Genomic DNA, 57,406 nt, shown 5'->3' with positions numbered 1-57,406 from the left:
CACCGAACTGCCGATGTTAACGCGCAGGGTGCCGCGCGGATTGAACAGCGCGCTTTGGAAACCGCCGTCGATCTCCTCCAGGTCGCGGATCACCCGCGCGGTTTGTTCGTAATAACGGGCCCCATCGTCGGTGACAGTGACATTGCGCGTGGTGCGCTGCAGCAAGCGCACGTGCAGGAAAGTTTCCAGGTCCTGAATCAGTTTGCTCACGGTCGCCTTGGGCATCTCCAGCGAGTCCGCCGCCTTCACGAACGACCCGGCTTCGACGACGCGGGCAAACACCCGAATGGCTAACAGTTGGTTCATGTATGGGGATGTCCGTCGGGCTGATGACTGCCGCAGTTTAATGCGTCGGCAGGCATCGATGATGGCGATTCATAAAACAGTAACAAATATGTTGCAGAGTGCCGGGGCCCGCTATCACAAGGAGTCCTTTGATGAAAAGTTTGATGAAGTCTGCTGCGCTCGCCGTTTCGGTTTCTCTTTGTGCCAGTTCGATGGCTTTTGCGGAAGAAAGCGTCCGCCTGACCGGCTCTGGCGCCAGCTTCCCGGCACCGATCTACCTCACCTGGTTCAAAGATTTCAGCAAGAAAACCGCGGGTGTCACTGTGGATTATCAATCCAAGGGCAGCGGCGCGGGTGTACAGGACTTCCTGAACAAAACCGTCGATTTTGCCGCCAGTGACTCGGCGATGAAGGACGAAGACATTGCCAAGGTGGCTGAAGGCGTGCAGTTGCTGCCGATGACCGCGGGCGAAATCGTTCTGGCCTATAACCTGCCAGGCAATCCTAAGGGCCTGAAGCTGCCACGGGATGTGTACTCCAACATCTTCCTGGGCAAGATCACCAAGTGGAACGATCCGCAGATCGTTGCGGCCAACCCTGATCTGAAGCTGTCCGACACGCCAATCACCGTCGTGGTACGTGCAGACTCCAGCGGTACCACCGCGGTGTTCACCAAGCACCTCGCGACCATCAATCCGGACTTCAAGCAAGCGCTGGGTGAGGGCAATACCGTCAACTGGCCTGCCAGCGACAAATTCATCAAATCGCCGAAAAATGATGGTGTGACCGCCACCGTGCGCCAGACTCCAGGCGCGATTGGCTACATCGAATACGGCTTCGCCAAGCTGGCCAAGGTTGACTTCGCTCAGTTGCAAAACAAGGCTGGCCATTACGTCGTACCGAACGCCGAAAGCGGTGCCGAAGCCCTGGCCGCGGTGAAAATGCCAGAAAGCCTGGTGGCCTGGTTGCCGGATCCGGACGGCGCCAAGTCGTACCCGATCACGTCCTACACCTGGATGATTTTCCGCAAGAAGAACGAGAACCCGGCCAAGGCCAAGGCCATGCGTGACATGGTCGAGTACAGCCTGACCGAAGGCCAGAAAATTGCTGACTCGATGGGCTACATCCCGTTGCCACAATCGGTCGTCGACCAGGTTCGTAAAGCTTCCGCCAACATCCAGTGACGCCGCGAGACCTCTTCCGGCGCGGGCGCTACGCCGTGCCGGGGGAGTTTTCCCCCACGCTCCGGAATTAGCCCATGAACACACCATTTGTCGTACCGGTTAATCCGGATTCTGCCTGCCAGCCACCGTCCACCAAGGACTTTCTGGTTGACCGAACCTTCCGCGCGCTCGCTCGCATAGGTGTGGTTCTGGTGCTGGCACTGGTCTTTGCCCTGGTTTTCGAGGTGGGGCGCAAGGCTGTTCCCGGCATGGAAAAACATGGCCTGGATGTGATTTTCGGTAGCGTCTGGGATGTGAACCAAGGCAAGTACGGCATTCTGCCGGCCATCTGGGGCACGCTCTACAGCGCCCTGATCGCGTTGATGATCGCCGGCGTATTCGGCGTCAGCATGGCGATCTTCCTGACCCAGGATTTCCTTCCGCCCAAACTGGCGGCGATCTTCCGCACCATCGTCGAATTGCTCGCAGCCATCCCTAGCGTCGTGTACGGCCTGTGGGGGATCTACGTGGTGATTCCGGCCATTCGGCCCCTGACCGCGTGGTTGAACAGCGAACTGGGCTGGATCCCTTTTTTCGGCACGTCCCTGAGCGGCCCGGGCTTGTTGCCCGCCGCCCTGGTGCTGGCCATCATGATTCTGCCGACCATCGCCGCGGTGTCCCAGGACGCTCTCACCAGCGTGCCGATGAAAACCAAGCAGGCCGCCTACGGCATGGGCACCACCCACTGGGAAGCGATTCTCAAGGTGATGGTGCCATCCGCCGCCACCGGCATTTTCGGTTCGCTGGTGCTCGGCCTTGGCCGGGCACTGGGTGAAACCATGGCCCTGGCGATGCTGGTCGGCAACGCCAACAATATTTCGCTCTCGCTGTTTGCCCCGGCCAACACCCTGGCGGCCTTGCTGGCGCTGAACTTCCCCGAAGCCGGGCCGACCGAGATCGAGGTGTTGATGTATGCCGCGCTGGTCCTGATGTTGATCACGCTGATCGTGAACATCATCGGCTCCATGATCATGGTGTATGCCCAGCGTGGTACTAAATAATGACTAACCTGACTGCTCCAACAGCGGCGTTGCCCAGCCTGCAACGCAAGTTCGAGGGCCGCGCCCTGCGCAGCCTGGTGCTGACCACCCTGGTCTGGGCCGGCGCACTGGTGGCCAGCGTGCCGCTGATTTCCGTGCTGTACATGCTGATCACCCGTGGCGGTGCGCGCCTGAGTCTGGAAGTGTTCACCGAGCTGCCGCCCACCGGTTTCGAGACCGGCGGCGGTTTCGGCAACGCCATGGCGGGTACCTTCGTGATGGTCGGCATCGCCGCTGCCATCGCCGTGCCGGTCGGCATCATGGCCGCGATCTTCCTGGCTGAACTGGGCCCCGACAGCAAACTGGCGAACGCCGCGCGCTTCGCCGCGAAAATGCTCACCGGTCTGCCGTCGATTCTGGCGGGGGTGTTTGCCTACGCCCTGGTGGTCATGACCACCGGTACTTACTCGGCGCCGGCCGGTGGCGTGGCGTTGGCGGTGTTGATGCTGCCGATCGTGGTGCTGACCGCCGAAGAGTCGATGCGCATGGTGCCCAAGATCATGAAGGATGCCGCGTACGGCATGGGCTGCACGCGCTCGCAAGTGATCTGGAAAATCATCCTGCCCACCGGCCTGCCGGCGATCCTCACCGGCGTGATGCTGGCCGTGGCCCGTGCCGCTGGCGAAACCGCGCCTTTGTTGTTTACCGCGTTGTTCAGCAACTACTGGATTTACCACGAGGGCAACCTGGCAGTGATGAATCCGACGGCGTCCCTGGCCGTGCTGATTTACAACTTCTCCGGCATGCCTTTCGACAACCAGCTCGAACTCGCCTGGGCAGCCTCGCTGGTGCTGGTGATGATCGTGCTGGTAGTCAACGTGATCAGCCGTATTTTCGGCAAACCCAAGTTTTGAGAGCGGGAGTATCTGAATCGTGAGTTCACTATCTGTGCAAAAAGCCGTCGAGGCTGACACCCAGACTCCCGTGGTCATGGACTGCAAGCTGGACAAGATTTTCTACGGCAACTTCATGGCCGTGCGTGACAGCCATGTGCCGATCGAGAAAAACAAAATCACCGGTTTCATCGGTCCGTCCGGCTGCGGCAAGAGTACCGTGCTGCGCAGCCTCAACCGCATGAACGACCTGGTCAAAGGCTTTCGCTTCGAGGGCCACGTGCATTTCCTCGGGCAGGACGTCTACGGCAAGGGCGTGGACCCGGTGGTGGTGCGCCGCTACATCGGCATGGTGTTCCAGCAGCCCAACCCGTTCTCGATGAGCATCTTCGACAACGTTGCGTTTGGCCTGCGCCTCAATCGCTACAAGGGCGACCTCGGCGACCGCGTCAAGCACGCCCTGCAAGGTGCGGCGCTGTGGGACGAGGTCAAGGACAAGCTCAAGGTCAGCGGCCTGTCGCTGTCCGGCGGCCAGCAGCAACGCCTGTGCATCGCTCGCGCCATCGCTACCGAGCCGGAAGTGCTGTTGCTGGATGAGCCGTGTTCGGCACTCGACCCGATTGCCACTCGTCGGGTTGAAGAACTGATGGTCGAGCTGAAAAAGGACTACACCATCGCGCTGGTCACCCACAACATGCAGCAGGCGATCCGTGTGGCTGACACCACGGCGTTTTTCTCGGTGGATATTTCCCAGGGTTCGCGTACCGGCTATCTGGTGGAGATGGGGCCGACCACCCAGATTTTCGATAATCCGCGCGAGCAAATGACCGGGGACTACATCAGCGGCAAGTTCAGCTGATCCACTGGCGTCGGTTCAGGGCCGGATGCTGCCACCCGTCGAAAGGCGCTGGCGTGCATCCGGTCGTTTTGCGTTTTGATCTTTTTTTCGGGAATGCCCATGCCTGCAAAGCATCGTCTTGATTTGCCCGCGATTGAACGTGCACTGCGCGACGTGCAGACGCGCTTCGCCGTGCTCAGCCGGGACTTCACTGAGCAACGCGACCCGTTGACTGACGAAGTGCTGAACAATGTGCTTGAAGGCTACGCCTTGATTGACGACTATGTTGCCCGGGGTGTCGACCTGTTTGATCTGCAGCAGGTGAACCTGATGCTGGAAATCAACGCCACCGTGTTGTGCGGCCGTGATCCGGCGCGCCGGGTGGAGTTCGCGCAGCACCTGGCGGCCACCGAAGAGCACTTTTTCAACAACGTGGAAGGCGGCATCAAGGACTTGTTCAACTGGTACAGCGCGTACCACAGCGAGTCCGTGTGGAAGCGCGCGGCCGGGGTCTATGTGCGTATTCTCAGCAAGCCGCAGTTGTTCATCGAGGGCAATAACCGCAGCGGTTCACTGATCGTCAGCTACCTGCTGATGCGCGCTGGGCAACCACCCTTTGTGCTGACATTGGATAACGCCGAGGGCTACTTCAATCCGTCATCGGTTATACGTAACTCGGCTAAACACGGCGTCAAGGCGTTGTACGAATTGCCGAAAATCAAGAAAAAATACGCAGCCTTTTTACACGAACAGGTCCTCGATCCGATGCAGTTTTTACTGAACGATGAACCCTCACCCGTCTATCAGGAGGGCGGTGCTCGATGAGTCGGTATCCGTTTCTCGACCAATGCCGGGCGGCCATCAGCCAGGCCGGTGCGAGCGTCAAACGCCTGATTCCGGCGCATCTGTCCGGGCATCACCCGATCCGGGTGTCGTTTGATATCGACGACACCCTGGCCTGCCAGCTGCACCACTGCGCCGTGGAGCACAGCAGGCTGCCGGCCTGTATTCACCGTTGGCTGGGCGAACCGTTGCGGTTCGGCACCCGCTCGCTGACCCGCGAACTGCGTCGCCAGGGCTGCAGCATCTGGGTCTACACGTCCTCCGGCCGTACACCGTCCTACATCAAGCGTTGGCTGCTGCTGTACGGAATCCGCGTCGACGGCGTGGTCAACAGCGTGCGTCACAGCCACGCCCTGACGGAGCGCGGGCTGTCCAACGGCCCCTCGAAATTCCCGCCCGCGTTCGGCATCGACCTACATGTCGATGATTCCGAAGGCGTGCACTCCGAAGGCCAGGACCACGGCTTTCGCGTGGTGGTGGTACAGCCGGGAGACGAGCAGTGGGCGCAGAAAGTCCTGGCAGCCGTCGCCGATGTCCAGGCGCAACTCGCCTGGCAGCAGCCAAAGCGGCACAAGGCCCCAGCGCGGCGCCGGGCTGAAGTGTTTTCGTCTTGAGATTTATGCCCGCTGTAATCAAGGCGCCTTGATCAGCGGCGACCCGCTGCCCATCTGCCGACTCAGGCAGTCATAGTCCGGGGCCTTGTAGCCACCTACGCTGACATCGATGCAGCCGACGGCATCTTGCGTCTGAGCCGAGAGCGACGCCGCGGCGAGGCACAGGGCGGTGGCGATCTTCCAATGACACTTCATCTTCATCTCCTGGAGGGAGGGGTTGAAGTAGCCTGCGTCCCGCGCACATTCCAGGCCATGACCTGAACTCATACCCCCATGACTTTTAATGGTTACAAGCCGCGAATGCCGCGGTGTTAAAAAATCGCAAACAAGCTCATCAACAACACCAATAGAGCGTTTGCACCCATGACGGTTTTTCACTGCTCCATCCTCGCAGACCATCCGCAGCGCTCTTCAACCCACGACATTGGCCACGGATCCTCAGGATCGCGTGCGCTTGTGATCCTCTGAACACCCTTGAAGAGTAATCCCCATGAAAGAACTCGACCTGTACATCGGTGAAGGCTTTGAAGGCCCGGGCGTGAACGCCGCGCACATCAACATCCTGATCGGCCCGCGTCATGGTCCGGCGGGGCAGGCGTTCGCCAACAGCCTGGCGTCGCCGAGCCAGGGGCATTGCCCGTTCATGGTGATCGCCCAGCCGAACATTCCGGTCAAGCCGATGACCCTGTACGTCAACAAAGCCGCGATCAGCAGCGACCTGCACGGCAACGCCACCTGGGGCGCGTCCCAGGCGGGCATCGCCAAAGCGGTACTCGAAGCGCTGCTCGACGGCACCCTGCCGCCGGAGGCCGAAGACGAGTGGGCCATCGTCACCGCGAACTGGGTCAACCCGGCGTGCGATGACCTCGACGCGGTGTACCTGAACAACTACAACGCCTGCCGCACGGCGATTCGCGCAGCGCTGACCGGTCTGCCGCACACCGCGCAACTGGCGGATGTGGTCAATCACATCAGCAACCCTTTCTACACGCCAGAAGCCTGAGGTCGACGCCATGCAATACATTCGTTTGGGCAACTCCGGCCTGCAGGTTTCGCGTCTGTGCCTGGGCACCATGAACATGGGCACCCCGGACTGGAAACCGTGGATTTTCGATGAAAAGCAGAGCGAGCCGATCGTCGCGCACGCCCTCGACAACGGGGTCAATTTCATCGACCTGGCGGACTTCTATTCCGCCGGCGTCGGCGAGGAAGTGGTGGGGCGCATCGTCAAGCGCATCGCCCGCCGAGACGACCTGGTGATTACCACCAAAGTCGGCTACGGCACCCGCAGCGGGATCAACGCCAGCGGGCATTCGCGCAAACACATCATGGACAGCATCGACGCCTCGCTCAAACGCCTGGACATGGATTACGTTGACGTTTTCATGCTGCATTACTTCGACGTCAACACCCCGGTCGAGGAGACCATGAGCGCACTGAATGACATCGTGCGGTCCGGCAAGGCGCGCTACATCGGTGTGTCGACCATGCTGGTCGGGCAACTGGCGAAAATCCTCATGGCCTGCGAGCGCAACGGCTGGGTCAAGCCGATCAATATGCAGCTGCAACTGAACTGCGCCTACCGCGAAGAAGAGCGGGAAATGCTACCGTTCTGCCGCGACCAGGGGCTCGGTGTCTCGGTGTTCAGCCCGCTGGCCCGGGGTTTGTTGACCGGAGACGTGCAGTCGACCCGCAATCAGACCGACTTCTTCACCCAGCAAATGTACAGCGACGAAGCCTCGTTCCAGATCGCTCATTCGGTGCAGCGCGTGGCCCGTGCGCGTGGCGTGTCCAACGCACAGATCGCCCAGGCCTGGGTCGCCAATCATCCAGGGGTCGACTGCATGCTGGTCGGCGCCGACACCACCGCGCAGTTCGACAGCGCCCTGGCGGCGCTCGACACCCGGCTCGATGCCGAGGAGCTGCACGAACTGGAACGCAATTACACGCCGTGCGATGTGATCAACGATTACACCGCCGGCAAACGCATCCTGCGCAGCGCCCGTCCGGGCCTGGAGCGCTTTAATCTGACCGAGGCCGTCGCATGAGCGCGTTGATCCGTAACGGCAATTTCATTGATGGCGAGTGGTCCAGCGGCGGTGACACCTATGCGGTGCTGAACCCGGCCAATGGCGAGGTGATCACCGAGGTGCAGAAGGCCGGCGCCGAAGAGACGAACCGGGCGATTGCCGCCGCCAATCGCGCCTTGCCCGCCTGGCGCAAGCTCACGGCCAAGGAACGTAGCCAGAAGCTCAAGCGCTGGAGCGAGCTGATGCTGAGCCACCAGAAGGACCTGGCCACGTTGCTTAGCCGCGAACAGGGCAAGCCTCTGGCCGAAGCCATGGGCGAAGTGGTGTATGCCGCCAGTTTCCTGGAGTGGTTTGCCGAAGAGGCCAAGCGCGCTTACGGCGATGTGATTCCAAGCCACAAGGCTGACGCGCGGATCATTGTGGTCAAGGAAGCGATCGGCGTGGTGGCGGCCATCACACCGTGGAACTTCCCGCTGGCGATGGTCACCCGCAAGGTCGGCCCGGCCCTGGCCGCCGGATGCACGATGATCCTCAAACCCTCGGAAGAAACCCCGCTATCGGCGTTCGCCCTGGCGGTACTGGCCGAGCAGGCCGGGATTCCGCCTGGCGTCTTCAACGTGGTGTCCGGTGATGCGGTGGCCATTGGCGGTGCGCTGCAAGCCTCCAGCGTGGTGCGCAAATTATCGTTCACCGGTTCGACCCGCACCGGCAAGCTGCTGATGCGCCAGGCGGCGGACACCCTGAAAAAAGTCTCGCTGGAACTGGGAGGCAACGCGCCCTTCATCGTGTTTGACGATGCCGACCTTGATGCAGCGGTGAAGGGCGCCATGGCGTCCAAGTACCGCAATACCGGGCAGACCTGTGTCTGCGTCAACCGTTTCTTCGTTCAGGACAGCGTGTACGAAGCCTTCACCGGCAAACTTGCCGAAGCGGTCGCCGCCATGCGCGTCGGCAGCGCGCTGGACGGGGAGACCGAGCAAGGTCCGCTGATCAATAACGCGGCGCTGGCCAAGGTCGAACTGCACGTCAGCGACGCCCTGGCCAAAGGCGCGACGCTGTTGTGTGGCGGTCGCCGCCACGCCTTGGGTGGCATTTTCTATGAGCCGACCATCCTCGGCGACGCCAGCCACGACATGCTGATTGCCCAGGACGAGACCTTCGGCCCGGTGGCGGCGTGCTTTCGGTTCAAGGACGAAGCCGAGGTGCTGCAACGGGCCAACGACACCCCATTTGGCTTGTCGGCGTACTTCTACAGCCGCGACATCGGCCGTGTCTGGCGCATGGCTGAAGGCCTGGAGGCGGGCATGGTCGGCATCAACGAGGGGATCATTTCCACGGAAGTCGCACCCTTCGGCGGGATCAAGGAATCGGGCCTCGGCCGCGAAGGTTCGAAGTACGGCCTGGAGGATTACCTGGAAATCAAATACCTGTTGATGGGTGGGCTCTAGAGCGCAGCTACCTCGGTGGGAGCGAGCCTGCTCGCGAAAGCGGTGTGTCAGACACTGCAGCTGTTGACTGGTACAGCGCATTCGCGAGCAGGCTCGCTCCCACAGGTCACACAGGTGCCAGAACAGTTAAAAGATCGGTTCCCTTTCTCCATCAATAACAACAACTGGAGACGACTATGTCCGTACAACCGGTAAAAATCGACGACCTGCCCATTGGGCGCTTCCACCTGAAAATCGCCGGGCTGACCTTCGGCGCGCATTTCACCGACGGCTACATCCTCGGCCTGATCGGTATCGCGTTTACCCTACTGAGCCCACAGATGCAGCTCGATGCGTTCTGGCAAGGGCTGATCGGTGCTTCGGCGCTCATCGGTCTGTTCCTGGGCAGTCTGTTTTTCGGCTGGATTTCCGACAAGGTCGGCCGGCAAAAAATCTTCCTGGTCAGCTTCGTGCTGATCACCCTCGCTTCGGTGATGCAGTTCTACGCGGAAACGGCCATGGGCCTGTTTCTTTGTCGCGTGCTGATCGGTATTGGCCTGGGCGGTGACTTCAGTGTCGGCCACGCGATGCTCGCCGAGTTTTCGCCGAAGAAACATCGCGGTGTGCTGCTCGGTTCGTTCAGCGTGATCTGGACGTTTGGTTACGTCGCCGCGACCTTCGTCGGCACCGCGATGCTGCACCTTGGCGACGATGCCTGGCGCTGGATGCTCGCCTCGTCGGCGATCCCCGCCGCGTTGATCCTGATTGCGCGGATCGGCACGCCGGAGTCCCCGCGCTGGCTGGTCAATCAGGGGCGCATCGCGGAAGCGCGGGCGATCGTCAAGAAACACCTGGGCGCCCACGTCGAGCTCGACGAAACCCCCTCCAGCGAAGCCCGCTCGGGCTATGCGGTGCTGTTCAGCCGTGAATACCGCAAACGTACAGCCTTCAACTGCCTGTTCTTCGTGTGCATCGTGATGCCGTACTTCGCCATCTATACATTCTTGCCGTCGATCCTGCAGAAAATGGGCCTGGCGGAAGGCTTCGGCACCGAACTGATGTTGAACATGCTGCTGATCCTCGGCGCGCTGATCGGCATCTGGTGCACGGTGAAGTTTTCACGGCGCGGGTTCTTGATCAATTCGTTCATCATTCTCGCGGTGGCACTGTTACTGCTGGCGGTACTGCCGGGCAGCCTCGCATTTATGATGGTGCTGGTATTCGGTGTGTTCACCCTGGTGCTGTCGGCGGTGAGCAACCTGGTGGGCGTGTTCCCGGCCGAAAGCTTCCCGACCGAAGTGCGCGCCAGCGGTATCGGCCTGGCCACGGCAGTGAGTCGCCTGGGTTCGGCGGTCAGCACATTCCTGCTGCCAGTGAGTGTGGCGGGGATCGGCCTGAGCCCGACCATGGGCATCCTCGCGGCGATCCTTGCACTGGGCGCGTGGCTGTCCTGGGCCTGGGCGCCGGAGACCAAATCCCTGACGCTCAGCCAGGCGTGCAAGGCGCAAAGTCCCGTGGAGGGCAGCGCACCGATCGCGGTCAAGGTTCCGGCATCGGTCTAGCTACGGGCCTCAAGGATTACTCACCACCCCCAGCCATTCGGTGAACAACCTGACCTTCGACAGGCCCTGTTTGTCGTTCGCCACATCCAGCCAATAGCCGTAAGGCCCGATCACCTCCACCGGGGTGATCGGCAACAGGCTGCCTTGCGCCAGTTCTTTCTCAATCATCTGCCGGTCGATTACCGCCAGGCCGCCACCGGCCAGGGCGGTATGAATCACCTGGTCGAGGGTGCTGAATTCCAGCCCTTGCCCGGCGTCGATGTCGTTGCGGCCCATGGCGGCCAGCCAGTTTTCCCAAACCCGCAAGCGCTTGCCGTCATGCAGGATGTGCAGCAGCGGAAACTGCCGCAAGTCCGGTGGCTGGCCGTCGGTGAACAGTTCCGGACTGGCCACTGCGATGTGCCGCTCCATCACCAGCAAATGGCTGTTGCAATGAGGATCTGGCTCAAGGCCGAAGCGAATCCGGCAGTCGATTTCCGCGAGGTGCTCGTGGCCACTCTGCTGGGTCACGCTCAGGCTGATATCCGGATAGCGCTGGCAGAACACCCGCAGGTGCGCCGACAACCAGCGCGTGGCCCAGGTCGGCGGTGCGGCGATGCGCAGGCGCTGGCGCAGATTGGGCACGCGGACCGCTTGCAGGGCCCGCTCGATATGGTCGAAGGCCTCGCATAAATGCGGGGCCAGGGCGATGCCGGTTTCGGTAAGTGACAGCCCTTGCGGCGTGCGGATGAACAGCGAGGCACCGAGGTAGTCTTCGAGCTGCTTGATCTGGCGGCTGACCGCGCCTTGGGTGACGTTCAGGCCCAGCGCAGCCTGGTTGAAACTGCGATGGCGCGCGACTTCCTCGAAGACGCGCAGCATGTTGAGCGAGGGCAGTTGACGCATGACGGGAGGACTCCGCGCCGGCCTCCGGTATGGCATGGGGCGGGCTTATTGTTTTGGATGAAAGGTCTGTAGGGCGTATCTGACGCCTCTCTGGCGAGCGGGTGCAAGTGTTGTTTGGAGGAGGGCCGGACTGCTCGCTTCCCGTGGGAACGAGCCCGCTCGCGAAGGCGCCCTCACAGGCGCCAAAACGCTCCGTTCAGAAGTAATACCCGATGTTCACGTACACCTGATTTTCCCAATGATCGGTCCCGCCCGCGCCGAGGCTTTGGGCGTAACTGCTACCGCCGATGTAAGGGTCGTTCTTGCCGAACATCCACTCGGTCGCCACCCACAACTGGCTCACGGCAAAAGCGCTGCCGAGGATCATCCGTTCGGAGGTCTTGAAGCCGCTAGCGGATTTGTCGAATGCGCTGTAGTTGGCGTACAGCTTCACGCCGCTGACCTGGTCGAAGAGGAATTTGCCGGCGAGGTCGTAACTCAGGTCGGCCACGTACAAGTTGCCGCGACTGGCCACGTTGTAGGTGCCGTCGTAACCGCCCAGCGTCACCAGCTCATCGGTGCCAGGATTGCGTGGCGACATTTGCTGCCGCGCCGCTTGCAACTGCACGCCCCACGGCCCGTTCTTGCCCAGGTAATGCACGGCCATGGCGTTGCGCCGGCCGTCCTTGTTGGTGTCGCGGTTTTCCAGCGATGAACTGAGGCCGGAGACACCGACCTCGGAGGTCCAGGGCCCGAGTTCCAGCGCCTTGGCCACCCGCAGCACCACGGTGTTGCGCTCCTGGTTGTCGCTGCCATCGGCGACGTAGCTGTCGGCTTCGGACACGATGCTGGAAAAGCTCACGCCGTTGCTAGTGCCTTTGCCTTGCCATGCCGGACGCAGGTAATAGCCGGCCTGGATGTTCCAGTCGCCGCTTTGCTGGATGTACTTGGCGCCGACCTGTTGCAAGTCTTCGAGGCCGATGACGTTGCCGAGGGTTTCATAAAACGTGCTGCCGAAGTAAGGCTGCAAGCCGAAGGGCACGGTGTTCAGGCCCACCTGCAACTGTTGCTCGGGGTTGAATTTGTAGCCGACCCACGCCAGTTTGGCGAACTGGATGTCGCCGTAATTCTTGGTATACCGATAAGGGTGGGAGCGCCCGTAAAAACGGTACTGAGCCTCGCCGATCCAGGTGTCTGAATGGTATTTGGCGCTGAGGTAGAACGTGTCGAGGCCGAAGGTCTGGATGTCGCGGTCCGGGTCGTAGTCCCAGCGCGCGCGAATGGCGCCGCCGAGGTCCAGGTTATCGGTCACGGGCACCGCCATGGCAGGCATCGACAAGGGGCAGAGCACAGCGAGAAAGGATGATGTGACGCGCAAGGAAGCAGGGAAACGCATGGGGCAGCTCTCGGTTATTTTTATTAGAGATGCCAGTCAGTCTTGCGATGAGTGCCGTGATGAACAAACGATTAAATTTGCCGAGAAACCTTCGCTAAACGAATGTTACCGAGAGAATCCTGTAGGACAACGCACGGCGGCCGTGGGATGCTACGCCCTTGTCATCCCACTGAGAGCCTTTCATGAAACGCAAAATGCCCGGCCTCAACGCGCTCAAGGCCTTTGAAGTGGCCGGCAGCACGGGCAGCTTCACCCGCGCCGCCGAGCTGTTGAATGTGACCCAGAGCGCGGTGAGCCGCCAGGTGCGGCAGTTGGAGGAACAGCTCGACGAAAGCCTGCTCGAGCGGCGCCACCATCACCTCGAACTGACCAGCGCCGGCCGTGTCTTGCTGCGGGCGCTGCACCAGTCTTTCGACAAGATCGAGCTGACGGTGCGCAGTATTCAGCAGAAAACTCACTCCAATCGGCTGCACATCAATGCGCCTCCGACCTTCACCCAGCGCTGGTTGATGCCACGCCTGGGACGCCTGCGCGAGAAACACCCGGAGCTGGAGTTGAGCATCACCACGCGTTTGCAGGACAGCCTGGCGGAAACTAATACCCTGGATTGCGCGATCCGCTTCGGCAATGGCGAATGGGACGGGCTCGACAGTTCACTGTTGATCCAGGAACGGCACATCGCGGTCTGCGCCCCGACCCTGTATGCGCGGGAGTGGAGCGAGCAGGGCATTGACCTCAACCGCCTGACCCTGTTGCACGTGCTGGCCCGGGAAGACCAGCGCTACCTGACGTGGAACCACTGGCTCGACGCCGCAAAAATCAGCAGTGTCGACACCCAGGGCGGTTATGAGTTCGACCTGCTGGACCTGGCGATCCGCGCTGCGGTCGATGGCTTGGGCATCACCATCGCGGACTGGCATATGGTCGCCCCGGAGTTGGCCAGCGGGCAATTGACCCAAGTGCTGAACGTGCATGTTGACGGCCATCAGTCCTATTGGCTGGTCACCCGCCCGGAGCAGGCCCACACGCCGCAATTACAGGTGTTCAGCCAGTGGTTGCAGGAAGAGATTTGGTTGGCGCAACGGCAGCTCGAGCCGTCTACCGCAGCCGTTTGAAGCCTGGTCATCACCATCGGGCGCCTGAGTAACGTGCGTTTTGTGAATGTTACTGTGCTCAATAAATCGTTTGTTCCGCGCCGGTCAGATGCCAAGACTGCGAGCACTGGATAAAAACAACGATGGGCGATGCACATGCGACTCGAGCGAAACTTTGTAAACGGTCACTTCATTGAGCCTGCCAGCGACGCGCTGATCGCGGTCTATAACCCGGCGACCGAGGCCCTGGTCGGTCAGGTCTCGGCCGCCACCGCCGGTGAAGCCACTGCGGCCGTTGACGCCGCCGCTGCCGCGCAAAAAGTCTGGGGCAAGCTCGCCAGCATCGAGCGCGCCGAACACCTGCGTGCTTTCGCGGATGCCCTCGAGCACTGTGCCGAAGACATTGGCCAGGCGCTGGCCGCCGAGTCCGGCAAAAGTGTCGCCGACGCCAGCAATGAAGCCCGTTACGCGGCGCAAATCACCCGCTACCACGCGGAGTGGGCGCGGCGTATCGAAGGCGAAATCATCCCCAGCGATACCCCGAATGAAAGCCTGTTCTTGCACCGCGAGCCGATTGGCGTGGTGGCGTGCCTGATTCCGTTCAACTACCCGGTCTACACCCTGCTGCGCAAAATTGCCCCGGCGCTGATTGCCGGCAATACCGTGGTGGTGCGACCGAGCAACAACACGCCGACCTCGGCGTTTGAAATCGCCAAAGCGGTGCAGCAATCCGGAATGCCGGCGGGCGTGGTCAACATCCTGACCATGGATCACGCCACTGCTGCAGCGGTGTGCACCCACAGCGCCGTGGGCCTGATCACTTTGACCGGCAGTGTGAGCGCCGGGCGCATCGTGCTCGATTACTGCAAGGCCAACATCGCCAAGCCGTCGCTGGAGCTGGGCGGCAAAACCCCGGCGATCATCGAGGCCGACGCGGACCTGGAAGCCGCTGCCAGCGCCATCGTGGCGTCCAAGACCACACACTGCGGCCAGTTGTGCACGGCGGTGGAACGGGTCTACGTGCAGGAAAGCGTGCATGACCAATTCCTCGCCCTGCTCAAGGCCAAGATCAACGCCGTGGCGTTTGGTGATCGCGCCAGTGACGCCAGCCTGATGGGGCCCTTGGTCAACGCCAGTTCGCGGCAGAACATCCACGCCATGGTCGAGCGCGCTGTCGCCGCCGGTGCGGTGCTGGAGACCGGTGGCGTGATCCCGTCCGGCAAGGGCCACTTTTACCCGCCAACCCTGCTCAGCGGTTGCCGCCAGGACATGGAAATCGTCCAGGAAGAAATCTTCGGTCCGGTGCTGCCGGTGCTCAAGTACGGTGATATCGACGAAGCACTGGCGATGGCCAACGATCACCAGTTCGGCCTGTCGTCGGTGCTGTACACCGAGAACTATCGCACGACGATGAAAGTCGCCAACGCCATCGAGGCCGGAGAACTGTACGTCAATCGCACCCCGGCCGACCCCTACCAGGGCTTCCATGCCGGATGGAAACGCTCCGGCCTGGGCGGCGATGACGGCAAGCACGGCATGCTCGAATTCACCCAGACCCGCCTGGTGGTCATGAAGTATTGATCCACCGGCAACACGCCTCATGCTTCACCTATAAAAACAATTATCAGCGGCGCCCGAGTCATCGGCCGCCCGAGGTTCTTCAGATGTCCAAGCCTTTATCTTCGGCTGCCACCCAGGGTTCCAGCGCAGCCCCGATGACCAAGAGCGACAAGGGAAGTCGTTACCTGCAATTGATGTTACTGGTCCTGGCGGCGGGGGCGATCTACCCGATCCTGTACCTGCGCCAGGTCTACCAGACCACCATGCTCGACGTGTTCCAGATCAGCCACAGCGAACTGGGCTACCTGTACTCGATGCTCGGCACGATTTTCCTTCTCAGTTATCTGCCGAGCGGCTGGTTGGCCGATCGCATCGCGCCGCGCTTCCTGATTTTCTTTTCGCTGGTCGCCACTGGTGCTCTGGGGCTGTGGTACTCCACCGCGCCATCGATGACCGGGTTGATGATCATCTTCGGTTGCTGGGGGCTGACCACCGGCCTGACCTTCTGGGCCTCGGTGCTCAAACGCGTGAAGATGATTGCCCATCACACCGAACAGGGCCGCTTCTTCGGCATCCTCGATGGCGGGCGCGGCCTGGTCGAAGCCTTGCTCGCGACCGTGGCGCTGGGGCTGTTCGCCTATGCCACTGAGAGTCGCGGTGAGTCGGCCGCCGAGGGCTTCAAGCACGTGGTTTACCTCTACGCCTTCACCTGCATCGCCATCGGTTGCGTGCTGGTGCTGCTCAAGGATCCCAAGTCGCTGGAGAACACATCAGCTGCGCAGAAGGGCGCATCGAGTCTGTTTGCCGACCTGGCCACGCTGGTGAAAATTCCTGAGCTGTGGCTGGTTACCGCGATTGTGTTCTGTGGTTACCACATGTTCTGGGCCACCTACAGTTTCTCCGATTACCTGCAAGGCAACGGCATGACCGCCGTCATGGCCGGCACCATCACCACCATCAAATTGTGGATGCGCCCGATTGGCGGCATCGGCGGTGGCTGGCTCGGTGACAAGTTCTCGAATATCTCGGTGCTGGTGGTAGCGCTGTTCCTGGCGACCCTGGCCATGGTCGGGCTGATTGTGTTTCCGGGGCTCAACAGTCTGGGCCTGCTGATCGGCACAGTGATCTTTATCGGCCTGATGACCTACGCGATTCGTGGCCTGTACTGGGCGATTCTCGACACCTGTGACATTCCGCTGCGCATCACCGGCCTGGCGATCGGCATCGTCTCGGTGGTCGGTTACCTGCCGGACACCTTTATTCCCTTGATCAACGGCTACCTGACCGAACATTTCCCAGGCGCCTTTGGTTACAAGCTGTACTTCGGTTACATCGCCAGCGTCGGCCTGATCGGCACGTTGGCGGCGCTGGCCCTGCGTGCTCGCGTCAATCGCAAACTTCTGAACCCGACAGGTGCCTGAGATGAAAATCGTCGCCCTTGAAACCCATATCGTTGCCGTACCGCCGCCGCACATCGGTGGCATGTACTGGCTGTTCGTCAAGCTCAAGACCGATTGCGGCATCGAAGGCGTCGGCGAGATCTACGCCGCGACCTTCGGCCCCAAGGCCATGCTGCCGATCATCGAGGACGTGTTCGAGCGTTACCTGCTCAACCACGACCCGCATCACATCGAACGGTTTTTCCGCCAGGCGTATTCCAGTGGTTTTACCCAGCGCCCGGACCTGACGATGATGGGCGTGGTCAGCGGGCTGGAGATGGCCTGTTGGGACATCATCGGCAAAGCGGCGAACAAACCGGTCTACGAGTTGCTCGGCGGCAAGGTCAATGAGCGCCTGCGTTCCTACACCTACCTGTACCCGGTCAACAGCAAGGGCGAGTACGACTACGACGACCCGGACCTGGCCGCCGAGTGCGCCATCGAAAACATGAACAAAGGCTTCACCGCGGTGAAGTTCGACCCGGCGGGGCCGTACACCGCTTACTCCGGTCACCAGATCTCGCTGGAAGTGCTGGAGCGTTGCGAAACCTTCTGCCGCAAGATCCGCGAAGCGGTGGGCGACAAGTGCGATTTGCTGTTCGGCACCCACGGGCAAATGGTGCCGTCGTCGGCGATTCGCCTGGCCAAGCGCCTGGAGAAGTACGACCCGCTGTGGTTCGAAGAGCCGGTGCCGCCGGGGCAGGAAGACGCCATGGCGCAAGTCGCGGCCAAGACCACCATCCCGATTGCCACCGGTGAACGGCTGACCACCAAGTACGAATTCTTCAAGCTGTTGCAGGCGGGCGGCGCGTCGATTTTGCAGATGAACGTGGCGCGCTGCGGCGGCCTGCTCGAAGCGAAAAAAATCGCCAGCATGGCCGAAGCCTACTACGCGCAAATCGCCCCGCATCTGTACAACGGGCCGATTGGTGCCGCCGCCAGTTTCCAGTTGGCGACCTGCACGCCGAACTTCCTTATCCAGGAAAGCATCATGACCTGGGGCGGCTTCCACGCCGAGATCCTGACCCGGCCGCTGCAATGGGAGGACGGCTACATCATCCCGTCCACCGAGCCGGGCCTGGGGGTCGAGTTGAACATGGACGTGGTGCGCCGGCATTCGCCGTACACCGGTGAGCGCCTGCACCTGCAGATGGCGCCCACCCCCGCAGACGTCAAAGACACATCGCCAGCCCGAGGCTGACAAAAGAATGCAGCAGTTCCCCAAGTGGGAGCGAGCCTGCTCCCACTTGGGTTTGCGCGTCACGGTTTATTTGGACAACGACTTACATGACCTACGACTACATCATCGCGGGCGCCGGCGCCGCTGGCTGCATCCTCGCCAACCGGCTCTCCGCCTCGGGGCAATACACGGTGCTGCTGCTGGAAGCGGGGGGCAAGGACAGTTCGCTCTGGTTCAAGATCCCGGTCGGCTTCGCCAAAATGTATTACAACCCAACCTTCAACTGGATGTATTACAGCCAGCCGCAAAAGCAACTGGGCAACCGCGAAATCTACGCCCCGCGTGGCAAAGTGCAGGGCGGTTCGGGCTCGATCAACGCGATGATCTACGTCCGCGGCCAGGCCCATGACTTCGACGACTGGGCAGCCAATGGCAACGACGGCTGGGGCTTCAAGGACGTGCTGCCGTACTTCCGCAAACTGGAAAACCATCCACTGGGCGACAGCGAATACCACGGTGGCAGCGGCCCGATCAGCATCACGCCGATGAAAGGCCAGACCCATCCGATCTGCGATGTGTTCCTCAAAGGCTGCGACCAGCTCGGCTACCCGCACAGTAACGATTTCAACGGGCCGAAGTTCGAAGGCTCTGGCCTCTACGACGTCAACACCAAAAACGGCCAGCGCTGCTCCAGCAGCTTTGCCCATTTGCACCCGGCATTAGGCCGACCAAACCTCACGGTGGAACATTACGCCTTGGTGGACCGCTTGCTGTTCGACGAGGGGCGAGCGGTCGGCGTCAGCGTCACTCAGCACGGCGTAGTGCGCACCTTCATGGCCAGCAAGGAAGTCATCCTCTGCGCCGGCGCAGTGGACACGCCGAAGATTCTGCAGTTGTCCGGCGTCGCCGATCAGGCGCTGCTGACCAAACACAACATCCCGCTGATCAAACACCTGCCGGCCGTGGGCAAGAACCTGCAAGATCACCTGTGCGTCAGCTACTACTACAAGGCCAATATCCCGACGCTCAACGACCAGCTCAGTTCGCTGTACGGTCAGTTCAAACTCGGGCTCAAATACCTGTTTACGCGCAAGGGTGCGCTGGCCATGAGCGTGAATCAGGCGGGCGGCTTCTTCCGCGGCAATGAGCAGCAAGCCAACCCGAACCTGCAGCTTTACTTCAATCCCTTGTCGTACCAGATCCCGAAAAACAACAAGGCCAGTCTCAAGCCGGAACCGTATTCAGGCTTTCTGCTGTGCTTCAATCCGTGCCGCCCGACCAGCCGTGGCTCTATCGAGATCGCTTCGAAAAACCCCCGCGACGCGGCGCTGATCGACCCCAACTACCTCACCACCCAAAAGGACATTGACGAGGTGATCCAGGGCAGTCGGCTGATGCGCAAAATCATGCAGGCGCCAGCGCTGAAGAACATCACTGTCGAAGAAGTGCTGCCCGGCCCGGCCATCGACACCGATGAGCAGATGCTGCAGTACTTTCGCGAGAACAGCGGGTCGATTTACCACCTGTGCGGTTCCTGCGCGATGGGCGCCGACGAGCAGCATTCAGTCGTCGACAAGCGCCTCAAGGTCCACGGCATCCATGGCCTGCGGATTGTCGATGCGTCGATTTTCCCCAACGTCACCTCCGGCAATACCCACGCGGCGGTGCTGATGGTGGCGGAGAAGGGCGCGGATTTGATCTTGCAGGATGCGTGATGGCTCACCGATTAAACGTAGTTGGCAAGGATGTTTAATCGGTGCTCGCGTTACGTCCTGAAAGCTACATCACCTTGTGCATTTGCCTACGACAAAAACAGAATCCGCCGGCTTGTGCGCCTTGCCTCCGGCCTCTATCGTTTCCCTGCCACTGCCCATCAGTGGTCGGGTTTAGCAGCCCGGAATGGTTTTAGTAATGCTCGTAAGCACCATCGGTCAGGGCATTCCCATGCCTGTTCGATATGGTGGTTGTGCGTGGGGCGCCCTCGGGCGCGCCGGGTTTGCTAATTCCACCGGTTTGCTAACCCGCGCACAGCCACCACCCCTCGTTTCGCAGCAAGCGGTAGACCGCGCGCTGGATCGGCTTGAAGCGCCGGTCTGACCGCGTTCCCCTGCGGCAGGGAATACCCTTGCCGCAGTTCAAATTTCGACCCTTAGCATTCTCGGCTCAATGACTTCGGCCCCTCAAATGGCGTGTGCAGCTCGCCGACGCTCACGGGGCGATACGGCCCGGCGCTCCGAATCAGCGTCCACCATCAAACTACAACGTCAAGCGCAATTGCCTACAAACACCACTGAATCGGCTGGCTGTGCCCGCATGGGCGTCGCGATATTCTTTTTCCGTCGTTACTCGCAGTGGGCCACGGGAATTGTCGGTAATACACTTTCTGAAAGCCGGATTTCCGGGCTCGACTGGTTCGCCAGCTCGCGCATGTCTCACTCTTCGTCAGGTAGCCAATCAAATCGAAACCGGAGTTCATGTATGTTCGACGCGACACCCAGTTGGCCGGATGCCGATCCGACCTTATCTAATGAAAAGGTCAGCTCAAAAGATGTCCTTAGGACGTGCGCATCGCAAGACAGCTCCCGCATGAGCGCTGAAAGCTTGACTGTTCGCGGCTGGGGCGTGGAAGCAGGTGTCAGGCAAAACGTGATAACGTGTGGGCGCTCAAATGGAGGCACCGTGATCAAACCAGTTCAAAGAAAACGCGTGCGTCTCGTACTGGGGAAATTAGAGTCAGTCTCCCTCCAGAGCCGGGGCGATAAGGTTCTGTCGAATGCCGACGCGGTGGTAGAACGGCACGCGTTGAAAAGCCTCGCAAGTAGTGTTCTTCACCGGAGCACCACGACCAAGCCTCCTTCCGCGCGCGCAGCGCACATGTTGCGCATGGAGCAAGAGTTGGCGGAGCTTAGAACAGTCGTAGCGGCACTGGCGGTTCTTTCAGTTGCACACGACGAGAGGGCTGTCGATTTTGATGCCGATGGCATGATCGTGCTTGATGCCGACACGGCATATCAACTTCTGGACAGTCCGCCAGAACCCAGTGAGGCGCTTCGTCAGCTGCTTGCCTTGCGCTGAGGATTGTCAATGGACTTCATCACCGTTGGCTACGACAAGTCGGTCGACCGCGCTTCGTTTGATTGCAACCTCCACGGTGCCCTGAACACCTACATTACCCAGCACGCCGGGCAAGACGAAAAGCGCAATACGTCACGAACATTCATGTACGTCGAGGATGGGGCTCTATTGGGCTACTACACCTTGGCGAACGCTGCGGTGACCCTCGATGAAATTAGCGTGGATCAAAAAAAGAACATGCCTCGTTATCCCATGCCGGCCGTGCTGTTGAGCCGGTTGGCGGTGGACAAAAGCATGCAGGGAAAGGGGCTAGGCCAGCGCTTGGTCGCCGATTTCTTCCGACGCGTTTATACGGTGTCTAAGCATTCAGGAGTGGCATTTGTCGTCGTTGATGCAAAAGACCAAGACGCTGCGGATTACTATCAAGGCAAACTGGAATTTACCCCTTCAACAAAAACCACACTGCGCCTGATACTTTCCACCGCCACCTTGATTAAAGGGTTCAAAGGCCAAGAGCAAGCTGTCAGGTGAATGCAGTATTTCCCCGCAGTCGCTCGCCATCATCCCCAAAACGCCTGCCCAACCGTACGCGCAAGAATCCCGACGATCCCGCCCAGCACCGCCGGTTTCCAGATTTTCGCCACCCGGGGTCCGGCCGACATCATGATGGCGATGCCGGGCAGGTCCAGGGTGTGCACCAGCCAGCCGGCACTGACGTTGATCAGGTGCGCATCGGCCTGGCCGTTGTTGTGCATCTCGACGATTACGCCCAGATACGCGCTGCCGCCGGCGAGGTATTTGGTGAGGGTGGGCAGGATCAGGGCGGGGTTGATGCCGGCCCAACTCAATACCGGCGTCAGCCCGACTTCGAGCCAGTGGATCACGCCCAGGTCCTTGATGATCAGCACCAACACCAGCGACAGCGCCACCAGCGGTATGGTCCCGGTGGAGATGCGGAAGGCTTCCGCGCCGGCACTGTTGATGATCGCCAGAATGCCCTTGGGGTCCTGGACCACCGGGTGCACCAGGGTTTCATCCTGTACAGCCTCCACGGCTGACAACTTGCGGCCCATGACGTGGTAAGTGACCGCCGCGGCGATCAGCCCGCCGGCGATCGACATCAACACGAATTTGCCCAGGTGCAGGCCGAGCCCGGTCAGCGGATACGCCACGTTGGCCTGGGCCATGGCAAACACCATCGCCAGGGTCGCGGCCAGGTGGCGGTCGGACACCCCGCGCCGATCCATGGTCGCGAGGGTCGCCACCGGGGCGGCAAAACTGACGAAGTTGACTTGCAGCAGGGCAAACACGCTCAGGCCTGAGAGACCGAAAGGCTTCAACACCGGCGCCAGCACCGCCACCACCCGGTCCAGCACGCCAAACGCCTCCAGCAGACGCATCACGCAGAGCATGATGACCATCACCGGCAGGAGGATGAACAGGGCCAGCTCTACCGCGGACTTACCGGCGGTCATGATGATGTTGATGAGGTCCATAGCTGTTTCGGGGTCTCTAAAAAAGCGTGGGCGAGGGGGGATTCGCCGAAAAGGCTGGGCAGTTTACCTGCATTCCCCAGGCCACATGGTGCACTGGGGGCATAAGTTAACTGCAGGCGCGGAGCGCTGGTGGGGGTTGCCGGAGGAGGGGACTGATTGCGGCGGGACGCCACAACGCAAAAGTCCCGAAAAATCGGGACTCAGCGTTTAAGCATTTGAACGATAGATAGCCGCCGAGAAACCTTGCGTTCGCTCGGCGGCGTGCGGTCAGGTGAACAGATCGACGCCCAGTTGGAAGGCAACCCACAGGGCCAGGCCGGTGGCGAACAGCAGGGCGATGTTCTCGAACAGGTTGTTGCGGTATTTCTTGTCGAGCAGCGACTTCTGGTTCGACATGATCAGCAGGCCAAGGGAGATAACCGGCAAGCCGATGATGTTCAAGGCGCTGACACCGATGGTCAGGGTCACGAAGTCCGGCATGCCCGGCAGCGACCAGATCAGCGGCGTGACCAGGATGAACAGCATGAACCACTTGTGCATCGGGTCATGGTGGAACTCTTTGCCATACTTCTCGCGGCGCTCTGGGCGCACGTGTTGGAAGGCGTCGGTGATCAGCATCGGGAACGCCGTGGTTTTGCCGGAGATACTGGCAAACAGGGTAGCGAACACGCCGATGAAGAACACGTACCAGCCGATCGGGCCGAAGAAGATTTCCAGTGCCTTACCCAGGTCGCCCAGGGTTTTGACTTCAATGCCATTAGGACGAAGGATTTCCGCGCCCACGATCCAGATCGCCAGGTTGATGACGATGCCGACGAACACGGCGAACAGCAGGTCGTTACGTTGCACACGCTTGTGCTGCGGGCCGATCCAGCCTTTCTGGCGCATCACGTAAGGGTGCACAAAGTTGGCGATCGAGCCCGCGACTGCGCCGATCACCGAGACCGCCACCAGCAGCGCGCCGTGCACGCCTTCATCCGGCGGAATGCTGAAACCGATGGTGCCTTTGATGATGCCGCCCACATCGGGACCGGACATCACCGCCAGCGCAATGAACGCCAGGGTCATGATGGCCAGCAGCCCCTTCATCACGCCTTCGATCATCGAATAAATATTGCGCCCCACCAGCATCCACACCGCCAGAACCACAGCGAGCGAGCAGAGCAGTGGCTGGTCGATCTTGAACAGCATCGCCAGCGACTCACCGGCGCCCTTGATCATGTAGGCGTTCATCAAGTGCCCCATCAACAGGGCATAGACGAGCAGGAACCAGGCAAAAAACGGGTTGAGCTGGGCATAGCCCTGCAGGATGGTCATGCCTTGGTTATTGCACAGCTGGAAGCGGGCGATGATGTTTACGATCAGGTATCTGAGCAGCAGTGAAACCGCCAGCACCCACATCATGGCGTAGCCGTAGTTGGCGCCGGCGACAGACGAGGTGATCAAGTCGCCTGCGCCGAGCCACGACAGCACGGCAATGATGCCAGGGCCCAACAGTTTCAGAACACGTGAAAAGCGGTTTTGCGCGGGTGCCGCAGCTTTGCCTTCGACGGAAGGAATGCTCGTCATGGAAGGTATCTCCGTTATTTTTTTTGTGAGAACGGGGCGCAGTCGAACACAGTAGATACGACGTCGTACAACCATTCTTGAAACGAGAGTATGTAAAAATGTTTCAAGGGTGCGAGGAAGGTTTATGAATGCGCAAAATCGTGGCTAAGGGCCTGTATTTAACCGACCACGTCTGCCTCCAGTGGAACAGCAGCGGACGGTTCTGCTTCTCTTGTAGAACAATTAAACAACCGTCCGAATCTGCTGCGATCAGAAGAATTTAATCTCATAGCCGAACCGCGATGCGGCGCTGACGATGTGCTGCCCCATGATCTGCCGCGCCGCCGCCGCATTACGCTCGATGAACGCCTGCACCAGTTCTTCGTGCTCGCCGCGCGCGGCGTGGGGGATGTTGCTGAACACCGGGCCGCGACGGGCGAAGTTCAGGGTAATCAGCGCGCGCATCGGCTCAAGTACCGTGCGGATCATCGTTTCCAAGTAATCGTTGCCTGAAGCAGCAGCGATTGCCCGATGAAAATCCAGGTCGGCATTGACCGTCTCCAGCGTCGGTTCGCCCTCGTATTGCATGCGCAACACTGCCGCCTGAATAGTCGCCAGTTTGCGCGGCGTCATGTGCGACGCCGTCAGGGCTGCGGCCTGGCTCTCCAGCACGGCGCGGACTTCAAACATGTTACGCACCGTGTCGTCGCCGTCGAGGAACGACTCGCGCGGCTGAGGGGCGGCTGTCTGTGGCGAGAGTTCCGCGGAAGGCGCTGTCACCGCAACGAACACCCCCACGCCCTGACGGGACTGAATCAAGCCCTGCGCCCGCAACGTCGCAATGCCTTCGCGCACCACGTTGCGACTGACACCGAAGTTCTGCGCGAGAAACTGTTCAGTGGGCAGGCGATCCCCCGGCCGCAGGCGTCCGGAGGTGATTTCGTCGCTCAATGAGCGGGCGATGTGCTCGGCAAGATGAGGTCGCCGTGCAACGGGTTGTACGTTCATTTCACTCATGCTCAACCATCCCTTTCACTTGTCTAGTTAATCTACATCAGAAGACTTGTTCCACACAGTTGAAACTGTTGTTCATTTTGGTAAATAAACTAATAGTCTATTAAAAACAACAGGTTAACTAAGGATTAGTCGCTTGCTAGAAAAAGCGTGCAGTTGTTCAGTTGAAGGACAACAGAATGGCGGGTAGGTTGTCCTCAACTGGACGCGGGAACCACTCGAATAATCCCTGCGCCACTTTCGCAACCCGCTAGAGGCGTCGCCACGATGAACATTGCCAGCATTGAAACCATTCCACTGCGGATCCCTTTCACCACCGGTGGCAAGTCGGCGGGCGGCGTGTGGGGCCCGAAAGATCTGCAGATGGTCGATTCCCTGGTGGTCAAGATCACCACCGATGACGGCCTGGTCGGTTGGGGCGAAACCTTCGGCTTCACCGCGATCCCCGCGGTGAAAATCGTCATCGACACCATCCTCGCGCCCGAGCTGATCGGCACTGACGTCACGCGCCGGGACAAAATCCAGGGCGACTTGCAGAAGAAATTTCACGTGTTCGGCCGCAGCGGCGCGTTCATCTATGGCTTGTCGGCCATCGACATTGCCCTGTGGGACATCGCTGGCAAAGCAGCCGGTCAACCCATCTATCAACTGCTGGGCGGCAGCGAGGCCACCTCGCTTGCGGCCTATGCCAGCCTGATCCGCTACGCCGACGCTGACTTGATCCGCAGCAACGTGCAGCGCGCGGTCAACAGCGGGTTCCGCCACCTCAAGCTGCACGAAGTCGATCCGGTGGTAATCCGCGCAGCGTGCGAAGCCGCCGGCCCGGACGTGGAAATCACCCTCGACGTGAATGCCCCATGGTCCGTGCGCGAAGCGCTGGACATGACCGACATACTGCGCCCGCTGAAGCTGCGCTGGATCGAGGAACCCGTTTGGCCGCCGGAAAACTATGCAGGCCTGGCGACCGTACGCCAGCAGGGCGGCATCCCGGTGGCGGCCGGCGAGAACGCCTCAACGCTGATGGACTTCCAGCACCTGCTGGAAGCCGGCGCGGTGGATTTCGTGCAGCCGAGTCCGGCGAAAATGGGCGGCATCACCGAGCTGCAGAAAGTCTATGCGCTGGCCAATGCCCACGGCGTCACGGTGATGGTCCACGCCTTCTATGACGGTCCCGGCCTGTTGGCAGCGGTGCACGGCAGTGCGGCGCTGGGCGGGGCGAAGTCGCTGGTGGAGTGGCGATATTTCGACCTCGAAGCGCAACTCTATGGCGACGCGATCATCCCGCGTAACGGCCGTATCGATGTACCGCAAGGCCCGGGCCTAGGCCTTGAGCCGAACCCGGATGTGATCCGCGATTACCGCTTCCAGCCTTGATCCCATCGGCCTCCTGGCCATGAACCCCTGAATCGGGGCCGGCGCACCGGCCCCGGTCCTCCATGACGACATTCTTGATAAAAATAAAGACGAGGATTGAGCACATGTTAGACAGAATCGTAGGACCGCTTTTGCCCGTCGCCTTCGTGATCCTGCTGGGCTATATCGCCGGCAAGCGCGGGCGCCTGACCGCCTCCGACAGCCTGTTGATCAGCCGTTTGGTACTGGGCTGGATCTTCCCGGCGCTGCTGTTTGTCGGGATGGCCAGTACGCCTCGCGAGCAACTGTTCGATTTCAAATTCGTGGTGGCCACGTTCATCGGCATCATGGGCATGTACATCCTCGCACTGGCGATCGGCTGGTGGCGTTTTCGCGATCTCAAAGTGGCCACGCTCAAGGGCTTCGTCAACGGCTACCCGGACGCGGCGTTCATGGGCATCCCGATTCTTGGCGCGATGTACGGGCCGGGCAGCATCTACTCGGTGCTGGTGCTCAACCTGGTCGCCAGCCTGGTGATGATCCCGCTCACCACCATGTTGCTGACCATTGCCGACGGCAAAGGCAGCGGCCGCGAGGCGTTCGTGTCGAGTCTGTCAGGGGCGGTGCGCCGTCCGCTCATGTGGGCGCCAGCCTTGGGTATTGTGCTGTCGTTGCTGCAGGTTAAATTGCCGCCACTGGCCGCCGAATCGCTCAATCTGCTGGGCAAGGCGACGCCTGGGGTTTCGCTGCTGTGCCTGGGGCTGATCATGTCGTCGGAGAAACTGAAGATGTCCGGCGAAGTGTGGACCAACCTCGGGCTCAAGTTGTTGGTTCATCCGGTGCTGATGTTCGCCGCCACGCTCTTGCTAGGTACTCATGGCTTGTACGCGCAGCAGATGATTCTGCTCTGCGCGCTGCCCTCGGCGACGATCCCGGCGATGTTCGCCAACCAGACTGGCGCTTACCAAAGTGAAGCCGCGACTTCGATTCTGGTCAGTACGGTGCTGTCGATCGTCACGTTCTCGGCGGCGATCTACCTGATCGATGGCGGGCTGGCTGCCTGACGTTCTTTCTCATAATCCAATGATTCGCGCAGTTGAGGTGTCCCCCATGATTCGCAAACTGATCAAACTCACTGGCCTGGCGGCATTGGTCGCTGCCAGCGCCACGCTGCCGTTGGCGCAGGCTGAATCCTTGCCGCTTGGCAAGGTCGGCGCGGTGCATAACGAAGACGTAGAGTGGCGCAGCTTCCCGGCGTTTCCCAAGGAGGTGAAGCTGTCGGTGGTGGTCGGCGACCCGAGCAAGCCTGCCCCTTATGTGGTGCGGGTCAAGGTGCCGAACGGGGTCAAGCTGATGCCCCATACCCACCCGGAAGATCGCATTTACACCGTGATGTCGGGGGTGTTCTACATCGGCTTCGGCACGGTGTTCGATCCGGACAAACTGGTGGCCTATGGTCCCGGTAGCGTGGTGATCCTGCCCGCCAACACGCCGCATTTCCATTGGGCGAAATCTGGCGAATACATCTCCCAGGTGTACGGCACCGGTCCGTTGGGGCTCGAGTACATCGATAAACACGATGACCCGCGTAACACTGCCCAATAGCAGCGACCTGCTCAAATAAAACGGGCGCCAGTGGTGCCCGTTTTATATCAGCCGTCAACCGAGGCACAGAACGATATACCCGTTCCGGCGCCGTTCTTAGATGGCAGGTTTAGTTGCTCAGTTTGACACCTCCGTCCAACTTAGCGTCGCTGACTCACGCCACTTCACCTCGGTAATCCCGAACTTCTCCGCCTGCGGTTTAGACACCACCTTCAGCGGGGGGCGTCCGGGTTTGGGTATAGGCGCGATACCGGCGTCGCAACTTGCCCAGTGCCAGGCATCCTGATTACTCATGGCCTTTGCACGAATGATGAACGACTTAATCTGCCCATGAATCTTGTACTCAATGATGTAAAGACCGGTATTCATGAGGTCCCCTCCTTATGCTCATAGACCAAGGAGTGGTGGTGTCAGAAAAAAATTCAAAGAATTTTTAGTGTCTGTTAGTTGTTGATTTGTTAGTGGAAGGCGACGAACTAATGGCGATTGATCAGGTTGAATGATGGGTCGCCAAACAGCGAAAGTATATGGAATCAAAGCAAGCGTGCTGCAGTCCACTGGCAGGGTCCAGCTCAAAAAATCGGCGACCGGTGGTCGGCATGGCGGATGTAGTCAGCAGGCGCACTTAACGATCAGGGGAGATGAATGAAAGTTGGTGTAATTTCCGATACCCATGGGCTGTTGCGCCCCGAAGCCGTTGCGGCGTTGCAGGGGTGTGAGCGGATCATTCACGCTGGCGACATCGGCAATGCCGCAGTCTTGGAGCAATTGCGGGCGATTGCGCCGCTGGACGTGGTGCGCGGCAACAATGATCAAGACGCGCAATGGGCCAACGGGATTCCCGACAGTCTGCAACTCGATCTCGAGGGCTGGCCGGCTTTGCTGGTGCACGACATTGCCGATGTGCCGGGCCTGCTGGCGGCTGGCACCAGGCTGGTGATCACCGGCCATTCGCACAAGCCGTGCATCGAATGGCGCGGTGATTGCCTGTACCTCAACCCCGGCAGTGCCGGGCGGCGGCGATTCCAATTGCCGGTGACCCTGGCACTGCTGGAGGTACAAGCCTCGGCGCTGGAGCCGCGTCTGGTGCCGTTGCTGGAATAAACCCAAGCGTCAGGCCACAGCGCGTTCGCCCTGGGTTTTCTCGCCACTCGGCACATCATGCAAAGAGATCTTCGAGGTCTCCGGCAGTGCCATGCCACCGATCAGCGCCAATACCGCCACCGCAATCAGATAGAACGCTGGCGACAGGTTGCTGCCGGTGGTGGTGATCAACCAAGTGGCGACTAGCGGCGCGGTGCCGCCGAACAGGGTGTAGGCCAGGTTGTAGGTGATCGCCGATGCGGTGTAGCGCGTGCGGGTGGGGAAGGTTTCCGAGAGCAGGGCGGCGGTGACCACGTTGCACAATACTGCGCCGATCGCCAGCAGCATGACTCCGATGATCGACGCGGTGAACGAGCCGGAGCTGGCCATCAAGAACGACGGATAGACCGCCACCATGAGCAAAATACCCGCGGTCATCATGGTCATGCGCCGGCCGACCCGATCCGAATACAGCCCGGCCAACGGGCAAATCACCGCGGCAAACATCAGCGCAATCAGCGAAATCAGCAACGCCATGGCGCGACTCAAGCCGCCGGCGACTTGCAGGTAGGTCGCGAAGTAAGTGGTGAACATGTAGAACGACAGCGCCGTCAGCGAGATGAATGCGCCCAGGCAGCACATCGCCGCACCATGATTGCGCAGGGTCTCCTTGATCGGCGAGTGAGCCACCGCATGTTTATCCGCAACGGCCTGGAACGCCGGGGTTTCATCCAGTTTCCAGCGCAAATACAAACCGACCAGCCCCAGCGGCGCGGCGATCAGGAACGGCAGGCGCCAGCCCCAACTGCCCATCGCCTCGGCTGACAACGAGGCTTCCAGTGCGTAAGCGACGACCGCTGCCGAGGCGAACGCGGCAAAAGTCGAGACTGGAATAAAGCTGCCATACCAGGCGCGTTTATCGTTCGGCGCATGCTCCATCAAATAGGCGCAGGCCCCGGCGTATTCGCCGCCGGCGGAAAAGCCCTGGGCGCAGCGAATCAGACTGAGCAGAATCGGCGCCGCCACGCCAATCGCTGCGTAAGTGGGCAGCAAACCGATCAAAGTCGTGGCGCCGGCCATCAACAGAATGGTCATGGCCAGAGTGCGCTTGCGGCCGATCCGGTCACCCAGCATGCCAAAGAAAATCCCCCCGAGCGGCCGGAACGCAAACGCCACTGCGAACACCGCAAAGGTCTTGAGCAGCGCCGCGCTGGCATCACCGCTGGGGAAAAACTGCTGGGCAATGGTCGTAGCCAGAAAGCCATATACCGCGAAGTCAAACCACTCGACAAAATTGCCGATGCCGGCGGCGACGATCACTTTTCTCAGGGTTTGCGGGCTGACCTGCTCGGTAGCAATGCTCGTCATGGGGGGCCTCGGCACTCATCAATTAGCCTTCAATTATCGGGGCCATGGCGCAGGGCACTTACTTTCTAAGTACCCTGCGCATAGTCAGGACCGACTTGTTGAGGGTTGATGAAGCAGGATTTGTGCCGTGGGGTGGGTGAGGTGAAAGCTGTTGTTGGCATTCAAGTTCGCATTTGAAGCACGAGGCATGACTGAGTTTCAAGCATGCGCTTCGCGGTCGAGAACGTCTGCGACCCACTGATTGATACTCTTCTTAGCTAACTGCGCTTTCACGGCCACAGTTGCATGCAGTGCAGGAGCCAGCCGCAGACTGAGTTTTCCTGAATACGGCTTCTGAGGCTCGCGGCCTAGCTTTACACACGTCTCCAAGTAGTCTCTGACAGCTTCTTCGAAGGCGTCTCTGAGTTCCTTGACCGATTCACCATGGAAACCGACCACGTCTTTAATACCTGCGATATGGCCGATAAACAGTCCGTCTTCATCGCTGTATTCAATTCGGGCGGCATAGCCGTGGTAATTCATAACGTTCATGGAGTAACTCCTGCTTGTTCAAGGAAAGCCCGAGCATCGCGAACCTGATAGGGCTTAGCCTCTTTATCAGGATGTGGCCGGTGAAAGGTGGAGACCACATCGTTCAGCTCAAAGCGAACCCGCGATCCACTGCCTTCGATGGTCCTGGCTCCTGCCGCCCGGAACAACGACTCAATACGATCCCACTCCAGCGTGGCTGGGGTGGGCCTGGAGAACACCGCTTTGAGAGTGCTGAGCTGTCTGCTATTCATGGTGTTATATCATGATACCGTTCAAGGTAAACAATCGCGGATTTGGCCGGCGATGCGTTAGCTGAGTCATCTATACACTTGCCCGCTGAAAACGCCGCTCACACCACAGGGGGGTAATCGATTTTAGGGGAATACTCGACAATCTAAATTTGAAATAAAGCGAGTATTTACGGCTTTTCCGGTGGCCCGGGCCGGCCGTCAGTGATCGACACTCAGACGTTGTTTTCACAACAACCAGCATATTGGCATCACCCTCGACGAAGCTGTAGGCAACATCCGAGAGTAGGGTAAGAAGGCGCTTGCGCCGCGCTTACCCAGCCATGCGTCCCACTTCAAACCACCCGCAACCCACTCGCCTTGTCGAACACATGCAGTTGTTCACAACGCCCGCGCAGGGTGACGTGTTCGCCCAGGGCCAGGCTGTCGCGACGGGAGAGGGAGGCGACGACCTGGGTGCCGCAGGCGCGGCCGTAGACGTGGCTGTCGGCGCCGGTGGGTTCGATCAGTTCGACATTGAACGGCAGGGAGAAGGTCGGGCCCTCCAGCGGCGCCAGGGTCACGTGTTCCGGGCGGATGCCAACCACCACGGGGGTGGACGGTGGCAGGTCGATCGGGCGGCCGAGGGTAATGCGGTGATCGCCGACGCGCACCAGGGACAGTCCGGCTTCATGTTCCAGCGTTCCCTCGATCAGGTTCATTGCCGGCGAGCCGATGAAGGTCGCGACGAACAGGTTGGCCGGGTGGTCGTAGACGTCGATCGGCGCGCCGACTTGCTCGATGCGCCCGGCGTTCATCACCACGATCAGGTCGGACATGGTCATGGCTTCCATCTGGTCGTGGGTCACGTAGATGGCGGTGGTGCCGAGGCGCCGTTGCAGGGTGCGGATCTCGATACGCATCTGCACCCGCAGTTTGGCGTCGAGGTTCGACAGCGGTTCGTCGAACAGGAACACCTGCGGCTGACGCACGATGGCGCGGCCCATGGCGACGCGCTGGCGCTGGCCGCCGGACAACGCCTTGGGGTAGCGATCCAGATATGGCGCCAAGCCCAGCAACTCGGCGGTTTCGCGCACGGCCTGGTCGATGCGTTGCGGCGGCTCCTTGCGCAGATGCAGGCTGAAACCCATGTTCTGCGCCACGGTCATGTGCGGGTAAAGCGCGTAGTTCTGGAACACCATGGCGATGTCCCGGTCCTTGGGCGACAGATCATTGATCACCCGCCCGTTGAGTTCGATGCTGCCGGACGTTACAGATTCGAGCCCGGCGATCATCCGCAGCAGGGTCGATTTGCCGCAGCCGGAGGCGCCCACCAGCGACACAAATTGCCCGTCGGCAATCTCCAGGTCGATGCCGTGCAGCACCGGAATCGTGCCGTAATTTTTACGCAGTTGCTGGATGTTGACCGTTGCCATATCGAAAAAACCACCTGTGTCGGACCCGCAATTCAGGAAAGGCGCACAACCTTGGTCAGGTGACGCGGCGCGGTGCTGTCGAGGTGTTTGTGCTGGGCCAGGCGTTCACCGAACAACTGCAGCGCCGGCAGAATCGCCAGGCTGCGGTCCAGGCCTTGCTGGGCGATGTCGATCGACAGGTCGCCGGGGCCGCCGAAGCCGATCACCAGCGCGCCTTTGGCTTGCAATTCGGCGCACAGCTGACGTTCTTCGTCGAGGGTGTCGGGGCTGTAGATCAGCACCACGCAGGTTTTGTGGTCGACCAGGCTGACCGGGCCGTGACGGTATTCCATTGGGTGGAACACCTGGGTGTAGGTCAGGCTCATCTCCTGCAATTTCAGCGAACCTTCGCTGGCCAGCCCGAAGTACGCGCCGCCGCCGAGGTAGACGAAATGCGAGCGCGACAGCACGTCGCTGTCGAGTTGGCTGTCGAGTGTGCGCATCGCCTGTTCGGCACTGGCGGCAATCGATGGGTCGAGGCTGACGCCGGCCAGGCGCAGACCGAGCAGCAGCATCAAGCTCGCCGAGCTGCTCATGACAATGCCTTCCTGAGCGTGAGTCGGAGCGAACAACACTTGATCGCTGTTGCGCGCCAGGCTGCTTTCGCTCTCGCAGGTGATGCCCAGGGTTTCCAGGCCACGGGCGCGGCTGGCGTCGACCGCTTGCACGGTTTCGGTGGATTCGCCGCTGCGCGACAGGGCGATCACTTTGACGCCAGTGGTGTCGGCCAGGTAGGCCTCGGGGCGACGGGCCCATTCACCGCCAGGGACGGCGATGGCGCGCTTGCCGTTGAGGTTCATCGCACTGGCCACGCTTTGCGCCAGGTAGTACGACGTGCCACAACCGACCACCACGGTGGTGGCAGCACTGAAATCCGGCAGCGGCTGGGTCAGGGCGGGTGCCCAGAACGGGAATTGCTCAACGATGACGTGTTCAGTGATGTTCATGGCGGCAGTCCTTGAAGAGATCAATTATTTGGTCGCGCCGGCAATTAGCCCGCGCACCAGGAAACGGTTGAGGAAAATCACCAGTAAGACCGGTGGCAACATCGCAACCACGCCAGCGGCGTTCATCAGGCCGTAGTCGACGTAGTTGCGGGTGACGAATTCGGGGATCAGCACGGTCAGCGACTTGGTGGCCAGCGACGGCGAGAACACCAGCGGCACCATGAACTGGCCCCAGGCACTGAGGAAGGTCAGGATCGCGGTGGCGATCAGCCCCGGCGCCGCCAGCGGCAAGACGATGCGTACCAGCGTGTAGGTGCGGCCGGCGCCGTCCAGCCACGCGGCCTCTTCCAGCGACACCGGCAACGACTGGTAGACGCTGCGCATCAGCCACAAGGCCAGCGGCAGGAAGGCCGAGACGTAGATCAGTGTGACGCCGAGGTAGGTGTCGATCAGGTGCAGGCTGATCATCAAACGGTACAGCGGAATCATCACCGTGTAGGCCGGCACCGCCATGCTCGCCACCACCAGTGCGAACAGCAAATCACGACCGGGAAAGCGCAGGCGCACAAAGGCGTAGCCACCGAACGCCGCTGCCACCAGGGTCAGCAACGTTGCCGCGACCGAGGTCACCAGGCTGTTGATGAAGGCCCGGGAAAACTGCTGCCACACCGATTGCACTTCATTGCCCTGGGACAGGCTGCTCGCGCCGAACAACTTGGCGTAATGCTCCAGGGTCGGGTGTTGCGGCCACAGGCTGAGGGTGCCGCTGAGCATCTCGCGCGGGTCGGTGAAACTGGTGACCACCGCCCAATACACCGGGCCCAGCGACCACAGAATCAGCGCGAGAATCGCCAGGGCAAAACCGGCCTTGCCCAAGCCTTCGAGGAAATAGCGGCGCATCAGTCGAACCTCGTTTCGCGGTAGACCTTGAGCACATACACCATCGACACCAGCAGCGAGGCGATCATCGCCAGCACCGACAGCGCCATGCCGTAGGAGAACTTCAGGTTCTGGAACGCCGACATGTACACCTGAATGATCAGGCTGCGGGTATCCAGGCTTGCGCCGTTGAGGATCCACGCTTCATCGAACAGGTTGAAGGCGAACACTGTCGACTGGCTGAGCGCAATCGCCAGCCCACCGGCAATCAGCGGCAGGGTGATCATCCGGAAGCACTTGATCCGTCCCGCGCCATCGAGCTTGGCGGCCTCGTACAAATCCCCGGGAATCGCCTGCAATGCCGCGAGCAAAATGATCGCGGTGAGCGGCAGCATGCGCCACACGTGCACCAGGGCAATCAGCAGCAACGCGGTGTGGTGATCGTTGAACCACACCTGGTTTTCACTGATCAGCCCGATGGCCTTGAGCACATTGTTCAACACGCCGTAGCTGGGGTTGTAGATCCACAACCAGACCAGCGCGTTGACCACCGGCGGCAGGCACCACGGCAGCACCAGAATCGCCAGCAACCACTGCCGGCCGTAGCGCACTTTGTTCAGCAACAGTGCAGCGGCCAGGCCACCAAGGGTTTCCAGCACCACGGCCAGCAACACATACACCAGGGTGTTCCAGGTGGCGTGCTGGACATTGCTGTCCGCCGCCAGGTTCTGGTAGTTGAGCAGGCCAACGAAAGGCGTGCCGGGGCGCATTGGGTCGATCCGGTACAGGCTGTCGAGCACCGTGGACACCAGCGGCACAAACACCAGGCTGGCCATCACCAGAATGATCGGCAGCACGTAGGCCAGGCCGAGCCAGGTTTCCCCCGGCGTGGGCCGCAAGCGTTCCCGAATGGCGGCTAGATTGATCACGGCTGCATCGCACTCTTGGCTTCTTCAGCGATTTGCGCCACCGCTTGGTCCACGGTCAATTGACCCTTGGCCGCCTGGTTCAACGCACTCGACACGGCGCTGGTGAACTGCGGATACCAGACCGGTGTGCCCTGTTTGAACAGCGGATCGACCAGCCCGGCCTGTTGCAGAATTACGTCACCGCTCTTGAGCTTGCCTTCAGCATTCAGCTGCTTGAGCACACTGGTGCGGGTCGGCAGGTTGCCGAGGGTGGTGTAGCTCTCGATCTGGTTTTCCGGCTTGATGAACCAGTTGATAAACGTCTTGGCGCCGGCCGGATTTTTCGCCGTGGTCGGGATGCCCATGGCTTCCGGCAGGCCGATCGTGCGCGCGGTGCCAGTGGTGGTCAGCATCAGCGCGGCGGCGACATGCGGGGCCACTTGCGACTTGGCCGGGTCGCTGTAGACCGCAACGTTGCCAGCCCAACCGGCAAGGTCGAACGAGGCGTCGCCTTTCTTGAACAGCTCCTGCACTTCGACGTCCTTGAGGCCGGTGGCCGCCGGGCTGATCAAGCCTTGCTTGAGCGCCTCGATCTCGAACGCCATGGCGCGGTAGCCGGCTGAATCAGGTTTGACGAATTGCGGTTCGAGCTGGTCGTTGAACAGTTCGCCGCCGAACACTTTGGTCAGCAAATACCACGCGGTGGCGCTGCCTTCACTGGCGGACAAGGGCAGGGCAATCGGGTATTGGCTGATGTTCTTGGCCTTGATCGCTTTGGCGTCCGCCAGCAATTGTTCGGGGGTGGTCGGCGGGGCGCCGATGCCAGCACGGGACAGGTGATCGCGGTTGTAGATCAGCACGCGGAAATCGTTGGCGTAAGGCACTGCCAGTTGCTTGCCGTCGAACAGGAAGAATTTCGCCGAGGGAATGTCCGCCAGGGTCGCGGCGTCCACTGCATCGTTCAACGGCTGATACCAATTCGCGGCGCCGAATTGCCCGACCCACGACCAGTCGACTTCGGTGACATCGGCCGGCGGGCTGCCAGCGATCATCGAGGTCGCAACCTTGGTCAGAATCTGGTCCCAGCCCAGTGTCTGGGTGTCGAGGGTCACGCCAGTGTCCTTGGCCAGGCGCTCGGTCATGGGTTTGGGCAGCGTGCCCCAGGGCGGCAGCAACACTTCGGTGACGCTGGCCGCACTGGCCAGCGGAGCAAAAGCCGGAACCGCAAACGACAGCGGCAATATCGCGAGTGAAGCGAGCAAATGGCGTCGGAGCATGGCAAAACCTCTACATCGTGAAGGGGGAGGTTGATGGCAGTGCAAGTGAGCTGTGAAGGGTGTGGGACAGTTGTTCAATCCAGTGCTGGTCGGGGTTCCATCCCGCGTTGTGAGCGGCGCGCCACAGGGCGCCGCCAATGGGCGGCAGGCGTGGTGCCTGCGCGGCGTTGCCCAATCGGCGGGCAATGCCGTCGACCATCTGCGGGTTGGCGAACACGCCGCCCGCGTAACTCCAGGTCACCGGGCCGGTCTGGCCGATTCGGCGCCAGGCGGTAGTGATGTGTTCGGCGAGGTGCGCGGCCGCTGCATCAAGGATGCGCAGGGCCGCCGGATCACCGGCGCTGGCCCAGGCTGAAACCTGTTCGGCCAGGGCGGCAATCGCGGCGCGGCGATTGGCCACGCCGTACACCCAGTCCGCAAGCTGTTCGGGCGCCCGTTGCACGTGCTTGAGCAGCGCTTCGGTCAGGCGAGGTTCGTCGGCCCGGCCGTCGAGGCTGCGACTGGCGAGGATCAACGCCTGACAGCCGATCCACCAGGCGCTGCCTTCGTCGCCGAACACATCGCCCCAGCCACCGACACGTACCTGCTCGGCGCCCGGCTCGTTGCGGCTGGCCCAGGCCATCGAGCCAGTGCCGGCGAGCATCAACACGCCTGCGCCTTGCCCGGCGAACGCGCCATCGAAGGCAATCCGCACGTCGTTATCGACCAGGGCCGCGCAGGGCAGCGCTTGTTGTGCGACCTGACATTGCGCGCTGGAACACGCGGCTGATTCACCGTGCAGTGGCAGCCCGAGCACCGCAGCGGCCAGGTTTGATCGATCGGGGACTTGCAGCAAGGCGTGCAGTTGGCCGGACCATAGAGGATTGGCGATCGGATCGAGCCCGGCCGCACTCTCCAGGTGCAGCAGCCGACCCTGGCGATCGACAACCGCTACCAGGGTTTTCGAGCCGCCGCTGTCCAGGCCCAGCACGCACGCGCTCACGCCTGAGCGTCCTGGGCGGCGACGCTTTGGCTGGAAGCTTGCAACGTGGTGCAGCCTTGTTCGCGCAACCGCGCCCACCAACTGGCGGAGAGGTGCTCGTCACTGATCACCGTCAGCGCCTTGTCCAGCGGTGCGACGCGATAGGTCAGGCGTTGATCGAACTTGCTCGAATCCACCAGCAGCAAGGTGCTGCCGGCGCGGGCCAGCATCTTCTGGTTGAGCTGGGCTTCGCTGGCGTCAAGGCTGTAGATGCAGGCGTCCGGGGCAATGGCGCCGGCGCCGAGGAACAGTTGATCGAACCACAGGTTTTCGATCATCGCTTCGGCAAGGGCGCCGACCATCGAGGCGTTTTCCGCGCGCAGCTGGCCGCCGAGCAGGACGATCTTGATGCCCGGCGTATTCATCAGCACTTGGGCGACGTTGAGGCAATTGGTGAACACCGACAGCGGCAGCGGATCAAGGCGCAGGCGCCGGGCCAATTGCAGCACGGTGGTGCCGGCGTCGAGGAAAATCGTCGAGCCCGGCGCGATTTGTTCATAGGCCAGTTCAGCAATGGCGCGTTTGGCGAACAGGTTTTGGTTTTCCCGCAGGTCGAAGGCCACTTCGACCCCGGCGCTCTTGGCGATCCGCGCACCGCCGTGGGTGCGGTGGATGGTGCCGTCGGCTTCCAGGGTCAGCAGGTCGCGACGGACTGTGGCCAGGGACGCATCCGCCACGTCGGCGATGGTCTGAATGGTGCTTTCGCCATGGCTGTACAGGTGCTGACAAATCAGCGAAAGGCGCTCGTCTTTGGTCACTGTAGTTGCTCGTTAGTGATTCATTGAAATGAAATATAGAGCTAAAAAAATCACTGTCAATCAAATTTATGATTGATTTTGATCGTTTCGCTCTCGTAAGGTGACCTCCCACGTCATTGAGAGGCAGCGGTCATGCACGGTCATTATCTTCAAAAACTGGCGCAGGCTCACACCCAAGGTCGCGTCCTGGGCATCACGTCAGTGTGCTCGGCGCATGCGCTGGTGATCGAAGCGGCATTGCGCAACGGCAAGGACGGCACGGCGCCGGTGCTGATCGAAGCGACGTGCAATCAGGTCAACCATGAGGGCGGCTACACCGGCATGACCCCGACGGACTTCCAGCGTTTTGTGCTGGAGATCGCCGGGCGCGTCGGCTTCGATCCCGAGCGCTTGATTCTCGGTGGCGATCACCTGGGGCCGAACCCGTGGAAACACCTGCCGCCGCAGCAAGCCATGCTCAATGCCGAACGCATGCTGGAAGCCTACGCCCGCGCCGGTTTTCGCAAGATTCATCTGGACACCAGCATGGCCTGCCTGGGGGAAAACGACCCGCTGGACGGCGCGCTGGTGGCCGGTCGCGCCGCACGCCTGGCGGCGGTGGTCGAGCGCACAGTGAACGAGGCCGGTTTGCCGCCGCCGTTCTACGTGATCGGTACCGAAGTGCCGGTGCCGGGAGGCGCCTCGGAGAAGGTCGAGGATCTGCAAGTCACCACCGCGCAATCAGCCCTCGAAACGATCGAGCTGCATCGCCAGGCTTTTCTGTCCAAGGGGCTGAACAGCGTGTTCGCCCGGGTGATTGGCCTGGTCGTGCAGCCCGGCGTCGAGTTCGGCAACGAGAACGTGGTGGTCTATCAACCAGAAAAAGCACAACAACTCAGCGCCCTGTTGCAGGGCGAACCGCAACTGGTGTTTGAAGCGCACTCCACCGATTATCAGCCGACCGCTGCGTTGCAACATCTGGTACGCGATGGCTTTGCGATTCTCAAAGTCGGCCCCGGCCTGACCTTCGCCCTGCGCGAAGCACTCTACGCCCTGGACCACATCGCCGCGGCCATGCGCCCGCTGCCGGAACATGAAAGCCTGCGCAGCACCATGGAAAGCCTGATGCTCGCCGAACCCCACTACTGGGACCACTACTACCACGGCGATGACGCTGCACGACGCGTGCAACGCCACTTCAGCTACAGCGACCGGATCCGCTACTACTGGCCGTTCGCAGCTGCCAGCCGCGCAGTCGAGGCGATGTTCTCAGCCTTCGGCGACGAGCCCATCCCCGAGACCCTGGTCAGCCAATACCTGCCACAGCTCTACCCGTACGTCGCCAGCGGCCAGGCCGACTCCTCGGCTCGAAGTCTTGTGCTGGCGGCGATTGGGCAGGTGTTGGCGCAGTATCAGGCGGCGTGTGGGGAGTAAACGGCGATTCCTTCACCCGGTAGCGGCGGCTGCGCGGCGAGTGCTCGGTGGCGAGCGCCGGGTGGGTTTAGTAATAGCGGCGAAGGTGTTCGGCGGTGTGTTTGCCGAGACCACCGAAGGCTCGACAATTACCAACCGGTAAACCGTTCGCCCCACCGCTCGGCGCGGGGCGGGAATAAATCCGCAGGCTGACGCGTTCTGTTGATGGACATTTAATTATCGACATCTTCAGGTGGCCTGCCCTATGGCGAATGACGCAGCAACCCGACGACAAGTAGCCCGGGAATTTATCTCCCGAATGCACATGGAGGCGATCGAACGAGCCTCGACCAACGGTCATTTCGCGATCAGTTTCAGGGCGGCGGGAAACGCCACCATCCTCGCCCTGGAGCGGGGCGCCGCCGCCAAAGGCCACAACATTCTGGAAAAGACCATCAAACCCAGTACGATCGCCAGGGCTTATCCGCCGGATCAGGCCGGCGTCATTCTTCAGCGCCTCAAGGAGGCTGGCCTGGAAGGCTGTGTCGGCCATTGGGACGACACCGGGCTGGTGGGCATTTACCTGAGCGGCGCTGCGGAAAATGACAAAACCATTTACCCGATCAATGTGCACGATCTGCAAGCCAGCCTCGCACAACTGAAAAGCCAGAGCGCCTGGCAGAAAAAAGTCTTCACCGGGGATTACGACGCCCACGACATCATCACCTTTCGCGGCGCCGGGCGACCGCGCACCGTGCTGTCGGGCTCAGACGAAGAGCGGCAGGTGATCGATGCCATCAACCGTGAGATTTCCCGGGTCGACCCGGCCCGCCCGTTTGCGGTCAAGCAGTACAACGTGATCCGTCACGGACCGCAGGTGAACTACCTGACCTACATGATCAACCATGAAAAAAACAACATTGCCGTGACTGGCGGCGTTACCGGAGCGATAGCGCGGGCAGGGGAATTTCCGATAGCGGCAGTGCGCAACAACGTGTGGACCATCATCAATAACATCACCCAGTTAGCCCAGTACTACAAAAGCCTCGGCGCGGTGATGAAAGAGAGCTGGCAGCCCGATGGCGAGCGCTTCTTCGAAGACCTGCCGGAGCATCCCGGCATCGTTAGGCTGGCGAGACGAGACGGCCACTCGACCGATTGATGAACAGCCCGTCAGGCGCCAGCGACGGGCACATATCTTGCTTTGCTAACAATCAATTTACCGATCGCTAGCAAAGAAGGTTTTCTCTATGATCGCGACTTCCCGCCGTGCTGTGATCTGCACCCCGCACGCCGAGGCCAGCGCCGCCGGTCTGCGCATTCTCGACGCGGGCGGCACCGCCATCGACGCCATGCTCGCCGCCAGTGCCATGCTCGCCGCGTGTTTCCCGCACATGACCGGTTTGGGCGGCGACGCCCTATGGATGATCCACGATAGCCAAGTGCGCACCATCGTGGGGATCGGCCAGGCTGGACAGCGTTTGCCCGAGGGCGGCGCTATCAGCGTGCGCGGTCCGGCGTCGGTGGCGTCCACGGCGGGCGCGCTGGCCAGTTGGCAGACCGCCGCGAGCATCAGCCGTGAGCAGTGGGGCTCAAGGCTCGGCTGGGCGGATTTGCTGGAAGACGCCGCGTGTGTCGCCGATGCCGGCACGCCGGTGTCGCAGTCCCACGTGTTCTGGCAGACCTTGCGCCAGCCGTTGATCGAGCAACTGCCGGACCTCAATCGCCTGTGCAAGACCGGTGGCCGCTGGTTGCGCGAAAGCGACAACCTGCGCCAGCCGGAGCTGGCCAACACCCTGCGGCATCTGGCCCGACACGGGGTCGAGGCGTTCTACCAAGGGGAACTGGCCGAGGCCTTTGGCGCTGCGTTCGATCGGCTCGGTTGCGGCTTGACCGCAGCGGATCTAGCCGCCACTCGCGCCCATGAAGTGGCGCCGATTTCCGTGCGTTACCGCGCCGGCCGGCTGTACAACGTCGCGCCGCCGTCCCAGGGTTTGTACACCTTGCAGGCCATGGCCGCGCTGCAGCACAAGCCGCTGGCGCAGGTCGGCAATGGCAGCGCGCTTTACTATCACTACCTGGTGGAAGCCATCAAACAAGGCCTGCTGCGGCGCAATGCGCAACTGTGCGATCCGACGACCCGCGCCTGGGATTTTGCCGCGAGCCTCGGCGACGTACAGGTCCAGGGTTACGCCGATGCCATTGATGATCAGCGCGCCGCGCCGTGGAATGAGCCGGGGCGTCCCGCTGACACCATCTGGATGGCCGCCACCGATGCTGAGGGCCGCACGGCGTGCCTGATCCAGAGCCTGTTTCATGATTTCGGCTCGGGCTGCATCCTCGGCGACACCGGTGTGCTGTGGCAGAACCGCGCCGCCGGTTTCAACGCCAACCCTGAGCACGTCAACGGCTGGGCCCCCGGCAAGCGTCCGGCGCACACGCTCAACCCGTCCTGCTACCTGGCGGACGACGGCCGTCGCTGGTTCTTCGGCACCCAGGGCGGCGACGGTCAACCGCAGACGCAAATGGTCCTGGCCACGCAATTGATCGACTATCAGCAACCCATCGACAAAGCGCTGCTGGCCCCGCGTTTTCTGCTGGGTCGCAGCTTTTTCGACAGCACCGACAACCTCAAGCTTGAGGGCGACATGCCTGCGGCCACGGTCAACGGCCTGGCGGCGCTGGGGCATGAGGTGGAAAGCATCCCGCCGCGCAGCCCGATGACCGGCCACTCCGGGATCATCGCCATCGATGCCAACGGCTTGCGCAGCGCCATGCACGATCCGCGCGGCGAAGGCACGGGCCTCGGACAGGCGGAAGTAGCCCCGGCGTGAATTCAAGCCATCGAGCGTTTGCCGGGTTCGGGCCGCTGGCGGATAATGCCGCCGATTGCCCGCCATCCGCAGCCTTGTGTATTGGCATGAGGCTATCCGGACAACAGAGGAAAGGATGGGCTTGAGCACTGTCACCGCCAAACAGCTTGAGGTGCAACGAATCGTCGATGCGCTGTTCAAGGCCATCGCCCAGCATCGGCTGCCGCCCGGCACGCGCTTGATCGAAGCGCACATCGTCGAGACCTTGCAGGCCAACCGCAACCATGTGCAGGTGGCGTTGCAGCGCCTGGCGATGCAGAAAGTGGTGACGATCGAGGCCAATCGCGGCGCCATGGTCGCCCAGCCCACGGCACGGGAAGCGCGGGACATCTTCAGCGCCCGGCGCGCTGTCGAACGGGCGATTGTCGAGGCGATCACCCCGGCGATCATGCGCAAGCAGCGCCAGCGCATCGCCAACCACATGAACAACGAACGCAAGGCCACCAACGACACCGATCGCCGGGCCATCGTTCGTGAGCTCAGCGAGTTTCACCTGATGCTCGGCGAGATCAGCGGCAACACGGTGCTCAGTGACATCCTGGCTAACCTGATGGTGCGCAGTTCGCTGATCGTGGCCTTGTATCAGCGCAACGACGTGCCGTCCTGCGCCTCGGACGAACATCAGGACATCATCACTGCGCTGGAGCAGGGCGATAACGCCAAAGCCGTGGCGGTGATGCTCGAACACCTGGATGAACTGGAAGGGCAATTGGCGCTGGAAGAGAGCGCGCCGGCGGAATTCAACCTTAAGCAGGCGTTGACGGATTAAGGGGTTAGCCAGCGACTGAGGCGGGGTAACTGCTCCAGTCGCTCGCCGATTCAAAGGTTCGGTTTGAGCAATTGTCCGGCCGGGCGACTGAACGTCTGCCGCCCACCCTTGAAACCCATCAATGGCGCGCTGATCTCGGCGATTACCGCCGCTGGCGAGGGCGCGTCGAACACGATGAAATCCGCCCGGCAACCGGGCAGCAGGCCGTAATCCTTCAGGCGCAGCATCCGCGCCGATTCGCTCGACACCCACGCCAGGCATTGCAGCAATTGCGCAACGGTGCCCATTTGGCTGACGTTGGCAAACAAGTTGGCCTGCCGGATCAACGACGCATCGCCGTAAGGTGTGAACGGGTTGCCAAGGTTGTTGGTCGATACCGAACACGTCACCCCGCACGCATGCAAATGCGCCAGTGGCGCCACGCCCCGGGGTTTGTTGTTAAAAGTCTCGCGGCCCATCAGGAACAGGTCGGTGCTCGGCAGGCAGGTCACTTGCACGCCGACTTTTGCCAGGTGCAATCCGAGCACCGTCAGTTGCTCCTTGGGCAGGGTCGACAGCTTGGTCACGTGGCCGATGGTGACGCGGCCACCCCAGCCGTGCAGCTCGGTGCAGCGCGCCACTTCCATGACCGTCATGCCCTCGGGGTTGAGGTCGAAATCCAGGTGCAGGTCGAGGTCGCAGTCGTAGCGCACCGCCAGTTCGAACAAACGCTGGATTTGCCCGTGCGGGTCGCTGTCCATGTACGGGCAGCCGCCGAGCACGCTGGCGCCGCTTTCCAGCGCTTGGCATAACAGCGCTTCGGTGCCCGGGTTGTTCAGCAGGCCTTCTTGCGGGAATACGCAGATTTCTAGGCTGATCGCCCAGGCGTAGTCGGCCTGTAAACGGCGGATGGCCTTGAAGCCGATCAAGCCGATCTGCGGATCCAACTCAACGTGGGTGCGCATGTGCGTGGTGCCTTGCACGATGGCTTTGTCCAGCACCTGGGCGCCGCGCCGGTAGACATCTTCTTCGGTGAATTCGGCCTTGGCCGCGCGGGTCTGTGCCACTGCTTCGGCGAGGGTGCCTTCGTGCAAATGGCAGCGCTGCATGATGCAGGCCTTGTCCAGGTGGATGTGGGTTTCGATCAGCCCCGGCAGGATCAACTGGCCTTGCAGGTCGAGGGTTTGCCAGTCACGAGTCGTGTCGCTGAAGGCAGAAACGAAGTGGCCGTGCTCGACGTACAACTCGCGGGCCGACCCGTCATCCCCCAGCCGGGCATTAATGATCCTCAAGGCGCTCATGCGCTGACTCCCTCGCCCAGATACGCCGCCGCCAGTTGCTTGTCGTCACGCAATTGAGCAGCGCTCGCCGCTTTGACGATGATCCCGGTTTCCAGCACGTAGGCACGGTCGGCGATTTGCAGGGCCAGGTTAGCCATTTGATCCACCAGCAGAATGGTTACGCCTTCGTCGCGCAGGGCGGCGAGGGCGTCGTACAGCTCGCCGATCATCGCCGGCGACAGACCGAGTGATGGTTCATCCAGCAGGAGGATTTTCGGCTTGGCCATCAGGCCACGCCCCACCGCGACCATTTGTTGTTCACCGCCGGACAGCAGGCCGGCCGGGTTGTCGATGCGGTCGCGCAGGCGCGGGAAGCGGCTGAGGATCGCCTCGATTTCCGCCTCGACATCGAACGCCTCGCGGCGCGAATAGCCGCCCAGCAACAGGTTGTCGCGCACGCTCAAGTACGGGAACACCTGACGACCCTCCGGCACCAGGGCCAGACCCTTGGCAGCGATGGTGCTGGCGCTGGCCGTTTCGATGTTTTCGTTGTCCAGCAGGATGCTGCCGCCGCTGGCCCGGTGCAGGCCGGCCAGGCATTGCAGGATGCTCGATTTGCCCGCGCCGTTGGCGCCAAGAATCGCCACCAGTTCACCGGGATTGACCACCAGGCTCACTTGGTTGACCACCGCCGAGGCGCCGTAGTCGATCACCAGATCCTTGACGAACAACCGCGCATCGCGGCTGCCATCCCAGCGCTGTTCGCGCGGCGTGGCCTGGTAATCGGTGCCGCCCAGGTACGCGGCGATCACCTGCGGGTTCTGGCGAATCTCTGCCGGCGGGCCGGAGGCAATCGGCTTGCCGGCGTCGAGCACCAGCAGGTGTTCGGACACCGCCATTACCAGGGTCATGTCGTGTTCGACCAGAATTACCGTCAAGCCAAAATCCGCCAGTTTGCGCAGCAGCACGGCCAGGTCATCGGTGTCGCGACGGCTGAGGCCGGCCGCCGGTTCATCCAGCAATAACACCGCCGGCGCCGTGGCCAGGGCGCGGGCGATTTCCACCAGGCGCCGATCAACATGGGGCAGGTCTTCGGCGGCAATGTTCACTTCACCGCGATAGCCGACCAGCGCCAGCAGATCCAGGGCGAGGCTGCGTTGTTCGGCGGTGGACAGGCTGAACGGCAGGCCGAGGCGACCTTTCTGCATTGCCACCAGCAGGTTGTCGAGCACCGACATTTCGCCGAACAGCAGGGTGGTCTGGTAGGTGCGCGCAATGCCGGCCCGCGCGCTTTTCCAGGCCGGCAGGCCCGCCAGCGGTTGCTGCAATTCGATCTGGCCGCTGTCCGGCGCGTAAAAGCCGCTGATCATGTTCAGCACCGTGGTTTTGCCGGCGCCGTTCGGCCCGATGATGCTGGTGATGCTGCCGGCCGGCGCGTGCAGATTGACGTGTTGCGCCGCTTGCACGCCGCCGAAACGAATGCCGATGTCCGTCACTCGCAGCCCGGACGACGGGCCACGGCTACGCAAATGCGCGGCGAGCCGTTGCTGATCGATCTGCGTCGGCGGCAACAGGCGCGTCGGTTTGATCCAGCGGCGGGCGAGGGCGCCGAGCAAGCCGTTGGGTGCGATCCACAGCACCAACAGCAATAAAACGGAAAAAATCAGCAAACGGTATTCAGCGAAATCCGAGAGCAATTCCGGCACCAGCACGATCAGCAACGCGCCAACCAACGGACCGAACAGCATGCCGCTGCCGCCGACGATCACCGCCAGCACAAACAGGATCGACTGGGAAAACGGGAAGGACTCCGGGTTGATGAACATCAGCAACGGCGCCAGCAAACCGCCCGCCAGCCCGGTCAGTGCCGCCGACAAGGCGAATGCCAGGGTCTTGGTGATCACCGGATTGAAGCCCAAGGAGCGGGCGGCGATTTCCGAAGCTTTCACCGCGCGCATCGCCTTGCCCCAATGGCTGTGGCTCAGGCGTTGATAAAACAACAGGGCGCCGATCATCAACGCGGCGGCCAGCAACGCCAGGAGAATCGAAGGGTCAAGGCTGCCCACTTGCGGCAGCGGGATGCCCATCAATCCATTGGAGCCGCCGGTGACGTCGCGCCATTCGATCAGGCTGTGATGCACAACGAACGCGAAGGCAATGGTGATCATCGCCAGGTACGGGCCGCTGACCCGCAACGCCGGAATCGCCAGCAACGCACCAATCAACCCGGCGACCACCCCGGCGATTGGCAACGCCAGCCACAGCGGCCAGCCGGCCAGGGTCAGCAGCGCCGAGACGTAGGCGCCGATGGCGTAGAAAGCGATGTGGCCAAACGAAATCTGCCCGCTCAGGCCAATCAGAATATTCAGCCCAACCCCGACCACCGCCGCCAGGGCGCAGAGGGTAAAGACCAGCAGCGAGTAGCTGTCGAGGGTAAACGCCATGACGCCGCAGACAAGCGCGAGCAGGGCAATGAACAACGGCGCGGCGAGGGTTTTCATGGGTGTCATACCTTCACCAGTGCCTGGCTGCCGAACAGACCGTTAGGGCGCATCGCCAATGCAACGATCACCAGGGCGAAGGTGAAGATCTGGGTGAACGCCGAACCGAAGTACAAAGTGATCAGCGCTTCGGTCAAGCCGAACAACAACCCGGCGGCGAACACACCGCCCGCGCTGCTGATGCCGCCGAGAATCGCCACGGCAAACGCCTTGAGGCCAAACAACATGCCCATCTCCGCGTTGACGCTGAACAACGGCGCAATCAACAGACCGGCCACGGCGGCGAACACCGTGGAGATCGCGAAGGCAATGGCCACCACCCGGTTGACGTTGATCCCCATCAGCATCGCCGCGCGCGGGTTTTGCACGCAGGCTTCCAGCACTTTGCCCAGGCGCGTGTAGCGGCGCACCAGGTACAACGCCAGGGCAATGCTTGCGCCGGCCAGCGGAATCAGCAGTTGCAGGGTGCCGACCTGGTTGCCGAACAACTCGACGTTGAGGTTGACCAGGCTGCTCTCGAATTGCCGCGGCTCTTTGCCAAAGGTGAACAGCGCCAGGTTGTCCACCAGAATCCCGCCGGCCACTGTCGCCATCAGCCACGCCTGCGAACCGCGACTGTGGAACGGCCGCACCAGCCAGCGCTCGATCACCAGGCCGTACAGGGCGCAGAGCATCAGCGTCAGCGGCAGGGCCAACCACAGCGACCAGCCCCAAGTGATGCAGAAGGTGTAGCCCAGCACCGCGCCGACCATCATGGCGCTGCCCTGGGCAAAGTTGACGGTGCGCGAGACTACGTAGGTCAGGTGAAAACCCAACGCCAGTAACGCGTACATGCTGCCCAGGCCGAGGCCAGTGACGATGGCGGCGGTGAACATGGCTTATTCCTCAGGCTTGAGCGGGACGATTTGGTCGTTGACGAAGTGCGTGAACAGGTAATCGTCCGGGCCCAGCGCGTCGTGCTGGGTGGCGGTGAACGGCTGCTGGTAGTGCTTGATCAGGCCGTCGTAGTCGGTGATCCCATAGAAGCCGTCGCGCACCGCTTTGCCGTCAGTACTGCCGGCCTTGGCGATGGCCAGGGCGGCGAGGTGCAGGGCGTCATAGGCGTTGGCGATACCCACCGCAGGCGTCACGTCCGCCAGGGTTTTGATCTGCGGGTAAGCGGTTTTCAACGCCGCCAGCAAGGCATCGCCCTTGGCGCTGTTGTTGTCGGTGAAGACGTAGGTCTGGATGAAATGCACGCGCGAAGCGTTCGGCCCGGCCAACTCGCCAAACCGCCCACCAGCCGGGCCCCAGTGCGACACCACCGGCACGTCCCAGCCCATGCGATCCAGCGACTTCACTACTTGCGCCGAAGGGCCGACGTTGCCGACCATCAGCAGGGTGTCGGCGCCGGCGTTTTTCAGGCGGGTGAGTTGTGGCACCACGTCAAGATCACTGTCCTGGATACGCTCGACCCCGGCGTTGGCCAGGCCACGTTTTTCCAAGGCGCGCTTGAAGCCTGCTTCGTTGGATTCGCCCCATGGGTTGTTGATCAGGATCATCCCTGGCTTCTTCATGCCCTTGTCGACGCCGTATTTCACCAGCGCTTCGTCCACCAGTTCATCGACGGCGGAAACCCGGAACACGTAGTTATCGGCGGCGCCGTTCTCGGTGATCTTGGTGCCGGCGGCCCAGATGCCCATGAACGGCACTTTCATCTGGTTGGCCAGCGGCACAATCGCCAGTGACACCGGGGTGTCGAGGCCGCCAAACAGCACGGTAACTTTCTCGCGCTGCACCAGTTCGCGCGCGGCGAGCATGCCCTTGGACGGGTTGCTCTCGTCATCGCGGCGCACCAGTTCCAGAGGCCGGCCGAGCACGCCACCACTGGCGTTGACTTCGTTGATGGCCATGGTCAGGCCGCGGGTCAGGGCCTCGCCGGATTTTGCCGACTGGCCTGACAGGGCAGCCACCAGGCCGACTTTGATCGGCTCGGCCGCTTGCGCGCCACCGAACATCGCCAGGTTGAGCGTGACTGCCGCAGCCACGGGGAACAGCAGACGTTGCAAGTTTGGAAGCCGGATGGCCATAGTGGATTCTCCTGATTGCTAGCAGTTGCATATTTATTGCTAGCAAGTAGGATGCCAGTCACGGCGGCCCACGAAAGCGCTGTGTTTACCGCATAAAGTGCCGGTTTACGCGCCAAATTAAGGCGACTTGCACCAGGTCGAGGCAATATCGCTCCACCGGTCAACCCTTCACTCAGGAGTCATTGCGATGTCGGAAAGCAATAAAGATGTGCAGATTGTTAGCAATTTTCTGGAGGCGTCCATGGCGCCGGACCCGGTGCGTGCAGCGACCTTTATGAGCGACGACGTGAAAATTACCTTCACCGGCGGCCGGGCGATGCCCACGCCCCAGGCGATTACCGCATTCAACGGTTCGCGCTACGCCTGGGTCAAGAAAGCCTTGGGCAATTTCGACTGGATGGACCGTGGCGACCACACCGTGGTGTATTCCAACGGCACGTTGTACGGCGAATGGCCGGACGGCAGCAGCTTTTCGGGCAACCGCTACCTGGATCGCTTCGAAGTGCGTAATGGCAAGATCACCCACATGGACGTCTGGAACGACAGCGCCGAATGGCTGCTGACGCCAGAGATTGCCCGCCGCTGATTGAATCCTCAGTCAGCCGGCGGGCAAACGCCTTGGTCAGCGCAGACTCCACGACACCCCGAGGTACACCGCCATGCCTTCACCAGGGGTGGAACGGGCGACGTCGAGGCCCTTGTCGTCGTAGCCGGGGCTGACGGTGGCGGCGTAGCGCTTGTCGGTGAGGTTGCGCAGGTCGAGCCAGGTTTGCCAGTCGTTCTTCGGGGCGTTGTAACCCAGGGTTGCACCGAATAGGGCGTAAGGATCGGCTTCGTAGCTGTTGGCGTAATCCACTTCAACCTTGGAGGCGAGTTGGGTGTTGAGCGCGGCGAAGAAGCCTTGCGGCCAGTCGTAGCGCAACTCGCCCTGGTAGTAATGCATCGGCAGTCCCGGCAAGCGGTTGTCGCCGAAGCGCTCGTCGTCGCGGTAGTGGAAGTCGCTGAAGGTGTAGCTCTGGCGCAGGCTCAGGCGGCCGCCGTCGTCCGGCGTCCATAGCGTGCTGAACAGGCTGGCTTCGATGCCTTGGTGCACGGTGGGGCTGGCGTTGAGTTCGTAAGGCGTGACGGCATTGGCGTCGGGCAACACCGAGAGCAGTTCGTGGCGCACTTGCGCGTAGTACCAGGCCAGGCTCCATTCACCCACCATTGCGTCGCCGCGTCCGCCGAGTTCCAGGGTGGTCGCGGTCTGATTCTGCAGCTTGACCGGGTCGCGCTGAGTGCCGGTGGCGGGGCCGCTGCCGGCAGGGAAACGCTGATTGGCGCTGTAGATCAGCGACCACGGATGCGGCCCTTCAACCGAGCGGCTGAGGTTGCCGAACAGTTGCAGGTCCGGCGTGAGCTGGTAACGCAAGCCCAGCCGAGGTGCGTAATCCCAGTCGCCGAGGCTGGTCTTGCCGCCGCCGTCCGGGTAAGTCACGGCGCTTTCCCGGCGGGTGTAAATGGCGGCGAGGCCGGTGGTCAGCCACAGGTCGTCGGCGATTTCCAGGTCGTTTCCCAGGTGCAGCACGGTGTCCGAACCCTGGTAGGTAAAGTTGCGCATGTGGGTGCCCGGCGAGTAGCCAGCGGTGTTGCCGCCGGGGATGCGCACCCTTTCGCTGGCGCCGGCGTTGGGCAAGTGTTTGGTCACCCGCAGGCCAGCGGTACTACGGCTTTCCAGGCCCCACAAGGTGTCGCGGCGCTTGTAGTCGAAGGTGCCGCTGACGTCGGTGTAGGCGACCTTCAAGCGGTTCGGGCCTTCGCGCAGATCCATCGGGTAGTCGTGGTAGACCAGGCCGGTCTGGATGCTCGAATCGTCGTCGATATAGAACGTGGTCTTGTTGCCGAAGAAGGTGCTGCCCGGTTGCTTGCGGCTGTCGTCCCGCGCCACGTAGGCCGGGTTGGCCGCGCGCGGTGAGTGCTCAATCGAGCGCTTGGTCACGCGCCCGGCGAGGTCGTTGTCGGTCTCGCGGTAGCGCAGGTAGAAGCGCGTTTCCAGGTTCGGGTTGAAGCGGTAACCGACGTTGGCGATCACGCCCTGGCTCTCGCTGGCGGTGTGGTCCTGATAGCCGTCGGCCTTGGCGTCGGTCAGCGCCACGTAGTAATCGAGGTCGCCAAGCACTTGCCCGGAACTGACCTGACGCTGCTGATAACCATGACTGCCCATGGCGTAGCGCACCTGCAACAGCGGCGCGTCGTAACCGGTGTGGCTGATGTAATCGACGGCGCCGCCCAAGGCCAAGGCGCCACGATCAAAACCGTTGGCGCCGCGCAGTACTTCCACGCGATCAAGCCACAGCGGCTCCAGCAACTCGTACGGCGTGCCGCCGGGGCCGGTCAGCGGCAGGCCGTCGAGCATCGCGTACAGCCCCGAAGCGTGGGCGCCCGGCGCGCGGTTGATGCCCGAGCCTCGGATCGAAATCTTGGTGCCTTCGTTGCCCGACGACTGCGCGTATACACCCGGCTGATAGGCCAGCACATCCTGATTGCTGGCGACCCGGCCCTGCAGCGGCTGGCGCATGTCCACCACGTTGCTGCCGCCGGGCACCTCGGCCAGACGGGCCTTGGCGTCGTCGATCACCGCGTCTTCACCGCGCGCGTCCGGGGCCTGGATCAGCACTTGGCCCAATTCCATACCTTCAGCTTCAGCCATGGCCTGACAGGCGAGCGCCAGACCGAGCAACGCAGTGGGCAGGGATTTGGCTGAGGACATCGAGAACTCCAGGGCAAGAGGAACGGGCAGTAAAAAGTGCGACGCAGAAAGTCGCGAGGGGAACACATGGCCGTTCCGGTTTTTTCCCCGGCGCTGCGTCTGCACCCCGTTAGGCGCGAGGTTTTTCACCGGGAATCGACACTTGAAAGACTTTTGAAAGCTTGCCAGTGCACTCTCGGCGCAACGCTCTGCTATGGTTCAGAAACCTCTAATCGCTCATTCGGGTGATTTTCCGTAAGCACGCTTTACGGCACCGTCGTCACGGACAGGTCAGCGAGTTAAACGGAAACCCATTAATGGACACACCGCCAGTCGATCGTCCGCCCTCCGAGCCGCAGTCCCGGGCCGAGAAAATTGTCGAATTTCGTCGACAGAAAAGCCTGCTCAAGACCGGTGCGCTGCAGGACGCCATTTTCAACAGCGCGTATTTTTCCAGCATCGCCACCGACGAAAAAGGCGTCATCCAGATCTTCAACGTCGGCGCCGAACGCATGCTCGGCTATCAATCCGAAGACGTGGTCGACAAGATCACCCCGGCCGATATTTCCGATCCCACCGAGCTGATCACCCGCGCCGCCGCCCTCAGCCTGGAGCTCAACACACCCATCACTCCGGGGTTCGAAGCCCTGGTATTCAAGGCCTCGCGCGGCATCGAGGACATCTACGAGCTGACCTACATCCGCAAGGACGGCAGTCGCCTGTCCGCGATGGTCTCGGTCACCTCGTTGCGTGACAGCGCCGGAATCATCATCGGCTACCTGCTGATCGGCACCGACAACACCGCGCGCAAGCAGGAAGAAGCCACCCAGGCGTTGCTCGATCAGCGCTTGCGCGATCAGCAGTTTTATACCCGCTCACTGATCGAATCGAACATCGACGCGTTGATGATGACCGATCCGCAAGGGATCATTTCCGACGTCAACAAACAGATGATGGCGCTCACCGGGCGCACCCGCGACGAGTTGATCGGCGCACCGTGCAAGAACTTCTTTACCGACCCGGATCGCGCCGACGCGGCGATCAAGCGGGTGCTCAGCGAAAACAAAGTCAGCGATTACGAGCTCACGGTGCGCGCCTACAACGGCAATGAAACCGTGGTCTCGTACAACGCCGCGACGTTCCATGACCGCGACCGCAAGCTGCAAGGGGTGTTCGCCGCCGCCCGCGATGTCACCGAGCGCAAGCGCTTCGAACGCACCCTGGAAGAGAAAAACGTCGAACTCGAACACGCCAGCCACATGAAGTCCGAGTTTCTCGCGACGATGTCCCACGAGTTGCGCACGCCACTGAACGCGGTGATCGGTTTTTCCGAAGCGCTCAAGGACGGCATGGTCGGTGACATGACCGAGACCCAGCGCGAATACATCAGCGACATCTTCAACAGCGGCCAGCACTTGTTGTCGCTGATCAATGACATCCTCGACCTGTCGAAGGTCGAAGCCGGGATGATGGAGCTGGAGCTGGAACCGGTAGAGCTGCAAAGCCTTTTGAGCAACAGTTTGCTGATCGTGCGCGAGAAAGCGGCGCTGCAACGCATTCAACTGAAACTGGAAACCAGCGTTGACCTTGGCACGGTCGTACTCGACCTGCGCAAGACCAAACAGATCGTTTACAACCTGTTGGCCAACGCCGTGAAATTCAGTGCGCCGGGCGGGCAGGTCATCCTGGCCGTGCGCCAAGTCGCGCGCGCACAGGTGGGCACCCTCGAAGGGGACTGGCCGGTGCATGGCTTTCAGGTGCCGGACAGCCATTTCGAGCAGTTTCTGGAACTGAGCGTCAGCGACACCGGGATCGGCATCGCGCAAGACAACATGGACAAGCTGTTCAAGGCGTTCAGCCAAATCGACAGCAGCCTGGCCCGGCGTTTCGAAGGCACCGGCCTGGGCTTGGCCATGGTCAAGCAATTGACCGAGTTACACGGCGGCTGTGTCGCGGTCGCCAGCCTCGAAGGTTCCGGCGCGCGCTTCGTGGCGTGGCTGCCGATCCGTTGTTCAACCACTGTGGAGGCGCCATGGCCGAAATCCTGATCGTCGAAGACAACGCCGCCAATATGCGCCTGGCCCGGTTACTGTTGACCAGTGCCGGCCACAGCGTGATTTGTGCGGCGGATGCGGAAACCGGCCTGAAGTTAGCGCGCGATCTACAACCTGCGTTGATTCTGATGGACATTCAGTTGCCGGGAATGGATGGTCTAAAAGCCACCTCATTGCTCAAGAAAGATGCGCGGACCGCGGCGATCCCGGTGATCGCCCTGACCGCCATGGCCATGAAGGAAGATGAAGAGAAAACCCGCCTGGCGGGCTGCAACGCCTACATCATCAAGCCTTTGCGCTACCAGGAGCTCTACCGGGTCATCGACACGTTGCTGCAAAACACACTGCCTCAACAGCCCTCTATTTGAGCTCTCTACATGCCCAACAGCGCCGCTACACTTTTGATCGTCGATGACGAAACCCACGTCCGCAAACTGCTGCAAATGCTATTGCAGAATCAGGGCTATCAGACCCAGACCGCCGGCTCCGGTGAGGAAGCCCTGGAATTGGTCGCGCAACGACCGCCGGATTTGATCCTGCTCGACATCATGATGCCGGGCATGGACGGCTACGAGGTCGCCCGCCAACTCAAGAGTGACAAGGCCACCTCGAACATTCCTATCATCATGCTCTCGGCGCTGGGTGAGCACAGTGCGCGCATCTCCGGGCTGGAGGCGGGCGCCGAAGACTTTCTCAGCAAACCGGTGGAAAGCGCCGAGTTGTGGCTGCGGGTGCGCAACCTGCTGCGGCTCAAGGCGTTCGGCGATTACTTGAAAAGCCACAGCCTGATGCTGGAAGAACAACTGCAGCAGCGCACCATCGACCTGGAGCGTTTCCGCTCGGCGATGGACGCGTCCGGCGATGCGATTTTCCTGATCAATCGCAGCACCATGACGTTGATCGAGTTCAACCGCAGCGCGTCCCGTGTGCTTGGTTACTCCACCGAAGAGTTGCTGAATAAAACCCCGGCCGACCTCAGTGACGACACCACCGAACAACTGGCGGCGCTGTACGACCAGATCATCGCCGGGCGCGGGCCCAGCGAGCCGACGGAATCGCGCATCCGCTGCAAGGACGGCAGCTACATTCCGGTGGAGGTGCATCGTCAGGCCTACAAGACCGGGGACGACTGGATCATCGTCGGCATTGCGCGGGATATTTCCCAGCGCAAGGAAAGTGACCAGCGCATGCTGAAAATGGCTCACTACGACACCCTCACGGGCCTGCCGAACCGCAGCTTGTTTTTTACCACCCTGCAGATGGGCCTGACCCAGGCAGCGGTCAGCGGATGGCAATCTGCGGTGGTGACCGTCGACCTGGATGATTTCAAAAGCGTCAACGACACCTGGGGCCATTTGATGGGCGACCAGGTGCTGGCCGAGCTGGGGCAACGCCTGAGCAGTTGCCTGAATGTCAGTGACACCCTCGGGCGCATGGATGGCGATGAGTTCGCCCTGATCCTGATGATCCGCGAAGGCCAGGCCGACCCGTTGCAAACCGTCGAACGCATCCGCGAAGTGCTGCGGGTGCCGTTTTGCGTGGACGGGCAAGACGTGGCGATGACCGCCAGCATCGGTATCGCGCTGTTTCCCAGCGACGGTGAAGACGCGCAAAGTCTGATCAAGCACGCCAACACGGCGATGCATCGGGCGAAGAAGATCGGCCGCGACACTTACCGCTTCTATACCGCGCAGATGAACGTCGACGCCTCGGCGCGGCAAGAGATGGAAAACGCCTTGCGCGAGGCAGTGCAACAGGAGCGCTTCGAGTTGTTTTACCAACCCAAGGTTGGCCTCACGGACGGCCATATCTGTGGTTTTGAAGCCTTGCTGCGCTGGCCGCGACCGGGTCAGCCGCACGTTTCGCCAGCGGTGTTCGTACCGATGCTGGAAAACCTCGGGCTGATCAGCGAAGTCGGCAAGTGGGTGATCAGGCGCGTGTGCAGTCAGATTGCCGAATGGCAACGCGCGGGGGAGGGGCCATTCAACGTCGCGGTCAACGTCTCCGGCCAGCAGATCATTGAGGGCGATTTGATCGCCGACATCCAGCAAGCGCTGATCGATCATCAAGTCGACCCGCGCTGGCTCGAAGTCGAACTGACCGAAAGCTCACTGATGGAAAACACCGCGAACACCATCGCCAGCCTGCAAACCTTGAGGCTGCTGGGGGTGAAAATTTCCATCGACGACTTCGGCACCGGCTATTCCAGCCTGGCGTACCTGCGGCGTTTTCCAATCGACAAACTGAAGATCGATATCGCCTTCATCCGTGAAGTCACCAGCAACCCGCAAGACGCGGCCATTGCCCGGACCATCATCGAACTGGCCCACAGTCTCAACCTGCAGGTGATTGCGGAGGGTGTAGAAACCCCTGAGCAACTGGCGTTCCTTTCGGAAAATGGTTGCGATCAGGTGCAGGGGTATTTGTTCAGCCGACCGCTGCCAATCGCGCAGTTGCAGGCGCTGATGCGCGAGAGGCCGTGCTTCACTTGAGCCGCCGAGGCTTTAGCACTTGTGGGAGCGGGCTTGCTCGCGAGTGCATTTTTTCAGCCACTGATGTTTCGCCTGACCCATCGCCATCGCTGGCAAGCCAGCTCCCACAGGTTTCGCTGGTGTTCATAAGGACTGCATACACCCGCCAATCCTGTGGAAGCTGGCTTCAGTGACACAGATTCTGTGAACACTCAAAAATCTGTGGAGGCTGGCTTCAGTGACACAGATTCTGTGAACACTCAAAAATCTGTGGAAGCTGGCTTCATGACACAGATTCTGTGAATACTCAAAAATCTGTGGAGGCTGGCTTCAGTGATTCAGTTTCTGTAACCCCCAGAGAACCAGTGGGAGCTGGCTTGCCAGCGATGGCGGCCTGACAGCCAACCCGGTACTCAAAGATGTACCTAGCCCTTTGTGGGAGCGAGCCTGCTCGCGAAAGCGGTGCCTCAGGCCACATCCATATTGAATGTGCCGGG

At 61.3% G+C, this 57,406-nt stretch carries 52 protein-coding genes (1 of these 52 cut by a window edge); 29 read left to right on the top strand and 23 right to left on the bottom strand.

The window, feature by feature from the left end:
* Positions 1–306: the start of a LysR family transcriptional regulator gene (locus RG836_RS09685; protein WP_310845013.1), read on the bottom strand. The gene continues 594 nt to the left of window position 1, outside the view; only the first 306 of its 900 coding nucleotides appear in the window; its start codon is at positions 304–306; the stop codon falls past the left edge of the window.
* Positions 307–437: 131 nt separating this feature from the next.
* Between RG836_RS09685 and pstS the strand changes: the two genes are divergently transcribed.
* The 6 genes from pstS (at position 438) to RG836_RS09655 (ending at position 5,676) form a co-directional block, all read left to right on the top strand.
* On the top strand, positions 438–1,469 hold the full coding sequence (gene pstS, locus RG836_RS09680; RefSeq protein ID WP_310845012.1) for a phosphate ABC transporter substrate-binding protein PstS: 1,032 nt from the start codon (positions 438–440) through the stop codon (positions 1,467–1,469).
* A gap of 74 nt (positions 1,470–1,543) precedes the next feature.
* Positions 1,544–2,509, top strand: coding sequence for a phosphate ABC transporter permease subunit PstC (gene pstC, locus RG836_RS09675; protein ID WP_310845011.1), 966 nt, complete (start codon positions 1,544–1,546; stop codon positions 2,507–2,509).
* The gene (gene pstA / locus RG836_RS09670; protein WP_310845010.1) at positions 2,509–3,402 is read left to right on the top strand and encodes a phosphate ABC transporter permease PstA; all 894 of its coding nucleotides are present in this window, start codon (positions 2,509–2,511) and stop codon (positions 3,400–3,402) included. The genes pstC and pstA overlap by 1 nt, the downstream gene beginning before the upstream one ends.
* 76 nt (positions 3,403–3,478) lie before the next feature.
* Positions 3,479–4,240 carry a phosphate ABC transporter ATP-binding protein PstB gene (pstB, locus tag RG836_RS09665; RefSeq protein ID WP_310845043.1) on the top strand — a complete coding sequence of 254 codons (762 nt, stop codon included), beginning with the start codon at positions 3,479–3,481 and terminating at the stop codon, positions 4,238–4,240.
* A gap of 99 nt (positions 4,241–4,339) precedes the next feature.
* Positions 4,340–5,044, top strand: coding sequence for a hypothetical protein (locus RG836_RS09660; RefSeq protein ID WP_310845008.1), 705 nt, complete (start codon positions 4,340–4,342; stop codon positions 5,042–5,044).
* A complete protein-coding gene (locus RG836_RS09655) occupies positions 5,041–5,676 on the top strand; it encodes a hypothetical protein (RefSeq protein ID WP_310845007.1) in 636 nt (211 codons plus the stop codon). The genes RG836_RS09660 and RG836_RS09655 overlap by 4 nt, the downstream gene beginning before the upstream one ends.
* A gap of 18 nt (positions 5,677–5,694) precedes the next feature.
* Here RG836_RS09655 and RG836_RS09650 read toward each other — a convergent pair whose 3' ends face one another.
* Positions 5,695–5,871, bottom strand: coding sequence for a hypothetical protein (locus RG836_RS09650; RefSeq protein WP_310845006.1), 177 nt, complete (start codon positions 5,869–5,871; stop codon positions 5,695–5,697).
* A gap of 295 nt (positions 5,872–6,166) precedes the next feature.
* Here RG836_RS09650 and fae point away from each other — a divergent pair, with 295 nt between their 5' ends.
* The 4 genes from fae (at position 6,167) to RG836_RS09630 (ending at position 10,695) form a co-directional block, all read left to right on the top strand.
* On the top strand, positions 6,167–6,679 hold the full coding sequence (fae, locus tag RG836_RS09645; protein WP_310845005.1) for a formaldehyde-activating enzyme: 513 nt from the start codon (positions 6,167–6,169) through the stop codon (positions 6,677–6,679).
* A gap of 10 nt (positions 6,680–6,689) precedes the next feature.
* A complete protein-coding gene (locus tag RG836_RS09640; protein WP_310845004.1) occupies positions 6,690–7,724 on the top strand; it encodes an aldo/keto reductase in 1,035 nt (344 codons plus the stop codon).
* Complete coding sequence (locus tag RG836_RS09635) at positions 7,721–9,154, top strand: NAD-dependent succinate-semialdehyde dehydrogenase (RefSeq protein ID WP_310845003.1); 1,434 nt, start codon at positions 7,721–7,723, stop codon at positions 9,152–9,154. The genes RG836_RS09640 and RG836_RS09635 overlap by 4 nt, the downstream gene beginning before the upstream one ends.
* A gap of 176 nt (positions 9,155–9,330) precedes the next feature.
* Positions 9,331–10,695, top strand: a complete 1,365-nt coding sequence (locus RG836_RS09630) for an MFS transporter (protein ID WP_310845002.1) — start codon at positions 9,331–9,333, stop codon at positions 10,693–10,695.
* 9 nt (positions 10,696–10,704) lie between these two features.
* On the opposite strand, the gene RG836_RS09625 is transcribed toward RG836_RS09630, so the two are convergent.
* Positions 10,705–11,580 (bottom strand): LysR substrate-binding domain-containing protein, encoded by an 876-nt coding sequence (locus tag RG836_RS09625; RefSeq protein ID WP_310845001.1) that lies wholly within the window; start codon positions 11,578–11,580, stop codon positions 10,705–10,707.
* A gap of 196 nt (positions 11,581–11,776) precedes the next feature.
* The gene (locus RG836_RS09620; protein ID WP_310845000.1) at positions 11,777–12,955 is read right to left on the bottom strand and encodes a hypothetical protein; all 1,179 of its coding nucleotides are present in this window, start codon (positions 12,953–12,955) and stop codon (positions 11,777–11,779) included.
* A 182-nt stretch (positions 12,956–13,137) separates the two neighbouring features.
* Between RG836_RS09620 and RG836_RS09615 the strand changes: the two genes are divergently transcribed.
* From RG836_RS09615 to RG836_RS09585, 7 genes are all read left to right on the top strand, one after another.
* Entirely contained in the window at positions 13,138–14,070 is a 933-nt protein-coding gene (locus RG836_RS09615; RefSeq protein ID WP_310844999.1) for a LysR substrate-binding domain-containing protein, read from the top strand.
* Between the two features lie 135 nt (positions 14,071–14,205).
* A complete protein-coding gene (gene aldA, locus RG836_RS09610; RefSeq protein ID WP_310844997.1) occupies positions 14,206–15,630 on the top strand; it encodes an aldehyde dehydrogenase in 1,425 nt (474 codons plus the stop codon).
* Between the two features lie 83 nt (positions 15,631–15,713).
* Complete coding sequence (locus tag RG836_RS09605) at positions 15,714–17,030, top strand: MFS transporter (protein WP_310844996.1); 1,317 nt, start codon at positions 15,714–15,716, stop codon at positions 17,028–17,030.
* 1 nt (position 17,031) lies between these two features.
* Positions 17,032–18,249, top strand: a complete 1,218-nt coding sequence (locus RG836_RS09600) for a mandelate racemase/muconate lactonizing enzyme family protein (RefSeq protein ID WP_310844995.1) — start codon at positions 17,032–17,034, stop codon at positions 18,247–18,249.
* An 86-nt stretch (positions 18,250–18,335) separates the two neighbouring features.
* Positions 18,336–19,943 carry a GMC family oxidoreductase gene (locus RG836_RS09595; RefSeq protein ID WP_310844994.1) on the top strand — a complete coding sequence of 536 codons (1,608 nt, stop codon included), beginning with the start codon at positions 18,336–18,338 and terminating at the stop codon, positions 19,941–19,943.
* A 763-nt stretch (positions 19,944–20,706) separates the two neighbouring features.
* The gene (locus RG836_RS09590; RefSeq protein ID WP_310844993.1) at positions 20,707–21,303 is read left to right on the top strand and encodes a hypothetical protein; all 597 of its coding nucleotides are present in this window, start codon (positions 20,707–20,709) and stop codon (positions 21,301–21,303) included.
* 9 nt (positions 21,304–21,312) lie between these two features.
* A complete protein-coding gene (locus RG836_RS09585) occupies positions 21,313–21,834 on the top strand; it encodes a GNAT family N-acetyltransferase (protein ID WP_310844992.1) in 522 nt (173 codons plus the stop codon).
* A 29-nt stretch (positions 21,835–21,863) separates the two neighbouring features.
* Here RG836_RS09585 and RG836_RS09580 read toward each other — a convergent pair whose 3' ends face one another.
* The 3 genes from RG836_RS09580 to RG836_RS09570 all read right to left on the bottom strand — a co-directional run bounded on the left by RG836_RS09580 (position 21,864) and on the right by RG836_RS09570 (position 25,364).
* Positions 21,864–22,799 (bottom strand): nucleoside recognition domain-containing protein, encoded by a 936-nt coding sequence (locus RG836_RS09580; protein ID WP_310844991.1) that lies wholly within the window; start codon positions 22,797–22,799, stop codon positions 21,864–21,866.
* 267 nt (positions 22,800–23,066) lie between these two features.
* Entirely contained in the window at positions 23,067–24,368 is a 1,302-nt protein-coding gene (locus RG836_RS09575) for an Nramp family divalent metal transporter (RefSeq protein WP_310844990.1), read from the bottom strand.
* Positions 24,369–24,617: 249 nt separating this feature from the next.
* Positions 24,618–25,364: a FadR/GntR family transcriptional regulator gene (locus RG836_RS09570; RefSeq protein ID WP_310844989.1), complete on the bottom strand. Its 747-nt coding sequence runs from the start codon at positions 25,362–25,364 to the stop codon at positions 24,618–24,620.
* A 264-nt stretch (positions 25,365–25,628) separates the two neighbouring features.
* Here RG836_RS09570 and RG836_RS09565 point away from each other — a divergent pair, with 264 nt between their 5' ends.
* From RG836_RS09565 to RG836_RS09555, 3 genes are all read left to right on the top strand, one after another.
* Complete coding sequence (locus tag RG836_RS09565; RefSeq protein ID WP_310844987.1) at positions 25,629–26,735, top strand: mandelate racemase/muconate lactonizing enzyme family protein; 1,107 nt, start codon at positions 25,629–25,631, stop codon at positions 26,733–26,735.
* 104 nt (positions 26,736–26,839) lie between these two features.
* Positions 26,840–27,778, top strand: coding sequence for an AEC family transporter (locus tag RG836_RS09560; RefSeq protein WP_310844986.1), 939 nt, complete (start codon positions 26,840–26,842; stop codon positions 27,776–27,778).
* Positions 27,779–27,824: 46 nt separating this feature from the next.
* Complete coding sequence (locus RG836_RS09555) at positions 27,825–28,319, top strand: cupin domain-containing protein (RefSeq protein WP_310844985.1); 495 nt, start codon at positions 27,825–27,827, stop codon at positions 28,317–28,319.
* A gap of 117 nt (positions 28,320–28,436) precedes the next feature.
* On the opposite strand, the gene RG836_RS09550 is transcribed toward RG836_RS09555, so the two are convergent.
* Entirely contained in the window at positions 28,437–28,688 is a 252-nt protein-coding gene (locus RG836_RS09550; RefSeq protein WP_310844984.1) for a DUF6555 family protein, read from the bottom strand.
* Between the two features lie 276 nt (positions 28,689–28,964).
* On the opposite strand from RG836_RS09550, the gene RG836_RS09545 reads away from it, so the two are divergent.
* On the top strand, positions 28,965–29,423 hold the full coding sequence (locus tag RG836_RS09545; protein ID WP_310844983.1) for a metallophosphoesterase family protein: 459 nt from the start codon (positions 28,965–28,967) through the stop codon (positions 29,421–29,423).
* A gap of 9 nt (positions 29,424–29,432) precedes the next feature.
* On the opposite strand, the gene RG836_RS09540 is transcribed toward RG836_RS09545, so the two are convergent.
* The 10 genes from RG836_RS09540 to RG836_RS09495 all read right to left on the bottom strand — a co-directional run bounded on the left by RG836_RS09540 (position 29,433) and on the right by RG836_RS09495 (position 38,793).
* On the bottom strand, positions 29,433–30,770 hold the full coding sequence (locus RG836_RS09540; protein ID WP_310844981.1) for an MFS transporter: 1,338 nt from the start codon (positions 30,768–30,770) through the stop codon (positions 29,433–29,435).
* Between the two features lie 198 nt (positions 30,771–30,968).
* Entirely contained in the window at positions 30,969–31,301 is a 333-nt protein-coding gene (locus RG836_RS09535) for a type II toxin-antitoxin system HicB family antitoxin (RefSeq protein ID WP_310844980.1), read from the bottom strand.
* Positions 31,298–31,552: a type II toxin-antitoxin system HicA family toxin gene (locus tag RG836_RS09530; protein WP_310844979.1), complete on the bottom strand. Its 255-nt coding sequence runs from the start codon at positions 31,550–31,552 to the stop codon at positions 31,298–31,300. The genes RG836_RS09535 and RG836_RS09530 overlap by 4 nt, the downstream gene beginning before the upstream one ends.
* Before the next feature lie 332 nt (positions 31,553–31,884).
* Positions 31,885–32,964, bottom strand: a complete 1,080-nt coding sequence (locus RG836_RS09525) for an ABC transporter ATP-binding protein (protein ID WP_310844977.1) — start codon at positions 32,962–32,964, stop codon at positions 31,885–31,887.
* A gap of 32 nt (positions 32,965–32,996) precedes the next feature.
* Complete coding sequence (locus tag RG836_RS09520; RefSeq protein WP_310844976.1) at positions 32,997–33,950, bottom strand: SIS domain-containing protein; 954 nt, start codon at positions 33,948–33,950, stop codon at positions 32,997–32,999.
* Positions 33,951–33,974: 24 nt separating this feature from the next.
* Complete coding sequence (locus tag RG836_RS09515) at positions 33,975–34,850, bottom strand: carbohydrate ABC transporter permease (RefSeq protein ID WP_310844975.1); 876 nt, start codon at positions 34,848–34,850, stop codon at positions 33,975–33,977.
* Positions 34,850–35,758, bottom strand: a complete 909-nt coding sequence (locus RG836_RS09510) for a carbohydrate ABC transporter permease (RefSeq protein WP_310844972.1) — start codon at positions 35,756–35,758, stop codon at positions 34,850–34,852. Before RG836_RS09510 ends, RG836_RS09515 begins: the two co-directional genes overlap by 1 nt.
* Complete coding sequence (locus RG836_RS09505; RefSeq protein WP_310844971.1) at positions 35,755–37,014, bottom strand: extracellular solute-binding protein; 1,260 nt, start codon at positions 37,012–37,014, stop codon at positions 35,755–35,757. The genes RG836_RS09510 and RG836_RS09505 overlap by 4 nt, the downstream gene beginning before the upstream one ends.
* Before the next feature lie 10 nt (positions 37,015–37,024).
* Positions 37,025–37,996 (bottom strand): N-acetylglucosamine kinase, encoded by a 972-nt coding sequence (locus RG836_RS09500; protein WP_310844969.1) that lies wholly within the window; start codon positions 37,994–37,996, stop codon positions 37,025–37,027.
* Positions 37,993–38,793 (bottom strand): DeoR/GlpR family DNA-binding transcription regulator, encoded by an 801-nt coding sequence (locus tag RG836_RS09495; protein WP_310844967.1) that lies wholly within the window; start codon positions 38,791–38,793, stop codon positions 37,993–37,995. The genes RG836_RS09500 and RG836_RS09495 overlap by 4 nt, the downstream gene beginning before the upstream one ends.
* Before the next feature lie 132 nt (positions 38,794–38,925).
* On the opposite strand from RG836_RS09495, the gene RG836_RS09490 reads away from it, so the two are divergent.
* The 4 genes from RG836_RS09490 to RG836_RS09475 all read left to right on the top strand — a co-directional run bounded on the left by RG836_RS09490 (position 38,926) and on the right by RG836_RS09475 (position 43,827).
* Complete coding sequence (locus tag RG836_RS09490) at positions 38,926–40,206, top strand: D-tagatose-bisphosphate aldolase, class II, non-catalytic subunit (protein WP_310844965.1); 1,281 nt, start codon at positions 38,926–38,928, stop codon at positions 40,204–40,206.
* Between the two features lie 304 nt (positions 40,207–40,510).
* Positions 40,511–41,347, top strand: a complete 837-nt coding sequence (locus RG836_RS09485; protein ID WP_310844964.1) for a hypothetical protein — start codon at positions 40,511–40,513, stop codon at positions 41,345–41,347.
* Between the two features lie 88 nt (positions 41,348–41,435).
* The gene (locus tag RG836_RS09480) at positions 41,436–43,019 is read left to right on the top strand and encodes a gamma-glutamyltransferase family protein (RefSeq protein ID WP_310844963.1); all 1,584 of its coding nucleotides are present in this window, start codon (positions 41,436–41,438) and stop codon (positions 43,017–43,019) included.
* Positions 43,020–43,134: 115 nt separating this feature from the next.
* Positions 43,135–43,827: a GntR family transcriptional regulator gene (locus RG836_RS09475; protein ID WP_310844962.1), complete on the top strand. Its 693-nt coding sequence runs from the start codon at positions 43,135–43,137 to the stop codon at positions 43,825–43,827.
* Positions 43,828–43,877: 50 nt separating this feature from the next.
* Here RG836_RS09475 and RG836_RS09470 read toward each other — a convergent pair whose 3' ends face one another.
* Genes RG836_RS09470 through RG836_RS09455 form a run of 4 tightly spaced genes read right to left on the bottom strand, consistent with a single transcriptional unit; the run spans position 43,878 to position 49,656 of the window.
* Positions 43,878–45,107 carry an amidohydrolase family protein gene (locus RG836_RS09470; protein ID WP_310844961.1) on the bottom strand — a complete coding sequence of 410 codons (1,230 nt, stop codon included), beginning with the start codon at positions 45,105–45,107 and terminating at the stop codon, positions 43,878–43,880.
* Positions 45,104–47,596, bottom strand: coding sequence for a branched-chain amino acid ABC transporter ATP-binding protein/permease (locus RG836_RS09465; protein WP_409078066.1), 2,493 nt, complete (start codon positions 47,594–47,596; stop codon positions 45,104–45,106). The genes RG836_RS09470 and RG836_RS09465 overlap by 4 nt, the downstream gene beginning before the upstream one ends.
* Positions 47,593–48,462, bottom strand: coding sequence for a branched-chain amino acid ABC transporter permease (locus tag RG836_RS09460; RefSeq protein ID WP_310844959.1), 870 nt, complete (start codon positions 48,460–48,462; stop codon positions 47,593–47,595). The genes RG836_RS09465 and RG836_RS09460 overlap by 4 nt, the downstream gene beginning before the upstream one ends.
* A 3-nt stretch (positions 48,463–48,465) precedes the next feature.
* A complete protein-coding gene (locus RG836_RS09455; protein WP_409078065.1) occupies positions 48,466–49,656 on the bottom strand; it encodes an ABC transporter substrate-binding protein in 1,191 nt (396 codons plus the stop codon).
* Between the two features lie 187 nt (positions 49,657–49,843).
* Between RG836_RS09455 and RG836_RS09450 the strand changes: the two genes are divergently transcribed.
* Positions 49,844–50,242 carry a nuclear transport factor 2 family protein gene (locus RG836_RS09450; RefSeq protein ID WP_310844958.1) on the top strand — a complete coding sequence of 133 codons (399 nt, stop codon included), beginning with the start codon at positions 49,844–49,846 and terminating at the stop codon, positions 50,240–50,242.
* A 36-nt stretch (positions 50,243–50,278) separates the two neighbouring features.
* Here RG836_RS09450 and RG836_RS09445 read toward each other — a convergent pair whose 3' ends face one another.
* The gene (locus tag RG836_RS09445) at positions 50,279–52,405 is read right to left on the bottom strand and encodes a TonB-dependent receptor family protein (RefSeq protein ID WP_310844957.1); all 2,127 of its coding nucleotides are present in this window, start codon (positions 52,403–52,405) and stop codon (positions 50,279–50,281) included.
* A 296-nt stretch (positions 52,406–52,701) separates the two neighbouring features.
* Between RG836_RS09445 and RG836_RS09440 the strand changes: the two genes are divergently transcribed.
* From RG836_RS09440 to RG836_RS09430, 3 genes are read left to right on the top strand one after another with little or no spacing between them, the layout of a single operon-like run.
* Positions 52,702–54,432 carry a PAS domain-containing sensor histidine kinase gene (locus RG836_RS09440; RefSeq protein ID WP_310844956.1) on the top strand — a complete coding sequence of 577 codons (1,731 nt, stop codon included), beginning with the start codon at positions 52,702–52,704 and terminating at the stop codon, positions 54,430–54,432.
* Positions 54,417–54,806, top strand: coding sequence for a response regulator (locus RG836_RS09435; protein WP_310844955.1), 390 nt, complete (start codon positions 54,417–54,419; stop codon positions 54,804–54,806). The genes RG836_RS09440 and RG836_RS09435 overlap by 16 nt, the downstream gene beginning before the upstream one ends.
* Positions 54,807–54,815: 9 nt before the next feature.
* Positions 54,816–56,930, top strand: a complete 2,115-nt coding sequence (locus RG836_RS09430) for an EAL domain-containing response regulator (protein ID WP_310844954.1) — start codon at positions 54,816–54,818, stop codon at positions 56,928–56,930.
* Positions 56,931–57,406: the final 476 nt, after the last annotated feature.

The organism is Pseudomonas rhizozeae, assembly GCF_031583775.1.
Taxonomy (GTDB): Bacteria; Pseudomonadota; Gammaproteobacteria; order Pseudomonadales; family Pseudomonadaceae; genus Aquipseudomonas.
This window is presented reverse-complemented; position numbering and strand designations above follow the sequence as displayed.

Bases quoted from the DNA above. Each gene is read 5' to 3' on its own strand.
- pstS (WP_310845012.1), top strand. From the start codon at position 438: ATGAAAAGTTTGATGAAGTCTGCTGCGCTCGCCGTTTCGGTTTCTCTT.
- pstC (WP_310845011.1), top strand. From the start codon at position 1,544: ATGAACACACCATTTGTCGTACCGGTTAATCCGGATTCTGCCTGCCAG.
- pstA (WP_310845010.1), top strand. From the start codon at position 2,509: ATGACTAACCTGACTGCTCCAACAGCGGCGTTGCCCAGCCTGCAACGC.
- pstB (WP_310845043.1), top strand. From the start codon at position 3,479: ATGGACTGCAAGCTGGACAAGATTTTCTACGGCAACTTCATGGCCGTG.
- RG836_RS09660 (WP_310845008.1), top strand. From the start codon at position 4,340: ATGCCTGCAAAGCATCGTCTTGATTTGCCCGCGATTGAACGTGCACTG.
- RG836_RS09655 (WP_310845007.1), top strand. From the start codon at position 5,041: ATGAGTCGGTATCCGTTTCTCGACCAATGCCGGGCGGCCATCAGCCAG.
- RG836_RS09650 (WP_310845006.1), bottom strand. From the start codon at position 5,871: ATGAAGTGTCATTGGAAGATCGCCACCGCCCTGTGCCTCGCCGCGGCG.
- fae (WP_310845005.1), top strand. From the start codon at position 6,167: ATGAAAGAACTCGACCTGTACATCGGTGAAGGCTTTGAAGGCCCGGGC.
- RG836_RS09640 (WP_310845004.1), top strand. From the start codon at position 6,690: ATGCAATACATTCGTTTGGGCAACTCCGGCCTGCAGGTTTCGCGTCTG.
- RG836_RS09635 (WP_310845003.1), top strand. From the start codon at position 7,721: ATGAGCGCGTTGATCCGTAACGGCAATTTCATTGATGGCGAGTGGTCC.
- RG836_RS09630 (WP_310845002.1), top strand. From the start codon at position 9,331: ATGTCCGTACAACCGGTAAAAATCGACGACCTGCCCATTGGGCGCTTC.
- RG836_RS09625 (WP_310845001.1), bottom strand. From the start codon at position 11,580: ATGCGTCAACTGCCCTCGCTCAACATGCTGCGCGTCTTCGAGGAAGTC.
- RG836_RS09620 (WP_310845000.1), bottom strand. From the start codon at position 12,955: ATGCGTTTCCCTGCTTCCTTGCGCGTCACATCATCCTTTCTCGCTGTG.
- RG836_RS09615 (WP_310844999.1), top strand. From the start codon at position 13,138: ATGAAACGCAAAATGCCCGGCCTCAACGCGCTCAAGGCCTTTGAAGTG.
- aldA (WP_310844997.1), top strand. From the start codon at position 14,206: ATGCGACTCGAGCGAAACTTTGTAAACGGTCACTTCATTGAGCCTGCC.
- RG836_RS09605 (WP_310844996.1), top strand. From the start codon at position 15,714: ATGTCCAAGCCTTTATCTTCGGCTGCCACCCAGGGTTCCAGCGCAGCC.
- RG836_RS09600 (WP_310844995.1), top strand. From the start codon at position 17,032: ATGAAAATCGTCGCCCTTGAAACCCATATCGTTGCCGTACCGCCGCCG.
- RG836_RS09595 (WP_310844994.1), top strand. From the start codon at position 18,336: ATGACCTACGACTACATCATCGCGGGCGCCGGCGCCGCTGGCTGCATC.
- RG836_RS09590 (WP_310844993.1), top strand. From the start codon at position 20,707: ATGTTCGACGCGACACCCAGTTGGCCGGATGCCGATCCGACCTTATCT.
- RG836_RS09585 (WP_310844992.1), top strand. From the start codon at position 21,313: ATGGACTTCATCACCGTTGGCTACGACAAGTCGGTCGACCGCGCTTCG.
- RG836_RS09580 (WP_310844991.1), bottom strand. From the start codon at position 22,799: ATGGACCTCATCAACATCATCATGACCGCCGGTAAGTCCGCGGTAGAG.
- RG836_RS09575 (WP_310844990.1), bottom strand. From the start codon at position 24,368: ATGACGAGCATTCCTTCCGTCGAAGGCAAAGCTGCGGCACCCGCGCAA.
- RG836_RS09570 (WP_310844989.1), bottom strand. From the start codon at position 25,364: ATGAGTGAAATGAACGTACAACCCGTTGCACGGCGACCTCATCTTGCC.
- RG836_RS09565 (WP_310844987.1), top strand. From the start codon at position 25,629: ATGAACATTGCCAGCATTGAAACCATTCCACTGCGGATCCCTTTCACC.
- RG836_RS09560 (WP_310844986.1), top strand. From the start codon at position 26,840: ATGTTAGACAGAATCGTAGGACCGCTTTTGCCCGTCGCCTTCGTGATC.
- RG836_RS09555 (WP_310844985.1), top strand. From the start codon at position 27,825: ATGATTCGCAAACTGATCAAACTCACTGGCCTGGCGGCATTGGTCGCT.
- RG836_RS09550 (WP_310844984.1), bottom strand. From the start codon at position 28,688: ATGAATACCGGTCTTTACATCATTGAGTACAAGATTCATGGGCAGATT.
- RG836_RS09545 (WP_310844983.1), top strand. From the start codon at position 28,965: ATGAAAGTTGGTGTAATTTCCGATACCCATGGGCTGTTGCGCCCCGAA.
- RG836_RS09540 (WP_310844981.1), bottom strand. From the start codon at position 30,770: ATGACGAGCATTGCTACCGAGCAGGTCAGCCCGCAAACCCTGAGAAAA.
- RG836_RS09535 (WP_310844980.1), bottom strand. From the start codon at position 31,301: ATGAACGTTATGAATTACCACGGCTATGCCGCCCGAATTGAATACAGC.
- RG836_RS09530 (WP_310844979.1), bottom strand. From the start codon at position 31,552: ATGAATAGCAGACAGCTCAGCACTCTCAAAGCGGTGTTCTCCAGGCCC.
- RG836_RS09525 (WP_310844977.1), bottom strand. From the start codon at position 32,964: ATGGCAACGGTCAACATCCAGCAACTGCGTAAAAATTACGGCACGATT.
- RG836_RS09520 (WP_310844976.1), bottom strand. From the start codon at position 33,950: ATGAACATCACTGAACACGTCATCGTTGAGCAATTCCCGTTCTGGGCA.
- RG836_RS09515 (WP_310844975.1), bottom strand. From the start codon at position 34,850: ATGCGCCGCTATTTCCTCGAAGGCTTGGGCAAGGCCGGTTTTGCCCTG.
- RG836_RS09505 (WP_310844971.1), bottom strand. From the start codon at position 37,014: ATGCTCCGACGCCATTTGCTCGCTTCACTCGCGATATTGCCGCTGTCG.
- RG836_RS09490 (WP_310844965.1), top strand. From the start codon at position 38,926: ATGCACGGTCATTATCTTCAAAAACTGGCGCAGGCTCACACCCAAGGT.
- RG836_RS09485 (WP_310844964.1), top strand. From the start codon at position 40,511: ATGGAGGCGATCGAACGAGCCTCGACCAACGGTCATTTCGCGATCAGT.
- RG836_RS09480 (WP_310844963.1), top strand. From the start codon at position 41,436: ATGATCGCGACTTCCCGCCGTGCTGTGATCTGCACCCCGCACGCCGAG.
- RG836_RS09475 (WP_310844962.1), top strand. From the start codon at position 43,135: ATGGGCTTGAGCACTGTCACCGCCAAACAGCTTGAGGTGCAACGAATC.
- RG836_RS09470 (WP_310844961.1), bottom strand. From the start codon at position 45,107: ATGAGCGCCTTGAGGATCATTAATGCCCGGCTGGGGGATGACGGGTCG.
- RG836_RS09465 (WP_409078066.1), bottom strand. From the start codon at position 47,596: ATGACACCCATGAAAACCCTCGCCGCGCCGTTGTTCATTGCCCTGCTC.
- RG836_RS09460 (WP_310844959.1), bottom strand. From the start codon at position 48,462: ATGTTCACCGCCGCCATCGTCACTGGCCTCGGCCTGGGCAGCATGTAC.
- RG836_RS09455 (WP_409078065.1), bottom strand. From the start codon at position 49,656: ATGGCCATCCGGCTTCCAAACTTGCAACGTCTGCTGTTCCCCGTGGCT.
- RG836_RS09450 (WP_310844958.1), top strand. From the start codon at position 49,844: ATGTCGGAAAGCAATAAAGATGTGCAGATTGTTAGCAATTTTCTGGAG.
- RG836_RS09445 (WP_310844957.1), bottom strand. From the start codon at position 52,405: ATGTCCTCAGCCAAATCCCTGCCCACTGCGTTGCTCGGTCTGGCGCTC.
- RG836_RS09440 (WP_310844956.1), top strand. From the start codon at position 52,702: ATGGACACACCGCCAGTCGATCGTCCGCCCTCCGAGCCGCAGTCCCGG.
- RG836_RS09435 (WP_310844955.1), top strand. From the start codon at position 54,417: ATGGCCGAAATCCTGATCGTCGAAGACAACGCCGCCAATATGCGCCTG.
- RG836_RS09430 (WP_310844954.1), top strand. From the start codon at position 54,816: ATGCCCAACAGCGCCGCTACACTTTTGATCGTCGATGACGAAACCCAC.